Source organism: Mycobacterium paraense, from assembly GCF_002101815.1.
GTDB classification, from domain to species: Bacteria; Actinomycetota; Actinomycetes; order Mycobacteriales; family Mycobacteriaceae; genus Mycobacterium; species Mycobacterium paraense.
In genome coordinates, this window is the sequence record NZ_LQPM01000004.1 from 1 (window position 1) to 57,291 (window position 57,291).

The following is a 57,291-nucleotide window of genomic DNA, read 5'->3' on the forward strand; positions in this document are numbered from 1 at the left end:
CGGGCGGGGCGGTGGGCCCGTCGGGCGTCCGGGCGGCGGGACGGGCGGGCCGATCTGGAAAACCAGCCGCGGCCCCCGCTGCGGGTCACCGAGCGTGATCGCCTGCCCGGAGTGCAGGTCGACCGTCGACACCCGCGAGCCGTTGACGTACATGCCGCGGGGGCTGTTGTCGATGGCCACCCAGTGACTTCCGGTGAAGCGCAGCACCACGTCGGGCTGGGGTGTCGGCGGGGAGCCGTCACCTGGGCGATCGAGCGGGATGTCGATGCCCCGCCCGCGGCCCACCAGCACGTCACGGCCGGGCGGGAAGACGTACCTCGTCGGTCCGACCCACACGGTCAACGGGGCGGCCGGATTGGCGGACGCCTCCATGCGAATCACCGCCCCCTTCCGCCGCGGCCGTGCCGAACAGACATCTATTCCAGTGTCTACCCGCCGTCAGAGCGGATGGCGGCGCGGGGCGGTCGAGGCGTGCTCGAGCAGCCGCCGCAGCACCCCGACCGCCTCGCTCAGTACCTCGCGGTCCGCGGGCTCGAGCAGGGCCAATTGCGGTTCGATGGCGGCGGCGCGGTCGGCCCGCACGGCGTTGAGGGTGCGGATCCCGTCGGCCGTGATGCGGATGCGCACCGCCCGCGCATCCCCGGGATCGACGGTTCGGGTGACCAGGCCGGCGTCCTCGAGCCGGCGCACCTGCGTGGTCATCGTCGGTTGCGAACAGTGGTCGACGGACGCGAGGTCGCCGATGCGGGCCTCCCCGTGGGCCTCGATGGTGGCCAGCAGCCTGGCCTGCGCCGCGGGCAGCGGCATCTGGATGCGCTGGGTGGCCAGTCGGTTGAGCCGGGCGACGACGGCGAGGAGGTCGGCGCCCAGGCCGGACTGGGATGTGTTTGCGGCGTCAACGACATCGTTGTGGTTGGCGGCGGATGCATTCATGCTTCCATGTTTGCATAGCTTTGCTAAGCGAGACGAGCGCACACGCCCGGGCGCGAAAGCCCCGGTGCGTGGTGTGGCGCGGCGGGTTACTGCTGCGGCCTGGCAGAATCGGTGAAGTGACCGCCCCTCAATCCTCCCCTTCGCGCCATCGGGGCGGACCGCTGCGGCCGGTCGAATTGGCGCAGGCGTCCGTCATGGGGGCGCTGTGCGCGGTGATCGCGATCATCTCCGTGGCCGTTCCGTTCGCGGCGGGGCTGGCCTTGCTGGGCACCGTGCCGACCGGGCTGCTGGCCTACCGTTACCGGCTGCGCGTCCTGGTGGCCGCGACGGTTGCCGCCGGGGTGATCGCCTTCCTGATCGCCGGGCTGGGCGGTTTCATGACCGTCGTTCACTGCGTCTACATCGGCGGCCTCACGGGCGTCATCAAGCGCAAACGCATGGGCACGCCGACCGTGATTGTCTCGTCCCTGATCGCCGGCTTCGCCTTCGGCGCCGCGAACGTCGGCGCGCTGATGGTGATGACCCGGCTGCGGCACCTGATCTTCGAGGTGATGACCGCGAACGTCAACGGTGTCGCCGCCTTCCTGGCACGGGTGCACATGCAGGGCACCGCCGACGACCTGAAGCGGTATTTCGCTGTCGCGGTGCACTATTGGCAGATTCTGGTGCTGCTCTATTACGGCATCGGGATCATGATCGTGTCGGTGATCGGCTGGTGGGCGTTGTCGCGCCTGCTGGAGCGGATGCGCGGCATCCCCGATGTGCACAAGTTGGACGCGTGGGACGGGAGCAACAGCGAGCAGGGCGCCGTCGGCCCGGTGCCGGTGCGCTTCGACAGGGTCCGTTTCCGTTACCCGGGTGCCCGCCAGGACGCGCTGCGCGAGGTCAGCCTGGACCTGCACGCTGGTGAGCACGTCGCGGTGACCGGGCCCAACGGCTCCGGGAAGACCACGCTGATGCTGATCCTGGCCGGCCGGGAACCGACGTCGGGCACCGTGCAGCGCCCCGGTGCCGTCGGACTGGGCAAGCTGGGCGGCACGGCCGTCGTCCTGCAGCACCCCGAAAGCCAGGTGCTGGGCACGCGGGTCGCCGACGACGTGGTCTGGGGGCTGCCGCCCGGCACCAAGATCGACGTGGAGCGGTTGCTGAGCGAGGTCGGCCTCGACGGGCTTGCCGAACGCGAAACCGGCAGCCTGTCCGGCGGCGAACTGCAGCGCCTGGCGCTCGCCGCGGCGATGGCCCGGGAGCCGGCGTTGCTCATCGCCGACGAGGTCACCACCATGGTCGACCAGCAGGGCAGGGAAGCCTTGCTCGGCGTGCTGTCCGGCCTGACCAAGCGGCACCGCACGGCCCTGGTGCACATCACGCACTACAACAATGAGGCCGAATCCGCCGAGCGCACAATCGATCTCAGCGATTCGCCGGACAACACCGGCATGGTCGAGACCGCGGTCGCGCCCGCGCGAAACGGGACGGCCGCTCACGGATCGCACGCGCCGGTCATCGAGCTGGTCGGCGTCGGCCACGAATACGGCATCGGCACCCCTTGGGCCAAGACCGCGCTGCGCGACGTCAGCTTCGCCGTCGAGCAGGGCGACGGCGTCCTGATCCACGGCGGCAACGGATCCGGCAAGTCGACGCTGGCGTGGATCATGGCCGGGCTGACCGTTCCGACCAGCGGCACCTGTCTCATGGACGGCCGGCCGACCCACGAGCAGGTCGGCGCGGTCGCGTTGTCGTTCCAGGCGGCCAGGCTGCAGCTGATGCGGCCCCGCGTCGACCTGGAAGTGGCCTCGGCGGCGGGCTTTTCGCCCCGCGAGCACGACCGCGTCGCCGCGGCGCTGGGCGTCGTGGGCCTCGATCCCACCCTGGCCAGGCGGCGGATCGACCAGCTCAGCGGCGGGCAGATGCGCCGCGTCGTGCTGGCCGGGCTGCTGGCCCGCTCGCCGCGCGCCCTGATCCTCGACGAGCCGCTGGCGGGGCTGGACGCCGCCAGCCAGCGGGGCCTGCTGAGCCTGCTGGAGGATCTGCGCCGGGAGCGTGGCCTGACGGTGGTGGTCATCTCGCACGACTTCGTCGGGCTGGAGGACCTGTGCCCGCGCACCCTGCACCTGCGCAACGGCACGCTGGAACCGGTGCCGGCGGCAGCGGGGGGCATGGCATGACGACAACCTCCGCGCCGTCGCGCGGCGCCACCCGGCGCAACCCTCGCCCGGTCGTGCTGCTGGTCCCGGTGCCCGGCACCTCGACCATCCACGAGCTGTGGGCGGGCACCAAACTGCTGATCGTGTTCGGCGCGTCGGTGCTGCTGACGTTCTACCCCGGCTGGATCACCATCGGTCTGGTGGCGGCGCTGGTCGCGGCGGCCGCCGGCATCGCGCGCATTCCGCGCGGCGTGCTGCCGTCGATGCCGCGGTGGCTGTGGATCGTCATCGCCCTGGGCGGCATCACGGCCGCGCTGGCCGGCGGCAGCCCGAAGGTCGCGCTGGGCGGGCTGGAGATCGGGCTCGGGGGAGCCCTGAACTTCCTGCGCATCACCGCGCTGACGGTCGTGCTGCTCGCCCTGGGGGCGATGGTGTCGTGGACCACCAACGTCGCCGAAATCGGGCCCGCGCTGGCCACTTTGGGCCGACCGCTGAAACTGCTGCGCATCCCGATCGACGAATGGGCCGTCGCGCTGGCGCTGGCCCTGCGCGCCTTCCCGATGTTGATCGACGAATTTCAGGTGCTCTACGCCGCCCGCCGGCTGCGGCCCAAACGCATACCGCGAAGCCGCAAGGCCCGCCGCCGGCGGCACGCCCTGGAGCTGATCGACCTGCTGGCCGCCGCCATCACCGTGACGCTGCGGCGCGCCGACGAGATGGGCGACGCGATCACCGCGCGCGGCGGCACGGGTCAGCTGTCGGCCAATCCGGCGCGGCCGAAGCTGGCGGACTGGGTGACGATCGCGATCGCCGTCGCGACCGGCGCCCTCGCGGTGGCGCTCGAGACGATCTTCCACCTGATGCCCTAGCGTGGCCGACATTCGCCGCAGCCGCAGCGTCGCGGCCCGCCCCGAACAGATCTGGGACGTCCTCGCGGACTTCGGCTCGATCGCTTCGTGGGCGGCCAACGTCGACCACTCGTGCATCCTGTTCTCCGGGCCCGACGGGGCAGCCGTCGGCACGGCGCGGCGGGTTCAGGTCAAGCGCGACGCCCTCGTCGAACGCATCACCGAGTTCGACCCGCCGCGCGCCCTCGCCTACGACATCGAGGGCCTGCCGCGCCTCGTGCGCAGGGTGGCCAACCGCTGGACGCTGGCCGCCGGCCCGGGCGATTCGACCACCATGGGCCTGACCAGCACGGTGGAAATCGGTTCTCGCCCAGACCAAACGCTGGCCGAACGGGTGCTGTGCCGCTTCCTGGCGCGGCAGTCCGACGTGATGCTTGCCGGGCTCGCAACGCGATTGGAGGCCGCCCGTGTCTGATCGCCCCGATGTCGTCATCATCATGACCGACGAGGAACGCGCGGTGCCGCCGTACGAGGCTCCCGACGTCCTCGCCTGGCGCGACCGAATGTTGGCCGGGCGCAAGTGGTTCGACGATCACGGCGTCAGCTTCGTCCGGCACTACACCGGCTCGCTGGCCTGCGTGCCCAGCCGCCCGACGATCTTCACCGGGCACTACCCCGACCTGCACGGCGTCACCCAGACCGACGGCATCGGCAAGACCGCCGACGACTCCCGCATGCGCTGGCTCCGCCAGTGCGAGGTGCCCACGCTGGGCAACTGGTTCCGCGCGGCCGGCTACGACACGCACTACGACGGCAAGTGGCACATCTCGCACGCCGACCTCGTCGATCCGTCCACCGGGCGTTCGCTGGCGACCAACGACGACGACGGCGTCGTCGACGCCACCGCGGTGCGGCGCTACCTGGACGCCGATCCGCTTGCGCCATTCGGCTTTTCGGGATGGGTGGGCCCAGAACCGCACGGCGCGCTGCTGTCCGACGCGGGTATTCGGCGCGACCCGCTGATCGCCGACCGCGTCGTCGCGTGGCTCACCGACCGCTACGCCCGCCGCCGCGCCGGCGACGCGCAAGCGCTGCGCCCGTTCCTGTTGGTGGCCAGCTTTGTGAACCCCCACGACATCGTGCTGTTTCCCACCTGGTCGCGGCGCGGCCCGGTGCAGCCGTCGCCCCTGGATCCGCCGCCGGTGCCCCCGGCGCCCACGGCCGGCGAGGACCTGTCGACCAAGCCGGCCGCCCAGATCGCCTTCCGCGAGGCCTACTACTCGGGCTACGGGCCGGCGCCCGCGGTCAACCGGATCTACGAGCGGAGCGCGCAGCGCTACCGCGACCTGTACTACCGGCTGCACGCCGAGGTGGACGGGCCGATCGACCGGGTCCGGCGGGCGGTCACCGAGGGCGGCTCGGCCAACGCGGTGCTGGTGCGCACCGCCGACCACGGTGACCTGCTCGGCGCACACGGCGGGCTGCACCAGAAATGGTTCAACCTGTACGACGAGGCCACCCGGGTCCCGTTCGTCGTCGCCCGCATCGGCTCGGGTGCCACCCGGCCACGCGTCGTCACCGCGCCCACGTCGCACGTCGACCTGGTCCCGACGCTGCTGTCGGCCGCCGGGGTGGACGTCGCGGCCGTCGCGTCAACGCTCGCCGAGTCGTTCTCGGAAGTCCACGACCTGCCGGGCCGCGACCTCATGCCCGTCGTGGACGGGGCGCCGGCCGACGACTCACGGGCGGTGTACCTGATGACCCGCGACAACATGCTCGAGGGCGATACGGGTGCCTCGGGCCTGGCGCGGCGCCTGAAGCGGACCGTCAATCCGCCCGCGCCGCTGCGGATTCGGGTGCCGGCCTACGTCGGCTCCAACTTCGAGGGATTGGTGGTCCGCGTCGACGACGCGACCGCACCCGGGGGCGCCGGGCACCTGTGGAAGCTGGTCCGCACCTTCGACGACCCGGGCACCTGGACCGAGCCGGGCGTGCGGCACCTCACCGCCAGCGGCCTCGGCGGCGAGGCCTACCGGGCGTCGCCGCTGGACGACCAGTGGGAGCTGTACGACCTGACCGCCGACCCGATCGAAGCCGACAACCGGTGGGCCGATTCGGAGCTGCACGAGCTGCGCGGGCACCTGCGCACGCAACTGAAGCAAGCGCGGGCCGGCTCCGTCCCGGAGCGAAACCGCCCCTGGCCCTACGCATCTCGCCGCCCGCCGGAGCCGTCACCGTCGGGGCTGCGGCGGCTTTTCGGCCCCTGAGGCGGGCAATCGCTAGCGCCGGCGGTCCGGCGTAATCCGGGTGTTCTGCCCGATCAGCGATCGCGCCTGATGCAGGTGCTTGGCCGCCCACCGGCGATACGTCCGCCGCGCCCACGACATCCGCTCGTGCGGGCGCTCGGTGGTTCGCACCAGCTCGAGCTCGACGTGGTCGGGCTCCTCGGTCCCGAGTTCGATCCGCTCGCGCCCGTGGATGAATTCGAGTACCAGCGCGTCGGGGTCCAGCAATTCGCGCTCCCACGCCTCGTGGTCATCGAGGTCCGCTATCCCCATCGTGTCCGCGGCGTTGCGCAGCACCTCGCCCAGTTCGCCGTTGAGCAATTGACGAAAGGCGTCGGCGCCCTGCCGCGGATTGGCGATCATCCAGGAGTGATACGCGTCGGGCACCTTGTACAGCGTGGCGTCGGCCTCGTTGGCCATCTCGCGTGCGTACGGGAACGGCACGATCATGTCTTTTTCGGCGTGCACGATCAGCGTGGGCATCCCCTCGTCGCGCAGTGTGTGCAGCATCGGCGTGTAGTCGCCGGACTCGATGATCGCCTTGATCGTCCGGATGGCCCCGACCGGATAGCGCAGGTTGGGCACCGCCACCGCCGTCAGCACGCGGAAGTACCCGAGTTGCTCCGAAGCGGACAGCTGCGTCGGGTCGCCCAGCGTGTCGCGGACGGCGGTGTAGGCGGCGCCCAGCGCCTTGGCGGGGGACTTCACCAGGTTGGGGATCGAGGTGTCGAACCGGGCCCCGGCCGCCGGGTCGAACAGCACCGCGGCAAGCACCCGCTCCGGTGCGCGCGCGGCCAGCTGGATGGTCATGCGGCCGCCCATCGAATGCCCGACGAACAACGCCTGCCCGATCCCCAGCGCGTCCAGCGTGCGCAACACCGAGTCTGCCCGATCGCTGAAACTGCAGGCGTCGCTGGGCAGCCGCCCGGTGTCGCCGTGGCCCGCGGCGTCGACGGCGACGACCAAAAAGCCCATCCCGGCGATCCGGCTCAGCATGCGCAGATAGGCCCGGCGGCTGAGCAGCAGCCCGTGCATGAACAGCAACGGCACCCCGCGGCCGCCGACCGACATGCCGATCTGGCGCCCGTCATCGAGTTCCACGGTGTGATGGCTGAGGCGGATACGGCTTTGTGATGTCCCCGGCATCGCCACAACGGGATTCCCGGCCGCCCGGCCGTCAAACGGGCGGCTACGCGTTCGAGGGGCGCATGCGGTCGATGAGGTTGGAGAGCACGACGATGCTTTCGCTGCGTTCGATGTCCGCGCTCGAGCGGATGCGTTCCAACGCGGCCTCGAGGTGGCGCATGTCGCGGGCCAGCACGTGCAGGATCGCGTCCGACGTGCCGGTGACCGTCGCTGCACTGACCACCTCAGGCATATCCACCCATGCCGCCCGCAGCCGATCGGGCGCGATCGTGCCGTGGCAGAACACCTGCACGTAGGCCTCCGTCTTCCAGCCGAGCGTGTTGGGGTCGACGACCGTCGTGAAGCCCTTGATCACGCCGTCGTCGAGCATCCGGTCGACGCGACGCTTGACCGCCGGCGCCGAAAGGTTCACCGCCTGGCCGATTTCCGCGAAGGTGGCCCGCGCGTTCAGGGTCAGCTCGGCGAGGATGCGCTCGTCGGTCTCGTCCAGGCGGTCCATCCGCTTCCCCTTTAACAAATCGCCGTAAGACGAATCCTAGCGCAATAAATCGTCTATAGACACGCAAGAAACGTCGTTTGCTTGTTTGAAGCGGCCCGAATACCGTTGATTTATGACGGAATCATTCGTTGTGGCGCCCGCGCCCGTGCCCGCCGCGCCCGTCCGCACGGCCCGGGCGCGCCGGTACGCGATGACCCCGCCGACGCATTTCGCCGTCGAGTACGCGATCAACCCCTGGATGGACGTCGCCAGGCCCGTAGACGCCCGCGTCGCGCAGGCGCAGTGGGAGGCGTTGCGCCGGACGTACATCCGGCTGGGCCACCGGGTGGACGTGATCGAGCCCGCGCCGGGGCTCCCCGACATGGTCTACGCCGCCAACGGCGGCTTCATCGCCGGCGACGTCGCCCTCGTCGCCCGCTTCCGATTCGCCGAGCGGGCCGGCGAGTCGGCGGCCTACGCCGAATGGATGGCATCGCTGGGCTATCGCCCCGTGTCGACCCGCCACGTCAACGAGGGCCAGGGCGACCTGCTGCTGGTCGGCGACATGGTGTTGGCCGGCTACGGCTTTCGCACCGACCGGCGCGCGCACCCGGAGATCGCCGCGGCGCTGGGCATGCCCGTCGTCTCGCTGGAGTTGGTGGATCCGCGGTTCTATCACCTCGACACCGCGCTGGCCGTGCTCGACGACCGCACGATCGCCTACTACCCGCCGGCGTTCAGCGCGTCCGCGCGGGACCTTCTGCGCGCGCTGTTTCCCGACGCGCTCGTGGTCGGCAGCTCCGACGCCTACGTGCTGGGGCTCAACGTCGTTTCCGACGGCCGGCATGTCGTGCTGCCCTCGGCGGCAACGGCTTTCGTCGCGCAGCTGCGTGCGGCCGGGTTCGAGCCGGTCGGCGTGGATCTGTCCGAGCTGCTCAAGGGCGGCGGTTCGGTCAAGTGCTGCACATTGGAGGTGTTCTGATGACGATCCTCGACACCGGAGCCGACTCGGCGATAGCCCTGGTCGAAAGGCATGCGGCGCACAACTATTCGCCGCTTCCCGTGGTGGCCGCCAGCGCCGAGGGCGCCTGGATCACCGACGTCGACGGCCGCCGCTACCTGGATTGCCTGGCCGCCTACTCGGCGGTCAACTTCGGCCATCGCCATCCCGAGATCACCGCGACGGCCCACGCGCAGCTCGACACCCTCACGCTGGTCAGCCGCGCGTTCCATGCCGACAACCTGGGACCGTTCTGCGCGGCGCTCGCCCGGTTGTGCGGCAAAGACATGGTGCTGCCGATGAACTCGGGCGCCGAGGCCGTGGAGAGCGCCTTGAAGGTGGCCCGCAAATGGGGCGCCGACGTCAAGGGCGTCCCGTCGGGTCAGGCGAACATCATCGTGGCCGACAACAACTTTCACGGCCGCACGATCAGCATCGTCAGCTTCTCGTCGGACCCGGCGGCGCGGGACGGATTCGGCCCGTTCACCCCCGGCTTCCGCTCGGTGCCGTTCGGCCACGCCGCCGCGCTGGCCCGCGCGATCGACGACAACACGGTGGCGGTGCTGCTGGAGCCGATCCAGGGCGAGGCCGGCATCGTCGTGCCGCCGGACACATACCTGCCCACCGTCCGCGCGCTGTGCACCGAGCACAACGTGCTGCTGATCGCCGACGAGATCCAGTCGGGGCTGGCCCGCACCGGCTACACGTTCGCCTGCGACCGGTGGGGCGTGGTGCCCGACGTCTACCTGCTCGGCAAGGCGCTGGGCGGCGGGGTGGTCCCGTTGTCGGCGGTGGTCGCCGACCGCGACATCCTCGGCGTGCTGCACCCCGGCGAGCACGGCTCCACCTTCGGCGGCAACCCGCTGGCGGCCGCGATCGGCACCACCGTGGTCGATCTGCTGGAGCGCGGCGAATTCCAGGCCCGGTCGGCGGAATTGGGGGAGCACCTGCACCGTCGCCTGCGAGGGCTGATCGGCGAGGGCGTGGTGGCGGTGCGCGGCCTCGGCTTGTGGGCCGGGGTCGACGTCGATCCGGCGCTGGGCACCGGCAAGGACATCAGCCTGCGACTGGCCCGGCGCGGCGTGCTGGTCAAGGACACCCACGGGTCGACGCTGCGGTTCGCGCCGCCGCTGGTGGTCACCGAGCAGGAGATCGACTGGGCGATTGACCAGTTCGCTGCGGCATTGCGGGAGGCATGCGCATAATCAGCTGATCCAAGCAACAGGGGGGCGCACGTGCCATCCAGCTCGATCAGCCTGACGGAGCAGCTGCTGCGGCGTCGTCCCGTCGCCGGCGCGCACGTCGCACGCGGGGCCGCCGACCACCTCAAGCGCAGCATCGGCACGTTCCAGCTGACCATGTTCGGCGTCGGCTCGACGATCGGCACCGGGATCTTCTTCGTGATGTCCCAGGCGGTGCCCGAAGCCGGGCCCGGGGTGATCGTCTCGTTTTTGATCGCCGGCATCGCCGCCGGCCTCGCGGCCATCTGCTACGCCGAATTGGCCGCGGCGGTGCCGGTTTCGGGGTCGGCCTATTCCTACGCGTACACCACGCTGGGCGAGGCCGTCGCGATGGGCGTCGCGGCGTGCCTGCTGCTGGAGTACGGGGTGTCCACGGCCGCGGTTTCGGTCACCTGGAGCGGATACCTGAACAAGCTGCTGCACAACGTGTTCGGATTTCAGCTGCCGCACGCGCTGTCGGCGGCGCCGTGGGACGCGGAACCGGGCATCGTGAACCTGCCGGCAATCATCCTGATCGTGATGTGCGCGCTGCTGCTGGTCCGCGGTGCCAGCGAGTCGGCCAAGGTCAACACCATCATGGTGCTCACCAAGCTTGGCGTGCTGATCATGTTCGTCATCCTGGCGTTCACGGCCTTCGACCTCGGCCGGCTCAGGGACTTCGCCCCGTTCGGCGTCGCCGGCATCGGCTCGGCGGCCGGCACCATCTTCTTCTCCTATATCGGCCTGGACGCGGTGTCGACGGCGGGCGACGAGGTCAAGGACCCGCAAAAGACCATGCCGCGCGCGATCATCGCGGCGCTGCTGACGGTCACCGGCGTGTACGTCCTCGTCGCGCTGGCCGCGCTCGGCACCCAGCCGTGGCGGGACTTCGCGGCGCAGCAAGAGGCGGGGCTGGCCACCATCCTCGACAACGTCACCCACGGCAGGTGGGCCAGCACGATTCTGGCCGCCGGCGCCGTCATCTCGATCTTCTCGGTCACGCTGGTCACCATGTACGGCATGACGCGGATCCTGTTCGCCATGGGCCGCGACGGGCTGCTGCCGTCGCGATTCGCCACGGTGAATGTGCGCACCATGACCCCGGTGAGCAACACGGTGATCGTCGCGGTGGCCGCGGGGGGCCTGGCCGCCTTCGTCCCGCTCGACAAGCTGACGGACATGGTGTCCATCGGCACCCTGACGGCGTTCATCGTCGTCTCCCTCGGGGTGATCATCCTGCGCGTGCGCGAACCCGACCTACCGCGGGCGTTCAAGGTGCCGGGTTACCCCGTCACGCCGGCCCTTTCGGTGCTCGCGTGCGGCTACATCCTGATCAGCCTGCACTGGTACACCTGGATCGCGTTCGCCGCGTGGATCTGCGCGGCGCTGATCTTCTACTTCGCGTGGGGCCGCCACCACAGCGCGCTCAACGCCGTGCAGGAATCGCCGTGAGCGTGGTCGTCGGGTACCGGGCCGGCGAGGTCGGCCTGTCCGGGTTGCACCTGGCCGTCCGCGCCGCGCGCTCGCTGCGCACCTCGCTCGTCGTGGCGACCATCGTGCCCAGGCCCTGGCTCACACCGTCGTTCGCCCGCGTGGACGCCGAGTACGAGCAGTGGGCCGAGCACCTGGCCGCGGACTCGGCGAACGAGGCCGCGCGTTTCCTCGGCGAGGTGTCCGACGGCATCGACGTCGCCTACCTGCAGCGCGCGCACCGATCGGTGTCGGGTGGCCTCGTCGAGGTCGTCGAGGAAGTCGGCGGGGAGGTGGTTGTGCTCGGGTCGTTGCCCAGCGGCGGACCCGGTCCGGTGGTGATCGGAACGACCGCCGACTGGCTGTTGCACGCCTCGCCCGTGCCGGTCGCCATCAGCCCACCCGGATACCGCGCCCACACAGGCGGATTGACGCGGCTTACGTGTGCCTACGCGGCCACGCCGGACTCGGTCGAGGTGGTGCGCCGATGCTCCGAGGCCGCGCAGCGATTCGGGGTGCCGCTGCGGGTGATCACGTTCGCCGTCCGGGGCAAGACGATGTACCCGCCCGAGGTGGGACTGGACGCCGAGGACCAGATCCTCGAGGCATGGGCGGCGCAGGCGCGAGACATCTTGGCGGGCTTGAAGACCGACGGGGTTGTTGGCGACGACGTCGCGCTGGACGTGGTCACCGGCCACGACTGGGGCGGGGCGCTGCACAAGGTGGACTGGCAGGACGGCGAGATCCTGGCGATGGGCACCCGGCCGCGCGACGAGATCCGCCGGGTGTTCCTCGGCTCGCGCAGCGCCAAGATCATTCGCGAGAGCCCGGTGCCGGTGCTGGTGCTGCCCGGCTAGCTAGCGCCGCTCGGCGGCGGGCCCGCCGCGCCGAACGTGCACTGGTGGCGGAGAATCGCCGAAAACCTCGCCCTGAGTGCACGTTGGGCGACGCCGCCCGAGCCGCCCGAACCCGACGCGCCGCTCAGCGGCGGGCGGCGGCGTTGGCCGCCTCCTGCGCCTTCCGCAGAATCGCGCCGACATCGCCGCGGCCCAAGAACATTTCGTCGAAATAGCTTTGCATGGCGGTGTATCCCGAGGGGAAGCCGGCGCCGGTGGGCGCGGGGATGCGGGGGCCGTTCAGCACCGCGAAGAAGGGGGTGACGTCGATGCCCTCGGCGGCCCAGTGGTCGAAGTAGACCCGCTGGGCCGACAGCACCGCGGGGATGGCCGCACCGTTGCGGCCCAGGTATTCGTTGCCCTCGCGGCTGCCCATCCAGGCCAGCACCTGGCGCACCGCGTCCGGGTGTTTGGTCGCCGAATTACCGGCCGCGGCAATGCCGTTGGTGACGCTCACCCGGCCGACGGGTCCGGCCGGCATCATGGCCACGCCCCAGCGGAACCGGGCATCGCGGGCGACCGGCTCCAGGTTGTAGGTGCCGGACTGGAACAGCGCCATCCGGCCCGCCAGAAACTGATTGCGGGAGAAGTCGCCGTTGTCGTTGGTGTCGGCGGCCGGCGGCGCGACGTGGTCGACGTTGATCAGGTGGACCAGATAGCGGAAGGCCGCCGCCGCGGCCGGGTTGTCGAAGGCGAACTCGTCGCCACGCTGGAACACCCCGCCCGCCGACCCGATGTAGTTCAGGTAGATCCCCTGCGGGTCGTTGGCCGCGTTGTATCCCCACTGACGAACCCGACCGGGATCGAAACGCGGTGTGCTCGCGGCGTTTCCGTCGGCGTCGAGGGTCAGCCGGGCCAGCAGCGGGCGCAGGGTGTCGCCGCCGTTCGGGCTCCACCGCAGGCCGGCCAGCTGCGCCGGGTCGACCCCGGCCGCCCCGAGCAGGTCGGCGTTGTAGAACAGCGCGATCCCGGCGTCGGTCAGCTGCGGCACGCCCCACAGCACACCGCCGCGGGTGAACTGGTCCACCACCGCCGGATCCCAGTCCGCGGCGGCGCCCGGGCTGAGCGTCTTGCCGATGTCCAGCAGCCGGCCGCTGTCGGCGTAGGCGGCGAGGTAGGCGTTGGACAGCCAGAAGATGTCGTCGACGCTGCCGCCGGCCATGTCGGTGCGCAGGGTGTCGAAGTACGTCGAATAGGCCACGATGTTGGGCCGCACCTCGATGTCGGGATGCGCGCGGTTGAAGGCCTCGAACGACCGCTGGTAGGCCGCGGCGATCTGGTCGGCCCACAGCCGCACCTTGATGACGATCTTGCCGCCGTGCGGCTCGCCGGAGTAGTCCAGCAGCATCGCCATGGCGGCCAGCAGCACCGCGACGAGCACCAGCGACCCCGCGATCAGCGTGGACGAACGCGGCCGGGTCACTTCAGCCCCGAGACCACGATCGAGGCGACGATGTGGCGCTGGAAGCCGACGAACAGCGTGATCAGCGGAACGATCGCGAGCGTCGTCGCCGCCATCACCAGCGTCCACTGGGAGTTGAAGCGGGACTGCAGGTCCGCGGTCGCCACGGTGAGCACCCGCCACTTGTGCCCGCTGGTGATCACCAGCGGCCACATGAAGTTGTTCCACTGCGACACCACGGTGATCAGCGCCAAGGCGGCCAGGACCGGCCGGCTGGACGGGATCACCACGTGCACGATCACGTCCAGGGTGTTGGCGCCGTCCAGGCGCGCGGCGTTGATCAGGTCGTTGGGGATGAGCCGAAAGTGCTCGCGCAGCAAGAAGATCGCGTACGGCGAGCCGAACATGAACGGCAGCACCAACGCCCAGAACGTGTTGCGCAGGCCCAGCTGGGCCATCATCAGATACATCGGCACCACTGTGACCGTGGCGGGCACCATCAGCGTGGCGATGTAGACCCAGAACAGCGCGTCGCGCCCCGGAAAGTGCAAGCGCGCGAATGCGAATGCCGCCAGCACCGAGAAGGTGAGCTGACCCACCAGGATCACCGCGGTCATCAGCGCCGTCACCGCCGCCGCGCGGCCGAACCCGGCGCCGCCCAGGTCGGCGTAGTTGGCCAGCGTGGGCGGGTGCGGCCATTGCAGCGGGGTGCCGGTGACGAATTGGTGCGCCGACGTGAACGATGTGAGCAGGCCAAGCGCGAACGGCGCCAACGTGATCAGCGCGCCCATCATCAGCCCGGCGTAGATGACCCAATTGGCGAGGCGGCTAGACCAGGTCATAGCTGATCCGCCGCCGGAAGTACAGGTGCTGCACGACGGTGACCCCGATCAGGATCACGAACAGCACCACCGCCATGACCGAGGCCCGTCCGATGGCCGCCGACCCGAAGGCCTCGGCGTAGATGCGGTGGGCCACCAGGTCGGTGCGGCCGGCCGGGCCGCCGCCGGTCAGGGCGTACACCATGTCGAAAACCTGTGCCGTGCTGACGATCCCGGTCACCAGGACGAAGAACATGGTCGGGCGCAGCAGGGGCAGGGTGATGCGCCAGAACCGTTGCCACGCGTTGGCGCCGTCGGTGCGCGCGGCCCGGTGGATGTCGTCGGGGATGGCCAGCAGGCCGGCCAGGAACGACAGCGAGACGTAGCCGACGTTCGTCCACACCACGACCGCCGACACCAGCGGCAGCGCGAAGCTGGGGTCGGAGAGCCACCCGATGCTGTGCCCGAGCACGGCGCTGACGGCCCCATCGGTCGGGGCCAGGATCCATCGCCACAGCACCGCGATCGCCAGCGGCGCGCAGATCCACGGCAGCACGTACACCGTCCGGAACAGGCCGGTGCCGGGAAGGTTGCGGGCCAGCATCGACGCGGCCAGCAGCCCCAGGACCGTCTGCGCGGGGACCACGATCGCCACGAAGACGGCGGTGACCACCAGCGAGTTGCCGAAGCCGCCGTCGGCGAGCACCGACCGCCAGTTGGCCAGGCCCACGTAGCGCAGCGGCCCCAGCAAGTCCCACCGGTACAGGCTGAGCCAGATCATCACGAGGATCGGCAGCAGCAGAAAGGCGAGCACACCGAACAGGCTGGGCGCCAATAAGGCATAGCCCAGCGCGGTGGATCGCGGCTGCTTTCTCAGCACGGCGCTGGCCATGGAGCTAATTTAAGCGGGCGGCGCCGTGCGCGGTGGGAAGCGGTCGTTACCGTGGAGCCGTGACATCGAACCGGGCAATCGATGCCGACTTCGTCGGCCTGCCCCGCCACGAGCTTGCCGAGGCCGCGCTGTCGGCGGCCAAGGCGGCCGGTGCCAGCTATGCCGACCTGCGGCTTCACCGCCTCAGCACCGAGATCATCCAGCTGCGCGACGGCGAGCTGGAGACTTCCGTCGTCAGCCGCGAGGTCGGCCTGGCCGTGCGGGTGATCGTCAACGGCACGTGGGGATTCGCCTCGCACGCGGAGCTCGCGCCCGCCGTCGCGGCCGAGACCGCGCGCCGCGCCGTGCACGTGGCCACCACGCTGGCGATGCTCAACACCGAGCGCGTCGAGCTCGCCGACGAGCCCGTCTACACCGACGCCGCCTGGGTGTCGAACTACCGGATCGACCCGTTCGAGGTCCCCGCGCCGGAGAAGATCGCGGTGCTGGAGGAGTACTCCGGGCGCCTGCTGGGCGCCGACGGCATCGACCACGTGTCGGCCGGCCTGACCGCCGTCAAGGAGCAGACGTTCTACGCCGACACCTTCGGGTCGTCGATCACCCAGCAGCGGGTGCGGGTGTTGCCGACGCTGGAGGCGGTGACCGTGGACGCCGCGGCGGGCAGCTTCGACTCGATGCGCACGCTGGCCCCGCCGATGGGGCGGGGCTGGGAGGCGCTGGCCGGTGACGAGGTGTTCAACTGGACCGACGAGCTCGCGCAGTTGCCCGCGCTGCTGGCCGAGAAGGTCAAGGCGCCCAGCGTGGTGGCCGGGCCCACGGATCTGGTGATCGATCCCACGAACCTGTGGCTGACCATCCACGAATCCATCGGGCACGCAACCGAATACGACCGCGCGATCGGCTACGAGGCCGCCTACGCCGGAACGTCGTTCGCCACCCCGGACAAGCTCGGCACCATGCGCTACGGCTCGCCGGTGATGAACGTGACCGCCGACCGCACCGTCGAACATGGCCTGGCCAGCGTCGGCTACGACGACGAGGGGGTGGCCGCGCAGAGCTGGGATCTGGTGCGCGACGGGATCTTCGTCGGTTACCAGCTCGACCGGGTGTTCGCGCCGCGGCTGGGCCAGGCGCGCTCCAACGGGTGCTCGTACGCCGACTCGCCGCACCACGTGCCCATCCAGCGGATGGCCAACGTGTCGCTGCAGCCCGGGCCCGAGGACCTCAGCACCGCCGACCTGATCGGCCGCGTCGAGGACGGCATCTACATCGTCGGCGACAAGTCCTGGTCAATCGATATGCAGCGCTACAACTTTCAGTTCACCGGCCAGCGGTTCTTCCGCATCCGCGACGGCCGCCTGGACGGCCAGCTGCGCGACGTCGCCTACCAGGCCACCACCACCGACTTCTGGAATTCGATGGAGGCCGTGGGTGGTCCATCGACCTGGCGGCTGGGCGGCGCGTTCAACTGCGGCAAGGCGCAGCCCGGGCAGGTCGCCCCGGTCAGCCACGGCTGCCCGTCGGCGCTGTTCCGCGGCGTCAACGTGCTCAACACCGTCAGCGAGGGCGGCCGATGATCACCCCACAGCACGTCGTCAACCTGGTCCTGGAAGAGGCGGCCAAGCTCGGCGGCGCCAACGAGACCATGGTGCTGGTCACCGACAAGGTCGAGGCGACGTTGCGGTGGGCGGGCAATTCGATGACCACCAACGGGGTTTCGGTGAACCGCAGCATCACGGTGATTTCCGTGGTGCGCCAAGGGGACAGCGCGCACATCGGGACGGTGGTGTCCGCCGAGGTGGATCCGCGGGTGATCCCCGGTTTGGTGGCCGCGTCCCAGCAGGCGGCCCGCTCGGCGCCGGAGGCCGGTGACGCCGCGCCGCTGCTCTCCGGGAGCGGCGAGCCCGCGGACTGGAACGCGCCGGTGCCCGGCACCGGACCGTTGGTGTTCTCCGATGTCGCCGACTCGTTGAGCCGCGGGTTCCGCGGCGCCGATCGGCTGTACGGCTTTGCCCACCACAGCGTTTCGACGACGTTCCTGGCGTCGTCGACGGGGCTGCGGCGGCGCTTCACCCAGCCAACCGGCGCGGTGGAGATCAACGCCAAGCGCGGCGACGCCAGCGCCTGGGCGGGCATCGGCACCGCCGACTTCGTTGACGTGCCGACCGATTCGCTGCTCGAGCAGTTGTCGATGCGGCTCGGCTGGGCCAAGCGCAGCGTCGCGCTGCCCGCGGGTCGCTACGAGACGATCATGCCCCCGTCGACGGTGGCCGACATGATGATCTACCTGGCCTGGTCGATGGCCGGCCGTGGGGCGGAGGAGGGCCGCACCGCGCTGTCGGCGCCCGGTGGCGGGACGCGGGTGGGGGAGCGGCTCACCGATCTGCCGCTGACGATGTTCTCCGACCCGTTGGCGCCCGGATTGGCCTGCACGCCGTTCGTCGCGGCGAGCAACTCCTCGGAAACGGTGTCGGTGTTCGACAACGGCATGGAGATCGGCCAGGTGGACTGGATCCGCAACGGGGTGATCAACGCGCTGGCCTACCCGCGGGCCACGGCCCACAAGTTCGACGCCGACGTCGCGGTCGCCGCCGACAACCTGGTGATGACGGGCGGGTCGGCCGAGCTCGCCGACATGATCGCGGGCACCGAGCGCGGCCTGCTGTTGACCACGCTGTGGTACATCCGCGAGGTCGACCCCACCACCCTGCTGCTCACCGGGCTGACCCGCGACGGGGTCTACCTCATCGAGGACGGCGAGGTGACCGCGGCGGTCAACAACTTCCGGTTCAACGAGAGCCCGCTGGACCTGCTGCGGCGGGCCACCGAGGCCGGGGCCAGCGAGAAGACCTTGCCGCGCGAGTGGGGCGATTGGGCGACCCGGGCGGCCATGCCGTCGCTGCGGATCCCGGACTTCTACATGTCCTCGGTGAGCCAAGCGCAGTAGCGTGTGGGAATGCTGACCCAGTTGGTGGCACTCTTCCCGGGTGATGGGCGTCTCGCGGGCCTGGTGCGGCGGGTGTGCGCGCAGACGTTGTCGCTGCCGCCGTTACCCGCCCCGGTCGAGGTTGGCGAGCCCGCGTCGGAGGCCGAGGCCGCCGTCGCCGAGTTCGCCGAGCAGTTCAGCGTCGACGTGTCGGCGGTGACCGGCCAACAGCGGAAGCGGTTGTGGAAGGCGTTGGGCGACAGCACGTTTAGCGTGGTGACGCAGATCTACATCGCCGATTTCGTGCCGCGGGTGCGGGCCGGGCTGGAGGCGCTCGGCGTCGGGTCGGAGCACCTCGACTGGGTGGACGGGCCGGTCGCCTGGGACCACACCAGCGAGCCGTCGGACGTGGTGTTCAACGACTTCCTGCCCGCGGTCGCCCGGATGCGCGCGTTGGACCCCGTCACCGCCGAGCTGGTCCGGCTGCGCGGCGCGGCGCAGCATAACTGCCGGCTGTGCAAATCGCTGCGCGAGACCACCGCGCTGGACGCCGGGGGATCGGAGTCGCTGTATGGCGACATCGAGCGCTACGAGGACTCAAGTCGGTTAACCCGCCGCGCTAAAGCAGCGCTGCGCTACACCGATGGGTTAATTTGGACCCCTGCGCACCTCGTCGCCGACGTTGCCGCCGAGGTGCGCTCCGAGTTTTCCGAGGCCGAAGCCGTCGAGCTCACCTTCGACGTCATGCGCAACGCCAGCAACAAGGTCGCCGTGTCGCTGGGTGCCGACGCCCCGCGGGTCGAGGAGGGCACCGAACGGTACCTGCTCGACGCCGAGGGGCAGACGGTCTTCAGCTGACGGCTTAGCCCCCGCCCCCACCGCCGGCGCCGGCGTCGCCAGTGAAGTAGTAGTCGACGTCGGTGGGGTCGGCGCTGATCGTGGTGTTGGCCGGGTGGGTGGCGTCCGCGAATGCCGCTAACGGTGCCGCGGCCGCCCCTGTGATGGCGAGCGCCGCAAGACTGGCACGTATACCAAGGCGCGTTGTTCTGCTCATTGCTGATTTCCTTCCAGGCTTCATTGACTGTTGGTAATGCGCGCGCATTAAGTCGGAGTGTGCGCCGCAAGTGGTGGTCAATCCAGCGCAGCAGGTAAACGGAAGGTTAAGGAAAAATACCTTTTTGTTTCCGTAGTTTCACGTTCGGGAATGCGTCCGACTTCGGCGATAAGCCCGTTCCTGCAGCGTGGCGGTTGCCCCAAATTGCCTTCTCCCCACAGGAATTAGCTTCTTGACACGCCTGCTGAAGCGCCGATCCGGGCGGGAAATGAGACCCCCTTCGCGCACCGGCTCAATTTCGCATTGTGGGCATCCGACGGGTTGGCCTGAATGTCTGCGCGCCTCTAATGCGTCGCCGAGAAAAACGACCCGCCGCAATCCGTTTCGTGCGTCGGCTGCTGAATCCCGTCGTTAAATTCTCGTTAGGCCGGCCTAGGTTGGCTTGGCGCCCCAGCCGCTCTGGCCGGCGAGCTGCCGCAAGGGAAGTGTGAGGATTCTTCATCGGTGTTCGATAGGGGCGTGCGCGCTTCGCAGCCTCGACTTGGCCGCTCGCACCGGGGTCGCCGTCGTCTTCGGTAAGGTCTCCGGTGCGTTGCCGAAGTGGCAAGGTAGCAAGCAGCGCTGGGGCGGTAGCTCAGTTGGTTAGAGCCGCGGACTCATAATCCGTTGGTCGCGGGTTCGAGCCCCGCCCGCCCCACGGTAAACCGTGTATGACCTCGGCTGATGTGTGACAGTTCGTCTTCGGCTGATGGGTGACGGTGTTTCGGCTGATGCGTGACAGTGGTGTCGGCTGACCTTGACACTTCTTCGCTGAGAAGTTGTGCGTGTCGGGCTAGACACTTAGTCGCGTCCGCAGAGCCGTTCGACGCCGCGTAGGAGTGCGGAATGGTCGAGGCTGCCGTCGCCGTTCGCGCGAGCCGAGGCCATCAACTGAGCGACGGCGGCACCGATCGGAGTGATGACGCCGGCCTCGCGGGCCGCGGCGGTGAGAATGCCGAGATCCTTGTGGTGCAGGTCGATGCGGAAGCCGGGGTCGAAGGATCTGGTCAGCATGGTGTGCGCCTTGTGAGCCAGAACCGCTGATCCAGCCAGGCCCCCGCCGAGCACTTCGATCGCGGCTTCGGTGTCGACCCCGTAGGCCTCCAGGAAGACGATCGCCTCCGCGAGGACCTGAAGGTGGGCGGCGACGATGAGTTGGTTGGCCGCCTTCACCGTTTGTCCGGAGCCGCTGGGTCCGACGTGGACGACGGTGGTCCCGACTGCGTCGAGAACCGGCTTGGCGGCGGCGAAGTCCTCGTCGGTACCGCCCACCATGATCGACAGCCGGGCGTTGATCGCGCCTGTCTGGCCGCCCGAGACCGGTGCATCGATCATCCGGAAGCCGCGCTTGCGCGCCTGGGCAGACAAGCTGGCGGCGACGTCGGGCCGGATGCTGGAGAAGTCGATGATCAACGTGCCGGGCGATGCGCTGTCGAACACATTATTCGGCTCGGTGAGCACAGCTTCGACGTCGGGCGAGTCGGGAAGCATCAGCGCAACCACGTCGGCGTCTCGAACCGCGGTCGCAATCGAATCCGCCGCCTCGCCGCCGGCATCGACGAGGCCGGCGGTCCGTTCGGGTGACCGGTTGTATCCGGTGACCCGATGCCCGGCTCGGACGAGATTGACGGCCATCGGGCTGCCCATGATGCCGAGGCCGATGAACGCGACCGTGCTCACCGCGGTCCTCGCTTTCTTCGTGTGCAGTCGATTCGGTGTCAGATAGGAAAGAAGCTCATCAACGCCGCGGCGGTCTCTTCCGGGAGTTGTTCGGGGATGAAGTGTCCTGACGGCAGCGCGGTCGTGGTCACCGTCGCGGCGCACTGAGCTTGCCAGAGAGCCTGTGCGTCGAACAGTCGGTGCACTGCTCCCCGTTCACCGACCAAAACTTGTGTGTCGCAGAGGATCTTCTGTCCGAGGTCGCGACTGCGCTGGTCGTCTTCGAGGTCGATACCGGCACTGGCTCGGTAGTCCTCGGTGCTGCTGTGGATGGCTTCCGGTGTGCAGAACGCGCGTTCGTATTCGGCGGCCACACCGTCATCCAGGTAGTCCACATCACCGCCGGCGAGTTTCCGCAGCACGATATCGAGGTAGCCGGCAGGATTGCCGCCGATCAGCGATTCCGGCAGAGGCGCTGCCTGAATGAGCAGGAACCAGTGGAAGTAAGCTGTCGCGAATTCCCTTGTGGTGGCGTTGTACATGTCCAGTGTCGGCGCGATATCCACCAGCGACAACTTGACGACACGGGCGGGATGATCCAGCGCCAGGCGCGCTGAAACGCGGGCGCCGCGGTCGTGTCCGCACAGGTAGAAGGTGTCCCGCCCGAGCTGATCCATGACGGTGACGAGGTCATTGGCCATCGCTCGCTTGCTGTAGTTGCTGTGGTCGGGGCGTCCCGCCGGCTTGGACGAGTCGCCGTAGCCGCGCAGGTCCGGGATCACCAGGAAGTACCGGTCCCGAAGTTGCGGTGCGACTCGGCGCCACATCAGATGGGTTTCGGGGTAGCCGTGCACCAGCAGCAGTGCGGGTGCGTTCGGGTCGCCGCCGTAGCGGGCGAAGATCGATACCTCTCCGACGTCGAACGTGCGCGCGTCAAGACCCGGGAACCAGCGCGCGTCCACCGGGGCGGAGGCCTCGTCGCGATCCGGCGCATCGGACATGGTCGCTGCCCCCTTTGTACGACGATCGTGAAGTGGTCAACTGCCAATACCTAAGCATGTGACCACCTCATGGTCGTCACCGCCCGATGTGTGCCAGGACGTGCTTGGACCAGATATCGGGAGATTCGAGCGGACTGAAATGCCCGCAGTTCTCCAGGAACTCGAGCGTGTAGTCCGAATAGAAGTCATCCAAGGTGTCACTCCACGCCTGCGGGAACAACGGATCCTGGTCGGGCCACAAGATGGTAACCGGCTTGGATAGTCGCTCATCGGGTGGCGGAGTCGTCTCGTTGGCATAGTAGGTGATCGGGTTGCCCTCCGGGTTGCGGAACCACAGCACGCCGGCCAGGAAATCCCCAGGGGCCGAGTGGTTTTCGGTGAGGTGGTCGAGAAGGTCGGCGACGACGGTCGATCCGGGCGCCGACCAGTTCGCCAAGTTCTCCCACAGCGCCGCACGCACGGCGTCGGGCTTACCGTCGATGATCGTCTTCGACGAGTTCGGACTTGTAGAAGATCGCATGCACGAAGGCGTTGACCGCGTCCTCCTCGAGGATACGGCGCCCGACACCCATCGTGGGGGGTGCGATGACAAGCGACCGCGCGAGGTCGGGGCGCGTCATCGCGATCGTTTGGACGGTGAAGCTGCCGACGTCATACCCGCACAGCACGGCATCGCTGATGCCCAGCTCTTCGAGGAGGGCGATGACGCCGCCCACCTGGCGGCTGAGCGCATAGGCGGTCGGGTCTGCGAGGTGTTTGTCGGACTTGCCGTAGCCGCGCAGGTCGAGCACGGTGACGTCGGCGTGCGGCGTCAGCTGCGGCACCACCCGGGAGTATTCCCTGTGGTCGCCCGGGTTTCCGTGGATCAGGACGACCGGTACTCCCTGTCCGGAGCGTTCGTAGTAGAGCCTGAAGCCGTCATGTTCGGTTGAGTATGGCATCGAACGTCCCTTCCTGTCGGCGCGACGAGGCGTCGTCACCGCGACGCATCGTGCGGGCGCATGGCCGCGAAAAGCCTTTGGTGGGAGCGGGTCTCGGCTCCTAGTGCTGATCGTAGAAGGGTATGCGTCGCACGATCGGGTGCTGGCTGGAAACGATCGTTGTTTGACTGATTTTCCCGGCGCGACCCCGTGTGCGGCCCGGCCTGTTCAGTTTCTGACTGCTCGCCATTGGCCGGTCGGCAGCCTCGAGTCGTCGGACCGGAAGGCCTCGCGGTAGGCGTGGGGGCTGACTCCGACGATGCGTCGAAATGTTGGCCGCAACGACACCGCGGTAGCCAGGCCGACCTGGCGGGCGATGGCGTCGACCGTCAAATCCGTGCGTTCCAGGAGATTTTGGGCGCGCAAGATGCGTTGGTCGACCAGCCATTGCAGTGGCGAAATTCCGGTCTGGTCGCGGAAGCGCCGGTCGAAAGTCCGGCGGCTGAGGCCGGCTTCGGCGGCCAGCTCGTCGATGTCCACAGTGTGCAGATGAGCGATCGCGTACGCCATCACTCGCCCCAGATCGAGGTCGCGAGAGCTGGTCGGTACTGGACGATCGACGAACTGCGCCTGATTGCCACACCGTGCGGGTGACAGCACCAGGTGTCGCGCGATCGCGGTTGCCGCCGCCGCGCCCCAGTGCCTGCGTACGACGTGCAGGCATGCGTCCAGCCCGGCCGCCGTGCCGGCGCTGGTGATGATGTCGCCGTCATCTACGTAGAGAACAGACGGGTCCACCCGCACTGACGGATAGCGGGCGGTCAGCGTCGGCGCATGCAACCAGTGCGTGGCGGCGCGTCGACCGTCGAGCAGACCGGTGGCGGCGACGACGAACGCTCCCAGACACAGGCTCATCAGAAGGGCGCCGTCCGCGTGCGCCGCGCGGACCGCCTCCAACGGTTCTGGCGGCGGAACCTGGTGAGGGCTACGCCAGCTCGGCACGATCACGATTCCGGCGCGATCCAGCGCCTCCAATCCGTGTGGTGGGTGAAATCCGACGCCATCGGTGGTTTTCATCGGGCCGGCTTCACCGGCGACGGGCAGGACGGTGAAATGGGGTGCGCCGCTGGGGTTCATTCCGAACACACTCATCGGTACCGACGTCTCGAACATCGAGGCCCCGTCAAACATCAGCACGGCGATGACGCTCAGGTCGCGCGACCCGTTCGTCGGTCGTGCGGCGATGGGCTCGACATCGTCGGGCGCCGAAGTCCGCCGCCGCGATACTAGGTTTCGGCGCGGCCTGGTCGGCGCGTTGACGCGGGCCTGATGGGCCGGCGGAGCGAGCGCTGGGCCTGAATGAACCGTGGTCATGCCGACGCCTCCCGTCGTTGTCGGTCAGTGCATGGAGATCCGATTGCCCGCAAGGATCCGATGGCTTATGGTCGCGCGCGGAACCGGCACGGTGTGTGCTGGAACTGCACGCCTGTGTGCGCCAACTGCAAACTGATGGCCGCTGCCGTCACGGCGCACCGCGCCGGCAGCCGGCGGCGCCCGCTACTGTGCCGGTGCCGGATAAACCCCGGGCGTTGCACCGGTGCGCAAGCGCTGACCGCGCCAGTCACTGGGCGACAGCCCGTATGCGGCACGGAAGGCCCGACTAAAACTCGACATGTCGGAGAATCCCTGCCGGCGAGCGACGCTGGCGATCGTGACACTGTCGGGGCATTCGGCGAGTTCATGGCGCGCCGCTTCCAATCGGCGGGTCCGGATCCACTGCGACAGGCTGATATCCGCGTCGGCGAGCACCTTGTACAGATGGCGAACCGAGATGAAATGCGCGGCGGCGATCCTTTCAGCGCTGAGATCCGGGTCGCGTAGATGCCGTGACGCATAGTCCAAGATGCGCATCCGAAGCGTGTTGGCGAGGGGCTCGGCAGCTCGGTCGGGGTATCCCAACTGGGTCACGATGACCGCGCGCAGCAGTTCGATGCTCGGATGCCCGGCAAGGTCGCCATTGACCGTCGTGAATAGGGACGGATCCGATGCCAGACGGCGCAGATAGTCGAACGTCAGCGAGGCCAGCGGATGGTCCGGAACCAGCGGCACCGCGCACGCGTTGCGAATGAGGTCTGGCGGCAGCGCGAGGGCCGAGTGAGGGATCTGGAAAAACTCTCCCCCCATTCCCTCTTCGTTGAGCAGGGTGTAGGCCGCTGTTGAGTCGTACATCGCCATCGCACCCGGCTGCAGCACCGCTTCCCTGTCCTCCTGCACCACCATGCTTGTGCCGTCCAGCTGGAGGTTGACGAACACTGTCGGCTCCACGCCGTCACGCGCGAGCGCCGGAGTGCGCTCCACCCGATTCGCGGTCGTTCGACCGGAGCAGACTTTAAGTTCGCCGAGCGGCGTGACCAGCCCGTGAGCCGTCGCGTCCGGCCCGTCCTGGATCCAGTGCCACTCGACGGACACCATCGCCGCGCCCATCGCCCAGTGCATGTAGTCGGCGCGTTCCATCGGGTCGACGCTGTCGGTATCAAGAACGATGGCCACGCAAACACTTCCTCTTATGCGTTGGGCGACTGCTCAGCCACAGATCACGATTCTAGCTGGCCTAAGGCCGCCGGCGCGCCCCCCGGAAGCCGACCGGACGGATTGCCGGCAATCATCAGCCCTACGACGGACGGACCGCCGCGAGGCGCCCCCGTACGGGTCGCCCGTGCGCGGCAGTGCACGCACCTGGTTGACGCGGCGTGCCGAGGGTCCCGCGCGACCACATGTTGGCCGCCTCGGGGGAAACCGGTCTAACAACGATCGTTTCCAGCCAGCGCCGGCTCAGTCGCTACATGCGCTCCTACGATCGCGACTAGGGGCTCAGACCGGTTCTCTCGGAAGCCATTTCTCCTCTGGAGGTAGGACGATGCACGAATTTCACCACAACGTGTTCGACACCGCGGATGTCCGAATCCACTACGTGACCGCGGGAACGGCGCCGATTGACGGCGGGGACGACCGAACCATCGTGCTGTTGCACGGTTGGCCCCAGACCTGGTGGGAGTGGCGCCACATCATGGAGCCTCTCCATTCCGACGGCTGGTTTGTCATAGCTCCCGACTATCGGGGAGCCGGCGGATCGTCGAAGCCTTCGAGCGGTTACGACAAACACACGATGGCCGGTGACATCAAGGGATTGCTGGAGCACCTCGGCGTGGAAAAGCCGATCACACTCGTCGGTCACGACCTCGGGCTGATGGTCGCCTACGCGTACGCCTCCCTCTATCCGACCGGCGTCGAACGCCTGGTGCTCATGGAGGCCCCAATCCCGGGCACCAGGTCGATGCAAAGCGTGGCCACCACCAACTTCCGGGACAACAAGCTGTGGCACTTTCACATGCACGGCGCGGCGGACAACGTCGCCGAGACACTCATCGCCGGCAGCGAATTCCCTTATCTGCGCTCGTTCTACGTCAGGCTGAGCGCGAATCCCGACGCGATTTCAATCGCGGACGCGCAGCGGTACGTCGCTGACTACACGGCCCCCGGTGCCATGCGGGCCGGGATCGAACTCTTTCGGGCCTTCGAGGACGACGCAATGGACAACCAGCGCGTCCTGTCCGAAAAGGGCAAGCTCACCATGCCCGTACTCGGACTCGGAGGGACCGCAAGCTTCTTTTTGCCGATCGCCGAGGAGATGCTCGCGGAGGTCGCCGAAAACTTCACGGTCCGGCCGATCGAACGATCGGGCCATTGGATCGCCGAGGAGCAACCGGAGACACTCCTGCAGCGTCTGCGCGAATTCATCGACGCGACCGGCGGCGACCAGTCGGGGCGAGCGGCATGATCATCCTGAACGTGTTCTTCGACGTGGCCCAGGAGCACGAGGCGAACTTTCTGAAGCTCCTCAATCACATGGTGGTTGAGTCGAACTTCAATGACACCGTCAACGGATATCTGAAGTCGGACTACGACGAGCACCACTACGAGGAAATTCCGCGCTGACACCGCGGGCTACCAACGCCTTTAGCTATATCGCGTACAGAGCGGGAAGGTTGACGACGATGGCTTCTTGGCTGCTGCGCGCAATCACCATTTCGGCGGGCGTGCTCGGATCGGGGTTCTCCTCCCGATGTGGCAGGTGCGGGGGAACGAAGATGTAATCGCCGGGCTCGGTCCGCACGCGAACCTCGCCGGCTCCGTCGAAGAACACGAACTCGGGGTGCCCACTTCGGACGTAGATCATGGTTTCTGAGTCACCATGGTGGTGGTTGGCCGACGCACTGCCCGGCGCGGCCAACGTCTCTCCCATCCACAACTTCTCACTTCCCACGCTGGCGCCGCTCAGCGCGGCGAAGCGTTGCATGCCATCAGTCTGCGCCGTGGTTGCATCGAGTTCGGATGCCTTTATGTGGCGCACACGATTACGGGCCGCACTCGTCTCGCCGTTGGCGGAGAAGTTGGGGTGGAAACCATCGGGGCCGGCCATGCGTTCCAGCGTAGGCTCGCGCCCTGGCCAGACGCCTGTCTACTGGTCGACGAATTTGGGCCAATCAGCGATCGTTTTGAGTCGCCGCGAACACGCCCTGCCCTCCTCGGATGCCGTTGATCGCAGATAAGTGGTGATGTCCCAACTCATGCGGTCGCGGGCACCAGGGCGCTGATGTCCTCGCCTTGAAGGAGCTTCATTATCAGATTCAGGTCGAAATAGTCGGTCCAGCGAGTGATCCTCTCGTCGTCATCGACGACGAAGGTCCCCATGACCGGGATGGCCGGTGTGCTTCCGTCCGGAGCCTGGATGTAGTCCAGGCGTTCGGTGAGCACGACGGAACCCTCGCTGGCGAGGTTGACGATTTCGAAGGCATAGGCGTCGGGGAACATGGCGAACTGGGCGGCCATGTTCTCCACGATGGCGTCTGGTCCGACAACGGCGGGCATTCCCACGTTCTGATAGACGGCCCCTTCGGCGAGCAGGGGACGCAACGCTTCGGCGTCCCGCTGCTCCATCAAGGCACAGAAGTGGCGGACTACATCGGCTGGCGAGGACATGAGTGGAATCCCTTCTCGGCGATTAGATGACCTGATGTCTCAACGAGATTCAGTGCTCGTGGATGATCACCCCGCGGATGTTGCGGCCGGCGAGCATGTCGTCGTAGGCCTCGTTGATGTCGTTGAGCTTGTACTCGGTGGTGACGGTTTCGTCGAGTAACAGCTTGCCGTTTCGGTACAGATTGATGAGTCGAGGGATGTCGGCGCGGGGGTTGGCTTCGCCGTAGAGGCTGCCTAGGAGACGCTTCTGGAACAGGGTGAACAACGTCAGCGGCAGCGTTGGTGTCACGTCGGACATCGATGCCAGGGCGGTGACCACGACGGCACCGCCCTTGCGCACCGCATTGAGCGCGTCGTTGATCATCGCGCCCTCGAGCACGCCCGGCGTCAGGATGACCGAGTCGGCCATGACTCCACGCGTAATCTCGCCAACTAATTGGGTTGCTTCCTCGAGTGAGGTGACAAAGTGCGTGGCGCCGAACTGAAACGCCTTGTCGCGCTTGGTCTCCTCAATATCGACCACCACGATCTGCTCCGCGCCCGCTAGGCGCGCGCCCTGAATGGCGCCGCTGCCGATCCCGCCGCAGCCAACCACGACGACGACGTCGCCGGGGCTGACGTTCGCGGTGTTGACGGCCGAACCCCAACCGGTGGTGACGCCGCAACCGAGAAGACACACGCGCGACAGCGGCACATCGTTGTCGATCTTGACCACGGAGGCCTCCGACAACACGCCCCACTGCGCAAAGCTGCCGACGCCGGAGAGGGCTCCTATGCCCTGTCCGCGCGCTCGCCGCCGAAAGGTGCCGTCGGCCTGGACTCCCGCGAGGATGATCGCCCCGTAATCACAGAGGTTCTGGCGCCCCGTGGCGCACCAGCGGCAGCGGCCGCAGGCGGGCAGAAAGGACGTCACTACGTGGTCGCCCACCGCCACATCGCGCACTTCCGGACCGACCTCGCGAACGATGCCGGCCCCTTCATGTCCACCGATCAGGGGAAAGCTCACCCCGAACATGTCGCCGGTGCGGATGTGGTGATCGGAGTGGCACAATCCGGTGGCTTCGAATTCGACCAATAGTTCGCCGGATTGCGGAGGATCGAGTTCGATCTCTTCCACCGACCACTTCTCGTTCAGGCCCCACAGAACTGCTCCGTTGGTCTTCATGGCGACTCCTTCACGATGTGTATGGCACGCTCCGGACAATTCGCGATCGCGTGGTGCGCCCGGTCTTCCCACTCGGGCGGTATGTCGCCGACGGTGACGACGGCAATCCCGTCGTCGTCGATATCGAACATCTCCGGATATGTTGCGTAACAACGGCTGTGGCCCTGGCACATTTCCGCGTCGACGCGAAGCTTCACCGTTCAGTCCAATCCGCCCAGTGTGGTCCCGATGACGCCCTGCTCGGTCAGCGCCGCGATCGACGAGGCGTCGAGCCCGAGGAGCTCACCAAGGATGGTCTCATTGTGCTGTCCCAAGGTCGGCGCCGCTGACCGATACCACTTGTCAACGCTGCGGTACTTGAAGGGAAGAGCCGGCACGTGATGCCGTCCCACGACGGGGTGGTCGAGACCTTCGAAGAAGCCCCGGGCGGCCAGCTGCGGATGCATCGAACCGACCCTGGCGTCCGCCAACTCCGCGGCCGGGACGGCGTAGTCGACGAGCAACTGCGCGGCGGCCGAGGAATCGTGTTGCCGAGCCCACTGCTCCACGTGCTTATCGATCAGATCGTGTGCCCCCACGCGCCCTTCGTGGGTGTCCAACGCGGGGTCGTCCGCCCAATCCGGTTCGCCCAGAGCCGACTTCAATCGCCGCCACTGCTCGTCCGTGGCGACCGAAATGGCCAGCCACCGCTCGGTTCCCGCGCATTGATAGAGGCCTTGGGGGGCGGCGTCGCGGCTGCGATTTCCCAATCGCGATATCAGGTTGCCGCTGGCCGTGAATTCCACCACCTGCTCGGCGGCCGCGTTGAGTGCGGCCTCCACCATCGAGACTTCGATGAACGACCCGCGTCCCGTTCGATCCCGTTGCCGCAGGCCGGCGAGCATGGCGAATGCCGAGTGCATTCCCGCCAGCGGGTCACAGGGGCCGCGGGGGATCCGCGGCTGGTCGTATTCATGGCCGGTCACCCACGCCATCCCGGTCATCTGTTCCATCGTCTGCGCGAAGCCCACGTTGTTGCGCCACGGCCCGTCGAGCCCGAACGCGGGCATCCGAACCATCACCATTCGAGGGTTGAGCTCGCTGATGGTTTCCCACGTGATGCCGAAGTTGTCGAAGACGCGCGGCGAGAAGTTCTCGACCAGAATGTCCGAGCATTTGACGAGGTCGTACAACAGCTCGCGCCCTCGTGGAAGGGACAGGTCGAGGGTGAGTCCGCGCTTGTTGGTGTTGGTCGCCAGGAACATCCCCGACCGCTCCCACCAGTCAGGCTGACCGGCGAACGCCGCGGCCGCCATCCGTGCGCCGTCGGGATGGCGGATCGATTCCAGGTGAATGACCTCGGCCCCCAGTGCGGCAAGCACGTGGGTGGAGGAGGGACCCGCCCACCACGCAGTCGCGTCGAGGATTCGTACGCCGTCGAGCGGGAGTCCTCGTGCGCCGTCGTCGGCGGTCGCAGTCCTGTTGTGCCCCGGCACTTCTGATGATTCGCCGAGCGGGGGAGCGCCGGCGATGGGAGCGGGTCGCTGACCGTTGATCCGGTAGGGTGCCAGCGGGTGGGTGAAGCCGCCGTCGGCGTACGTGCCCCACATGCCGCGCGCCGTGAACTGCGGGTGGTCCAACACGCTCTGGCCATTGTTGACCGGCGACACGGGAATCCGCAGATCGGAGGCCAACGCGACGATCTCGTCCGTGGAACGTTGCGTCGTCCATTCCCGCACAATCCGATTCCACTCGTCCCGGCGTTCCCAGCGGGTCGTGGCGAGGGCCCACGCCTGGTCCTCGTCGAGTAGGTCCAGCCGGCCGATCATCGCGAGGAACGATTCGAATTGTTGGCGGGTGTTGGTGTTGAAGCCCACCCATCCGTCCGCGGTCGGTTCGATGGACGGGATCTCAACCTGGCGGGCGGGCAAGGTCAACGCGGGACGTCCGGCCAGCTCGTGGTAGAGATCCGCGAATCCGCTGGCGCTGAGGTGACAAGCCTCTAACAACGAGCAGTCAACGATTTCACCCGCTCCGCCCAGTCGAACCCGCCGCAATGCGGCAACCGCCGCGACGGCGGCGTAACTGGCCATGACCCATTCGAAGACTCGACCACCCGCCTGGATGGGCGGTTGGTCCGGACGACCTCGCAACGCCAGCGTTCCGCTCTCGGCCTGGATCGTGAACTCCGTCGAGGGCCGGTCCCGGTACGGTCCGGTCAACCCGTACGGAGACAACGCCACGATCACCAGGTGCGGCGCACGCCGTAACAGCGCCTCGCGGTCGAGTGCGCCCGGGCCGAGGGAATCCACGAACACATCGGCGGAAACAATCAGAGTCTCCAGGTCGGCCGGCGAAGTGCCACCGACTGAACGCTTGCCGGCGTTCAAGAATTTGAACAGCGCGCCGCCGTCGCTTCGGCCGCCAAATGTCCTGCGGCGGAACGGGTCCCCGTCCGGGGCTTCGATCTTGATGACCTCTGCTCCGAGGTCGGCGAACAACTTGGTGCAGTACGGACCGGAAATTTCCGTCGCCCACTCGACGACGCGGACCCCACGCATAGCGTTCATCGGTTTGCGAATTTCCGCGTCAGCGCCTGCGGAAGTGAGTCATTATCCGCACCGATGAGTGCACACACGCCACTTCCTGTCCTCGCGCTCGTGCCGATCGCCTGGCTGGCAACGACGCTAGCGACGGGAAAGCTGAGCTGTCAAGTGTGACTCGATAAGCATGGCGGCGGTGGAGTTCGGCGGAGCTTTTAGTCGGCAGCACGCACCTTAGGGGCCCGTTGGGCCCGCCCGCCTCGCTTGGCGGGCGGCTTCGTAGTCGACGTGCTTACGCCTTGGGCGAGGATCTGCGAACCCAGTTCGATCTGCGCGCGGATGTCTGACTCGCCCGTACCAAACCAGCGTGGCCCGAGGCTCGTCGTGAAGATGATGAAGTTAGCCAGCAGCTCGGCGAACAGGTCGGCATCGACGTCGGCCTTGATCTGACCGTCGGCTTGGTAGTGGCGAACGCCTTCGGCGATAACGGCCGTACGGCGTGCGTGATTTGGTTGCAGCACCCGCAACGAGAAGTCCGGATCTGATAGCGCCCGACCGGAAATGTCCCAGCCGGGGACACCGCTGTCCCGGTCATCGATCCTCAGTCGCGCATAGAACAGCTGCTCGACGTAGTCCTCGAAGCGCGCGGGCAGGGACGCCACGACTTGCTCTTCGGCCTCGCTAACGAGGTCCGCGATCTGTCGGGAAACGACTTGCTCGAAGATGCCTCGCTTGTCCCCGAAGTAGTGGAACAGCATTGCCTCCGAGCAGTCGGCGCGACGGGCGATTTCCTTCGTCGCCGCGGCCGCATATCCCGCTTCGGCAAAGACCTCGGCAGCCGCTTCAAGGAGGGCCCGTTGTTTGCCGTCCTTGTCGCGAACTCGCCGCCGCGCGCCTGTGGTCATCACACATACTGTAGCGAGCACCCCCGGACTAAAGGGAAGGTCGGACGCGTGCCGGCCAGGCTTCTTCGGCCCCATCCTGGTGCTCCCCGATAGTTATCGAGTGCGACTTGACTGCGCGTGGCCGACGATTTACTGTGCAGCCAAAGCCAATTTCGGCGCGTGCGAGAAATCCGAGGGCCGGCGCAGACGGCAGATGGGCGGTGGGGCGACATGCCCGCTTCCGGTGGTGAACAGGACCGCACATGGTGAGCAAATCCCCGCAGGAACACGCTCGCAACCTCGATCTTCGTCATGAGGACTTCAACGACCAAGAATTCCTCTACGAGGTCTATGGCGTGATGCGGGAGGCGGGACCGTTCAGCCACCAGGACGTTCCATTCCTGGGCCCTACGCCGGGGGGCGCGTGGGTCGCCACCCGCTACGACGAGTGTTACGAGATTCTGCGGGATTGGCGCAGCTTTTCCAGCAAGCCCCTAGGGCTGGAGGGCAACCCGATGTCGTTTGGCGACATCGTGATCACCTTGGATCCCCCACGGCAGCAACAGCTTCGCAAGGTCCTCAACCCGTACTTCTCTCCGGGTCGGATGAAGGACTTGGAGCCCCAGGTGCGCGCGGTCACGGACGGACTGATCGACAACTTCATCGAATTGGGTCGCGGCGATCTCGCGGACGTCGCGTGGCAGCAACCGGGGATCGTGTTCTTCCGGTATGTGCTCGGTATGCCCGTTGAGGACGTGCCGCTCTACATCGAGACAGCCGACCTCGCGATCAATGGCGAGAGCGAAGAGATCCGAAACGGATCGATGACAAATCTCTACCTTCGTGTGCGCGAGGAGATCGACAAGCGTCGTCATGAACCGCCCCGCGACGACCTCATCGACGTCTTACTCGCCGCTGAGATTGACGGCGAAAAGCTGGGCTTCGACGATGTCGTCGCGAACGTGATGCTCCTGGTGCAGGCCGGGCTCGAAACGACCTCTAGCGCAATGTCGTTCGCCTTCTTCCATCTGGGAACCCATGCCGCAGAGCGCGACCGACTCGTCGGTGACGCCCAGCTGATGCCCACGGCGATAGAGGAATTCATCCGTTACGCGGGTTCGGTTCACGGCTTGCATCGTTCCGTCGCCGAAGAGGTCGAACTGAGCGGACACAAATTCTGTCCCGGTGAGACGGTCGTCGTGAACTATGCGGCCGCGAACCGCGACGCGCGTGAGTTCGAGGAGCCCGACAAGTGCATCCTCGACCGACAGACCAACCGACACCTCGGGTTTGGCGCCGGCGTCCATCGCTGCCTGGGTTCCAATCTCGCTCGACTCGAGTTTCGGGTGGGTGTCGAGCAGACACTGAAACGAATACCGGACTACGCCATCCCCCCAGGGGCGAAAGTGGATTTCCACGGGAACTCCGTCACCCGAGGCTATCGGGCCCTGCCCGTCGTCTTCACGCCGGGCGCCCGCGTCGGCCAATGAGGGGTGGCGGGCAATCGCCCATATCGGCTCGCGGCCAGCGCAATACGGAATTGGCCGGTACCGGTTCCTGAAGTCAGGGAGGATTTGTGGACAAGCAAGATCTGCAATGGATGATCTCCGTCGATGATCACATCATCGAGCCACCGAACCTGTGGGTCGACCGCGCGTCGGCCGCCGACCGCGATCGGGTGCCACACGTCGAGCGCATCGACGGCGTCGATACATGGATCTACGACCAGGCGCGCGCCTCGGTGCTGGGCATCTTGGTCGCGGCCCACCAAAGGCCGCCCGAGTACTCCCCGCTGCCGGTGAACTACGACGAGATGCCTCGCGCGTACTTCGACCCGGTGGCCCGCATCCCCGATATGGACGAGGATCATGTGATCGCGGGACTGAACTTTCCGTTCTTCCCCCGGTTCTGTGGTCAGATGTTCGCCCACCTCGGCGACCGCGACCTGGGTCTCAAGTGCGTGCGGGCGTACAACGACTTCGTCATCGACGAGTGGTGCGCGGCGGCGCCCGGTCGTTACATCCCGATGGTCATCATTCCGTTGTGGGACACCCGTTTGGCCGTCGAGGAGACGTTACGGTGCGCCGGCAAGGGCGCCAAAGCCATTGCCTTCTCGGAGAATCTGCACCCGTTGGGATTTCCGTCCATCCACTCGGGGGCTTGGGACGATTTCTTCGCGGTGGTGAACGAGACGAAGATGCCGCTGTGCACGCACATCGGATCGTCGTCGGTCAGTCCCACTACGTCGCCTGACGCACCTTTCGGGGTTCAGGCGGTCAACATCAACCTCAATCTGGCGAACTCGACCACGGATTGGCTGTTCTCGGGCAAGCTGCAGAAGTACCCCGACCTGAAGATCGTCCTGGCCGAGGGCGGCATCGGCTGGATCCCCTACCTCATCGAGCGCGCCGAACATGTCGCCGCCGACTACCAATACCTGCGCGCCAACAACTGGGCGGTTGATCCGGCCACGATGCGGTTGACCCCCGTGCCTACCGACCCCGAGATTTTCCCGGAGTCCCCGCGCCGGCTCTTCCGCGACCACATGTACGGCTGCTTCATCGAGGACGACTTCGGGGCTGCGAATCTCGACTTCATCGGCGTCGACAACGTCATGATCGAAACGGACTATCCGCACACCGACAGCCTGTGGCCCAACTCCCTTCAGGCCGCACATAAGGCGCTCGACGGCCGGTCCGACCTCGACAAGTACAAAGTGCTGCAGGGTAATGCTCGCCGGGTCTTCGACTTCGAGCCCGCCCCCTACCCGACGCTGACGTAGCCAACGGCTGACGGATTCGTTTGATGCGGGAGTACCAGAGCTTCATCGACGGTCAATGGTTGAGCGACAACGCCGTCGGCACCATCGATGTCATCGATCCGTCCAATGAGGAGTTGATCGGCCGAGTAGTCGACGGGGGACCGAAGCAGGCGGCCCTGGCGATCGCGGCCGCCCGGCGGGCCTTCGACGAGGGCCCGTGGCCGTGGATGTCCGTCCGGGAGCGGGCGAAGATCATCAAGCGGTTCGCCGAAATCCTCGACGAGCGCAAAGCGGAACTCCGGGAGCTGATCGTCGCCGAGATCGGCTCGACCGGCTTCATCACCGACCTGATTCAGGTCGGGGGTGCCATCGAGGCGGCCCACTACTACGGCGAGTTCGTCGAACACGATGTGACGTGGGTGGAAACACCGGGCGGCCCGGTGGTTTCGCCGAACGGCCTCGGTGGCGTGACGGTGGTCCGCGAACCGGCCGGGGTGGTCGGGGTCATTACTCCCTTCAACTTTCCGTTCTCCATCAACATCCAAAAGTGCCTACCCGCGTTGGCCGTCGGCTGCACTGTGGTGCTCAAGCCCCACCCTTGGACTCCGATGAATGCCCTGGAGCTGGCCAAGGTCGGCGAGGAGGCCGGCCTGCCACCCGGCGTGTTCAACGTCGTCGTGGGCGGTGCCGAGGTGGGCGAGGAGCTGTGTACCCACCGAGGCGTCGACATGATCGGCTTCACCGGTTCGACCGCGACCGGTCGACGCATCCGTGAGCTGTCGGCGGCCACGATGAAACGCGCACAGCTGGAGCTCGGCGGCAAAAGCGCGCACATCGTCCTCGACGATGTCACCGAAAGCGACGTCGCGGGAATAGGATTCGGGCAGGCCCTCATGCATGCCGGACAGGCCTGCACGGTCACGTCGCGACTTCTCCTGCCCGAGCACCTGCTCGAGGCGTACGTCGAGGGCGTCAAAGCGATGGCTCCGATGATCACCGTCGGCGACCCGCGTGATCCCGCCACCGTCGTCGGCCCGCTGATCAGGGATCAGCAGCGGCAGCGAGTCGAATCCTTCGTTGAGTCGGGTCTGCAGGAAGGCGCTCGTCTGGTGGCCGGCGGCAAACGTCCCGAAGATCTGCAACGCGGCTTCTACTACGAACCGACGGCGTTCGTCGACTGCCGCAGCGACATCCGTCTATGCCAGGAGGAGGTGTTCGGGCCTGTGCTCGCGGTGATGACCTATCGCTCCGAAGACGAAGCCGTCCGCATCGCGAACGACTCGGTCTACGGTCTCGCGGGTCTGGTTATGACCCGCAACGCCGCAAAGGGTTTCAACGTCGCCAGGCAGATCCGGACGGGCACCATCATGGTGCAGACTGTCGCACCCGGTGCCGACCTCGGCGCCAATCCAGGCAATGGGCAGGGGCCCGGCTGGTCGTTGCCGGCGCGTGGCATGTTCAACGGCGGCGGGCCGTTCGGTGGCTTCAAACAAAGTGGGCTCGGCCGAGAGCAGGGTCGGTGGGGCTTCGAGGAATACACCGAGCTGAAATCGATCACCATGATGTAGCGGGGAAAGGCTACCCGATGGAACTTCTCAAGGATGTTCGAGTCCTCGAGGTGTCACTCTTCTCCGCGGATGCACTGGGCGGACACCTGGCTGATCTCGGCGCAGAGGTGATTAAGGTGGAGCCGCCCGGCGGCGGTGGCTTCCGCGGTTCGGCGGTTTCCGGAGGCGAGCTGCAGGACTCGCACTGGAACCGCGGCAAGAAGAGCGTGGCGATCAACTTGAAAACGGCTGAGGGGCAAGAGGCGTTTCGCCGCCTCGCCGCGACATCGGCGGTGGTGATCGACGGACTCCGTAACGGAACCGCGCGCCGGCTCGGCTTCAGCTACGACGACATCGTCGCAGTCAACCCGACCGTTGTCTACTGCGTACTCAACGGGATGGGCAGCTATGGGCCCTACACCCAATTGGCTACGCACGGACTGTCCTTCGATTGTTTCGCGGGTTTGAGTCCGCCGATCATCGAAGCGGATGGAACGCCGCGTCTTTCGGGGGCGGCCACCGGAACGACGGGCGTTCTGGCGGGACCGCTGTACGCAGCCATGGGCGTACTCGCCGCGCTGCACGCCGCCGCGCGCGACCGCAAGCCGCAGTACGTCGAAGTGGCGCAGGTCGATGCGGCGATTAACTGGAACTTTCAGCACCTCACGGCGTTGGCGAACGGCCAACCGGCCTACGGCGAGGGAATCCGCGCCTCGCTTCGCTACCAGTACTACGAAACGGGCGACGGCAACTACGTGGTGTTCAACGCTCTGGAGGACAAGTTCTGGCTGAGATTCTGCGAGTCAATTGACAGGATGGATCTCTACGAGCCCGGGCGCCAGAAGCCGGGGAAGGATCCCGAGGCAGAGTCCCGGCTGCGCGACGAGTTAACGGCAATATTCAAGGAACGCACGCGCAACGAATGGACCGACTTCTTCATTGCGACCGATATCGCAGGTGCCCCAGCATTTTTGGGCGCGGACCTTTTCGACGACGACCACGCGAAGGCTCGCCGCCTCGTTTACGAGCAGGCTCAATCCGACGGGCCGTCGCGGCGATTGATCGGCACGTGCATCAAGACCAAACCCGACGAAGAGTTCGGACCGCCGGCCGCACCGCGCGTTGGGCAGCATACGGAAGAGGTGCTCGGCGCCCTGGCAGGCTACGACGAGGCCGGAATCGAGCGCCTTCGTTCGGCTGGCGCAATCTGAGTATCAGCGCAAGCCCGCAGCCGACGCGGTGGCGCCCAGCCGCAGGGATGTTCGCTACTGCCAGGTGGTCTACGCTTGGGCGACATGGTTGACCATCGCCACGTCGAATGGGACCCAGACACGCGACGCATCCTCACGGCCCGGCTCCTGTTGCGCCCTTGGCAACTCGACGACGACCTCGCCGCATACCGGATATACGGAGCGCCGGAGGTTTCGCGTTGGCTGCGTCCGGCGCTGCCGTTGATCACCGACCAGGAGCACATGCGCCGACTCCTGGGCGAATGGATTGCGGAGAGTGATGCGGCCGGACTGCCCCTGGGCCGATGGGCGGTAACCGCCAGGGACTCTGGCGACCTGATCGGGGGAGTGGCACTGCTTCCACTTCCACCCGGCCGGACCGACCTTGAGATCGGATGGCAGGTTGCACCGACGCTGTGGGGTCACGGCTACGGTGCGGAAGCCGGTCATGCGGTGGCCCATCAAGCATTCACAAATGTCGGTGTCAGTGAGGTTTTCGCTGTTGTGCGGCCAGGCAATCATCGCGGGGTGGCTACGGCGCGCCGAGTTGGCATGGAATGGGTAGGGGAGACCGACAAGTACTACGACCTGACCCTTGAGATCTACCGTCTCAACAAAGCAGATTTGGATCTGCCTGAACCGGCCTGTGCACCAGCGCCGGGATGGCCCTAGCGCCCAAGCGGTCGCACTCCTCAAGTGCCTCGTCGCAACGCTGCCCTGCTCACGGCGTGATCGGGCACGGACTCTGTGCCGTTCGGCGTCAGCAGTCGGCACCGGCAACGCGCCGGAACTCACCCGGGTGAAACAGTGCCGGGGTGATGACGGCTCACCCCGCCGGACAGCAGACTCGGGGCCAGTTCAAGGCTGACAAGGGCATGGCAGTACAGGCCCGGCAGGAGCCGTCGAGAGTGATTAGCAGAAGGGTCTCGCCATGCACTTCGAGTCAAAGAAGGTCGTCGTCGTCGGGGGCAGCGCCGGCATGGGCCGCCAGGTCGCCGCCGATATCGTGCGCCACGGCGGTAGCTCGGTGGTCGTCGGCCGGTCAAAAGACCGTGTCGATGACACGGTGACCGAATTGACGGGCAGCGGTGGCCAAGCGTGGGGGATCACCGCGGAGTTGACCGATCGCGCCGCGGTGGCCGATGTGCAGCGCGCGCTTTCAGAGGATCACAGCGACGCGACACTGCTCGTCAATGCGGCCGGATTCTTCATCCCCAAGCCGTTTCTCGAGTATGACGCCCTGACCTATGACTCGTACATGGAGCTCAATTACGCGCTGTTCTTCCTGACGCAGACCGTCGTTGCGGGGATGATCGCCCACGGGAAGGGCGGCTCAATCGTCAACATCGGCAGCATGTGGGCGCATCAGGCGATCGGTCTGACCCCATCGTCGGGGTACTCGATGCAAAAGGCCGGCCTGCACGCACTGACCCACAACCTGGCCATCGAACTCGCCGGGCACAAGATCCGCGTCAACGCGGTGGCGCCGGCGGTCGTCAAGACCCCGCTCTACGAGGGCTTCATTCCGAAGGACGAGATCGACGCGACGCTTTCCACTTTCGCGCCGCTTCATCCGCTGGGACGAGTCGGCACTCCGGCCGACGTGGCCAATGCAGTGACCTACCTGCTGTCGGACGAGGCCAGTTGGGTCACCGGCGCGATTCTCAACGTCGACGGCGGCATCATGGCGGGCCGCAACTAACTCAAGCGCCTCACCACTAAGCCTGCGCAAACGAAGGAGACAAGGTGCCACACCAATACAGCAAGGACCCGGCCGCGGTCGACGCGCTGACGCCCCAGCAATACCACGTCACCCAGGAGAGCGGCACCGAGCCTCCGTTCACCGGCGAGTATTGCGACAACCATGAACCCGGCATCTACGTCGACATCGTCTCTGGCGAACCGCTTTTCGCGTCCGTGAACAAGTTCGACAGCGGAAGTGGGTGGCCGAGTTTCACCCAGCCCATCGACGCGGACAGCCTGGTTGAGAAACGGGACCGCAGCCACTTCCTGGAACGGATCGAGGTGCGATCCGCCCACGCCGATAGCCACCTGGGCCACGTATTCCCGGACGGCCCGCCAGAAGCCGGTGGGTTGCGCTACTGCATCAACTCGGCGTCGCTGCGATTCATCCACCGCGACGACCTGGAAGCGCAGGGCTATGGGCAATATCTGCGCTTGTTCACGAAGGCCGGATCAGAGCAGAAATCATGACCAACCACACCAAGATCGCCGTTCTCGCCGGCGGGTGTTTCTGGGGTATGGAGGATCTGTTCCGCCGGCAGCCCGGTGTGGTGTCCACTCGCGTCGGCTACACCGGAGGCAGCAACACGTACCCCACCTACCGCGATCATCCCGGACACGCCGAGGCGATCGAAATCACCTACGACCCAGACGAAACCGATTACCGGGCGCTGCTGGAATTCTTCTTCCAAATCCACGACCCGACCACCAAGAACCGTCAGGGCAACGACGTCGGAACCAGTTACCGGTCGGCGATCTTCTATCTGGACGACGAGCAAAAGCAAATCGCAGTGAACACGATCGCCGACATCGAGCATTCAGGGCGGTGGCCCGGCAGGGTCGTGACCGAAGTCAAGCCGGCCGGCGAGTTTTGGGAAGCCGAACCCGAGCACCAGAACTACCTACAACGCTACCCATCCGGCTATACCTGCCATTACATCCGCCCCGAGTGGGCGCTGAACCGGCGTACCGAGGGGGCAGCGACGGCGGAACATGAGGCGCCCACTCAGTAACGAGACGGGCTTGCTAACACGAGACGACGGCCCCGCCACCCCGCCTGACCGCCAGGTGTTGCTGAGCGCCTACGCACCGTTGGTGCTTTACGGCGCCGCAGCTGCTGCGTCTTGGGTTTCATCCCGGCTCGGCGCGGGCGGCGGTGGTGGGGGTGTCTGCAGCCAGCCGGCCGTTCCCAGCGCGTAGCGGCCCGAGGTCGGCCCGCTCTAACGCTGGGTTGCCGCGCTCGGGGCCTTGTTGATCGTCGGGGCCGCATGATCGGTTGGCGGGCCGAATAGTAAATGACGCAGTCGCTTTCGCCCGCGGTTGAGCCTCGAACCTACGGTTCCTTGCGGGGTGCCCGTCATGGCGGCGATCTCCTTGTAGGAGTATCCCGCGATGTCGGCAAAATAGACGGCTGTACGAAACTGCTCGGGCAAGGCCATCATCGCCGCCTTGAGGTTAGGGTCTGGCATCATCCCGAGCGCCAGGTCTTCGGCCGACAGCAGGCCTCCAGGCGTGCGCGGTGCATTCGCCACGAGGTGTCGATCGCTGATCTCACCAGTCGGATGGAACTTGGGACGGCACTTCTGCCTGCGATAGCTGCTGATGTAGGTGTTGGTCATGATCCGCCGGAGCCATGCATTGAGGTTTGTTCCTGGCTCGAATGCCCGGAGACCGGCATAGGCGTTGAGCATTGTTTCTTGCACCAGATCCTCCGCGTCCGCGCGGTTGGAAGTCATCCGAAGAGCTTGCCGATACAGAGGCTCGAGAAGCGGGCCAACGGCGCTTTCAAATTGAGCGTTTGGCCGGCGGTCCGGCACCTTTGCGCATTGGGCGTTCAAGCGCGCTTCTTCGAGGGCCGACCCCGAAGTGATACAGCCTTGACCACAGGTACGAGTTTTCTTCGCCTCCACAGCAACCTCCGCATGCCAACTGGTGCCAGCATCCAGGGCCGCGGGGTGAGTGGTCATCACCCGCCGAAGCAATTCATCCGGATGAGCACCCGCGCCACTGACAAGCTCGAGTCGGCAGCCAGGTGCCGTCGCGAGTGCTGTAGTGGTGCGCCGGCGGCTCGCTTCGTCCTGGCGCCCGCGGTCGACCGCCATCGAAGTGTCCGACTATCACCCGGGTGAATGGCGGAGGTGGGCGACGACAGCTCACCCCTCTCCGACCCATGCTTTTAACGTCTACAACCACACAGCCGTGTTCTGTTGTGTAAGAAGCCACCTTGCGCGGAGCAGGCTCGAATAGCAGAGACAACCATCTGCCCGAAGCAGGAGGACATGGGTGAGCGCCGCTAAAAGAATGCTGGAGACCTATCCGCGAGATCTAGGCGGGATCGACAGGGCCAAGCTGGTCGCTTGCATCGACGCCTGTTTCGAATGCGACCAAGCTTGCACAGCGTGTGCAGACGCGTGCCTCAGCGAAGAGGACGTTTATCACTTGACCAAATGCATCCGCACATGCCTGGACTGCTCGGATGTCTGCGCAACCACCGGCCGCGTCTTGTCCCGGCACACCGACTGCGACGCCAACTTGACCAGGACGACGCTCGAAACGTGCGCCACCGCCTGTAGGACAAGCGCAGACGAGTGCGACAAGCATGCCGCGAAACACGAGCACTGTCGCGTGTGCGCCGAGGTATGCCGTCGGTGCGAACGAGCCTGCCGCGACCTCGTTGCGGCGCTCGGTTGAGACAACCACCGAGCGGCCTGGACCCGCTTGCCATTCGCCGCTGCGCCAGTGTGACCTTGAAGAGAAAGAGTGGAGAGGGCACTGATGGGAATTTATGAATTCGATGACGTGCAGGCCCATCTTCTCGAACCAGAAGAAAGCCTGGACTCAGAACAGACTGGCATCGACCTCGACGAGGGCTACTCGCCTCCAGAACACCCTCGTGAACTGCGGGCGTGGGGTATCACCACGAGGGAAGCGCGAACCCATGAAAGTCTGGCGCGCCGGCTGGCCCGCGAGGTTCCCGACGTGACCGATCAGTGGGATGGCGACGGTATCGGTGACAGCGCTGACAGCGATGGTGAGCTCATCGATGATCAGGTCGGCGCCATGCGCGCGGGTCGCCTCGTCGCCTTCGACGCCGACGCGACGGATTTCAGTACCGATTACCGTGCGCACGACGTCGGCATTGACGGCGGCGCTGCCTCGGCCGAGGAAGCCGCCATGCATATCGTCGATGAAGACACCGGCGACGGTGAAGGATGGCGTCTCTGATGACGCGCACCACGCCGCCACCTCGTTCGAACTGGGCCTCTGGGCCGGAAATGGCTGCTCCAAAGGGTATTTCGCTACTCCACCCCGCTCGGTGTGAGTAGGCCGAATGGGCGGCCGCAACGAGGACATCGGCTGAAGGACAGCCACACGTGGACCGAGTATTTTCTGTCCTGATTGGCGACCCGTCCGGTGCCGCAGATGTTGCTATCAAGACCTCGGCGTTGTTCCTCACAGCCGCAATCCTGTTTCGTTTCATGGAACGCCGCACTCTCGCGGAATTCGCGCCGTTCGACTGGATCGCTGCGGTCGCCGCCGGAGCCATCGTGGGGAGGGCCGCCACCGCCAGCGATACCTCCTGGCTCAACGCAACCGCGGCGCTCATCTGCCTTCTAGGCACCCACGCGGTACTCGCGAGGTTGCGTTTCATTCCAGGCGTGCGACGTTTTATCGATCCTCCTCTGAAAGTGCTGATCCGCAACGGACAGGTCGATCGACGCAACCTACGCCGATGCGGACTCACCAGTTCTGACCTCGAGGCTGTGCTACGACAGCACGGGCACGAGAGCTCCGACCGCATTCACTTGGCGATCTTCGAAGCCAAAGGCGCGATCTCCATTTTGCTGAAGGATGAGAGGAGTGATCGGCACGGTTCTCGAGTTGATCTGCGGCGGAGCGAACATCGGCGCTGGCGTGTGACGCCTAGACGATTCGATTGACCACCGTTCAAGCATTCATCCGGAGGAGTCCCAGTCAGGGCTGTTTGCTTTCTTGGCGGCGCCCACTGCCACCAGGTCAGTTACGAGCCATAATTTCGCGCGGCCGGCTCGCAGTGCTGCGAGTGGCGATGACGCGGTCTTGACCCTCAGTCATCGCCGGTCGAGCCCACCTAAACCGCCTCCGACTGCTGCAAGCGAATAATGCCGAGCATCAAGCGAAGTTGCGGCTCTTCGGGGCTACCGACATAGGCATTCAGCCAGCCCGTCAGCTTCGAGAGTATCTCTACGGGTAACGCCATCCGGGTTGACAGGAGGACGGTGAGGATGCGCCTGATCGCGAGATGGGTTTCGCCGCAGCCTAGCTCGACGAAAATCATTGTGCGCTCATAGCCGGTCAGACACGACCCCACCGCGTCGACAAGTGACCACGCCATGTCCTGATCGGAGACGATCGACGCATCAGTCGCGGAGCGCTTTTGCGCCCGCGAATCGCGACTCGCGAAGTTCAGTGTCGTTGGCGACGCCAATCGCGCCAGAGCATGCTTCATATCAGGGACCACCGCCTCGTAGGGCGGGTTTTTGCGGGGCTGGGGTAGACGCCTTCATCGCGCCTTATGGATGCGCCATCGCAGGCGCAAACGATCACCTTCTCGGCCTTCATGCAGCTAGCCACGTCGTGGTCCCCTTCCCGGTCTTTCTGGGCGGTGACTGGCCCGCTCAACTTCGAGCTATGTTCTTGATCCAGTCGACAAGCGGCGTGGGACTCGCGCTGCGCCCTGCCATTTGGTCATGAGCCCACCAGCTGCTCTCAGATGAGGCTGCCCCCGTATGGGGCGAATCGTCATCACCCCAACCGTCTGTTCGCCCGGGTGATCAACGCGAGGAGCTCTCCGACGGGACGATTCACGGTGTCAATCCGTTTCGACCAGCATCGCCTGTCTGCGGGTTGCATCGATCGCGTCCGCCAGTAACCAGAGCGCCAAGCCGATGAGTGCTATGTCCTTCATCAAGAACTCCCCGTCTGCGGACAAAACCGGAAAGCCACCCGCAGACGCCTCGCCGACGCCGGGGGTCGTCACCATGAAACTCAGCGTGATCACGAAGAACAGCGAGGCGATAATGCCTCCCACCACAGCAGCTTTCGGGAACCACGGCTTGACAGCCAGCAGGACCGCCGTAATCAATTCGATTGAACCGTTCAAGCGACCAAAGGCGTTGATGGACAGGACGTTGTAGACCCAACCCAGGAAGGGGCTGTTGGCCACCCAATGTGAAATGCCGTGAGATTCATAGTGAGTGAACTTCATGGCGCCGAACCAAGCCAGAACTATGACGAGACCATACCGTGCGATCAGGGGCGCGATGCCGGTCGTTCGAAGCTTTCCGCGGCCACCGGTCAACATGGTGGCGGCCTCACTCTGTGACATGGGGTCTCCCGTCCTGGATGTGTCATTTCGCCGCCTGGCCGCTGCCGAACTCGCACCGGCTTCGTTGGCGGCGCAACTGGTCGAGACATTGGCCAGGCGGTTTGCGGACACGGCTCAAGTCAGCGACCACTATCTCTGCGTAGTGGGTCAGTTGTCTTCATCCCCACGCGCAATTCACCCGGGTGAGGCGGGTTGTCAGGAGCAATGATTTTGTGGCCGGCCACATTTGGTGGGCTGTGGGATGCCGCATCACAACAAGCCGAGTCCTCGCGCCCTGCTGACTGCCGCGCCGCGATGCTCAACTCCGAGCTTGCGGTAGATGGCGCGCTGGTGGGTCTTCACGGTATTGAGCGAGACGTATAGCCGCTCGCCGATCTCGCGCCGCGATAACCGGGTGGCGAGTAGGCGAAGAACTTCGAGCTCCTTGGGGGTCAGCTCCTCGGGTATTGCGCTCCCCTGATGGCGCGAAGTCACCGCACCGCCTGCGCTCCGCTCGGTCGAGGGGGGCCGCGTCGGGGCGATGCCGGCGTCGCCGCAGTCGCGCAGCAGGGTGTCGACCTCGTCCAGAGTGGCCTTGGCGGCCTCGTGATCGCCGAGATGCTCGACGATCTGCGCTCGGACCGACAGCGCCTTAGCTACCTCGAGGATTGCTCCTCCTTGACGTGCGGACATGACGGCCATGTCGGCGGCGGCCAGCGCTGGAGCCGCGTCGCCGTGCATCCGGAGGAGGAGTTCCGCCGTGGCAAGCGACACCATTACGTCGACGAGGTGTTCCGTATCCGCCAGGTCCCGGGTGCTGCCGGAAGCCTGGCGGATATGACGTTCGGCGTCTGCCGGTTGGCCATGTTCGGCTGAAATCAGCGCCAGATGGCCCAACGCGTCGATGCGGGTACGACGATCGCCCACCTTCTCGGCCAGCCGTGCGGCCCGCCGGAAGGCGGCTTGCGCCTCGCGGGTGCTGCCCGAGAAGTACAGCGCGGATCCGTAGATGCTGTAGGCGCTGGATTGACCCAGCGGTGCCTCGGCGAGATCGAGGGTGATCGCGCGGCGAGCGGTCTCAAGCGCCGCAGCGACCTCAGCGGTCTTGAAAAAATGGACCGCGCGCAACACGACGGCTTGGCCGGCGATCGCGTCGCCGTCCGCGCCGTCGGCCGGGTGTCGGGCTTCAACTGCCTGGATCCACTCGGCCGCCTCATCGAGTTGGCCAACGCTCAGGGCGATCCACGCGCGGGCCAAGCTCAGCCGTGGATCCTGTCGAACGGCTTCCTCGGGGAGCAGATCAAGCATGCCGGAAACGGTCGATAGGCCGCCCCCGTTGAATTCGTCGACCCAGTCCGCAGCGATCAGGTCAGCACTCCGTGCGATGTCGCCGCCGGCGACCAAGTGGCGCACCGCCTCGTCAATGAGGCCCTCGTTCTCGAACCAGTTTGCGGCTCGTCGGTGCAAATCGGCGACGAGATCAGGCTCGGTACGGCGCAGCTCGGTGCGCAGCAACTCTCCGAACAGCTGGTGATAGCGATACCAGTGACGCGACGTGTCCAACGGCACCATAAACAGGTTTTCGCGTTCGATCTGCTCCAAGACCGAGGCCGAGCCAGACGTTTGCAGCGTCGCGTCGCACAGCGCACCGCTCAGTCGTCCCAAGATCGAGGTGCGCAGCAAAAAGCTGCGCAGGTGGGGTGGCTGACCGTCGAGCACCTCGGCCATCAAGTAGTCGACGATATGGCGGTTATCGCCGGCGAACGTCCTGATGAACGCGGCGGCATCGGCACGCCCGGCAAGCGAAAGGGCGGCAAGGTAAAGGCCCGCAGCCCAGCCTTCGGTGCGTTGGTGCAACAGTTGAACGTCCGCACGGTCTAAGTCGAGCCCGAGCACATCGTTCAGCAGCTGGGCCGCCTCGATAGGCCCGAAACGTAAATCGTCGGTGCGGATCTCGGCAAGCTCGCCACTGGCCCTCAGCCGAGCCAACGGCAATGTCGGATCCGATCGGGTGGCCAACACCAGGTGGAGATTCGCCGGCATCCGGCTGATAAAGAATGCGAGCTGCTCATGGACCGCCCGATTTGCCACCAAGTGGTAGTCATCAAGAATCAGCACCATCGGGCTAGCGATCGTGTCCAGATCATTGAGCAGCGTAGGCAGAACGACCTGCACTGGGTCGGCACCCGTCGCGAGAAGTTCGACCGCCCGAATCCCCACCCCCGGACTGATCTTCTGCAGGGCGGCGATCACGTACATCCAGAACCACACGGGGTCGTTGTCGGACGTATCGAGCGACAGCCAGGCGAATCGATGGTCCACGTCGGCGTCCAGGGCCCACTGCGCCAGCAATGTCGTCTTGCCCCAGCCTGCCGGCGCGCTCAGCAGGGTTAACTTGCAGTGTCGCCCCGCCGACAGTACGTCAACCAAAGTGGTCCGGTGAACGAGCTGGGCCCCCATCGTCGGGATGTGCAGCTTGGTGCCGAGCAGAACTGCTCGCGCGGCGGCTTCTCCAAAGCCATTGTCGCTGTGGCCATCTGAGCCGGTCATGCGCGAACTCCCCGAACTCCGCGAATCAATTGAACCGAGCACCCGGACGCCAACACTCGGCTTCGACGCGTCGTGGGTGGGTGCCGGCCTCTCCGATTCCCTGTTTTTCTCTCCGGGGTCGGGTGGGCTGATACTGCGCGGCGATCGCAGTGATTCTATTGAATCAGACGTGTTCTCGGTGATTACTACCGGCGGACGCGTCCCGTGCCCGTTCGGGTCGGCGGGCCCGCGTGGCGCCAACGGTTCGAGGATTTTGTGAGTCACGCTCACGTTGGGGCCGCTCACCGTAGTTCTCCTCTCCTGCATCGATGTATCGGCTCCGCCGACGCATCGCACCGCCCGGGCAGAAAGCGTGCGGCCGCCGTCGTCTTCGCGTGCTCATGGTCGTCGGGACACCAGCACGTAACCACCGACACCGAACACCACCGGCAGCATCATCAACATTCCCAACAAAGTGCTCATCATCGTTCTCTCGATCCCCCATGTCGTTGCTCTCGATCGCCGGCTCCTGGTTGGACGGCGGCGGTCGGGACGATCCAGGGCTCAATGACTACGTTGACAGCGCGGGCACGTCATCACCATCGGCCGGCGGATGATCTTTAGGGTCGGGTAGGTGTATGCCTAGCGGCCTTGGTATTTGACGGACCGGTCAGTCCGAGCGGCGCATGAGCTGGGCCAATTGAGTGCGGGATGTGATGCCGAGCTTGGCAAATGCGTTGTGGACATGGGTCTTCACGGTATGCGGGGATAGGCGCAGCTGTGTGGCCACGTCGCGGTTGGTCGCGCCTTGGGCGATGAGGTTGATAACCTTGAGTTCGGAGTCGGTGAGGCTGTCCCAGCCGGTTTTTGCCCGCGGGTGGGTGACGATGCGCCGTTCGACGCCCAATCGGCGCAACGCGCGGCCGACCCGGCGGGCATCGGCAATCGCTTCCCATTCGATATAGGTGTCGAATGCCGCGTTCAGTTGGTCGATCGCCTCGGCGTTGCGCTGTGCGCGAGCCAGCTCGCCGCCGGCGTCCTCGGCGGCGCTTGCGTAGAGCAGCGGACGCGGCGACGCGCGAAGCGACTCCGCAACATCCACCAACGCCTGGGTATCGTGTTCGAGGATCGCGCGGGCATAGCCGGCCACCGCCGCCAACAGCGGCACCGTAGGCTGCTCACGCTCGAGCACCTCGGTGGCTTGTAAGACCCGTGCCCGCAAGCCGGCATCACCGGCGGCCGAGGCCACTTGCGCACCCAGGATCAGCCGAACCAGTGCATGCGGGAAAAATGGTGTCGCCAATAGGATGACATCGCCGAGCCAGCGCATCGCGTCATGAACGTCTTCACGCTGCCACGCCGCCCGCGCGAGCACATACGCCGACCCGCGACGTATGCCGGCAGAGCCGGTGGAATGGGCCTCGCGCGCGTCATTGACCATCTGCTGCAGCAAGTTTCGGTCATCGGTATGCGCCGCCACTTCGGCGAGAATCACGGTGCGAAGTACGTCATGCTCTGTTGCCCCGGTCGGCTGTGGTGGCGGAAGGGACTCCGTCGCATCGCGGGCGGCCGATAACCGGCCGGCAGCGAGGTGGACAAGCCCGCTGAAGACGGCCCACATGGCGAGGGCCATTGCGTTGCCCTCCCGGCGGGCTTGCTCTATGCCGCCGGCGAGCCGTGCCGTCGCATCATCGAATCGGCCGACCACCGCCAGCAGGTTTGCGTCGTACATTCCGGCATAGGCATGGGCTAACGCCGTATCGTTCGTGTAGGCGAGCTGACGAAGCCCTTCGAAGCGGTCTAGTGCGCGGGCCGTATAGCCCTCACCAGCATCGAGCAATGCGATGGTGACGTCGGCCATGACCTTGGCCTCGAGGTCGCCGGTGGCTGCCGCGGCCGCGGCAGCCTCGTCGGCCGCCGCGCGCCGCTGTCCACCTTCGTCGAACACCAGGTTGTATGCCAGCCACGCCAGATGCCGCGCCCGGGTGACGTCGCTGATGCCGCTCAACTTCAGCGCCCGCCGATTTTCCGCCACCCGCTGCTGATCAGTGTGCTTGGTGTGTACCGGGAGCCGGAGCCGGATCTCGGCCTCTACCTCGGGCGACGCCGCCTCCGCCAGCGCCACGTCGGCCAATTCTTCGGCCTCGCCATAACGGCTGGCCCGATTGAGCCACCCCACGGTTTCCCCGACCAGGGATCCGCGCTCGGCGTCGTCGGCGGGCAACAGCTCCAAGGCGCGCTTGCTCAGGTCCGCCGCCGCGCTCGCATCGCCGCGGCCCACCGATTGCGCGGCTTGGCGCAGTGCATCGATCGCCTCTCGGTCTCCCGGTTCGGCGCTGCGTGCCAGCTGGGTGGCCACCTCGGCCGGGGCGGCGCCCAAGCCCAGCATTGCCGACGCCGACTGACGCTCCATCGCGCGCCGTAAGGACTGCGGCAAAGACTGGCGGGTCGCCTCGCGCAGCAAGTCGTGCCGAAACCTAAGCCGCTCACCGTCTTCCACGAGCAGATCCGCGCGCACCGCTTCCTCCAGCGCCGAGAGCAACGACGTCGGCGGCCGGTCGAGCATCGTGGCCAACAGCTCGGCCGAAAACCGGTCCGGCAGCACCGCCGCCACCCGCACCACCTCCGACGCACTTCCGGAGAGCAGATCCAGTCGCTGCTGCATACCGACGCCCAGACGCCGAGGCAGCCCCTGTCCCGTGGCCACCGCCCGGCCGCCCCTAACGTTCAGGCGGTCCTCCTCGTCCAGGCCCCCAAGGAGCTCGCTGACCAAAAACGGATTGCCGTGCGCCTTGGCGGCCAGATTCAGCAGCGACACATCGGCTTCCGCCCGCACGGCGTCTTGGACCATGTCAGCGACCGCATCCGGCGTCATGGCCCCCAATCGCAAGAACGTGGCATCCGCGCGTTGCAGCACCGACAACGTCTCATGCACCGCAAAGCCGCCGGCCCCGGTGCGTGCGGTCAATACCCACAACACCGCCGCATCCGGCCGCGCGGTGGCGAGCGACCGCAACGCCAACAGCGTGCCGTTGTCGGCCCAGTGGATGTCCTCCAACAGAATCGCCAGCGGGGCCTGTCCGGCCGCGGCGTGAATCGCGTCAGCCAAGTCGTGCACCACCCAGTAGCGCAGGTCGGCCGAGCCACCTAGTTGGCGCAACGCCTCGGCGTCTCCCACCGGGGGGTCGGCGTTGAGTGTGGCCATGAACAGCGAGAAAAAGGGCACCGTCTGCTGGTACTCGAACGCCTCCCCGAACAAGGTGCGCACGCCATACTTCTCGGCCAGCACTAACACCTCGGTCAGCAACCGACTTTTTCCGATGCCGGGCGGCCCTTCAATGACCAGCACGCCGCCGCGCCCCTCGGCCACCGCGGTAATCAGTGCGCCGATCTTTTTCAGTTCGTCTGCCCGCCCTCGGATCGGCGGGGTGACCAGGCGTTGGCCGCCGGTGTCGAATAGGCCGGCTGGAGGCCCCATCGGGTGTCCTGTCTAGCGTCTAGTTACCGGAGTGCCGTTGCAGTGCCCGCTATTGTAGGCCGTACACGCCATCAACGAGATTTGCTGTCGATCAATCGGCGCCGCGGATGAGCTGGGTCAATTGGGCTCGGGAAGTGATGCCGAGCTTGGCAAACGCATTGTGCAAGTGTGTCTTCACGGTGTGCGGGGAGACATGCAATTGCTGCGCTACTGAGCGGTTGGTCGCGCCCTGTGCGATGAGGTTGACGACCTTGAGCTCGGAATCGGTGAGGCTGTCCCAGCCCGTTTTGGCCCGCGCGTGCATAACGACGCGGCGCTCCACCCCTAATTGGCGCAGCGTGCGGCCGACCCGCCGGGCATCCGCAATCGCTTCGCACTCGACATAAGTGTCGAATGCCGCGTTCAGGTGGTCGATCGCCGCGGGGTTGCGTTGTGCGCGACTCAGCTCGGCGCCGGCATCCTCGGCAGCACCTGCGTAAAGGAGCGGCCGCGGCGACGAGTGAAGCGACTCCGCCGCGGCCACCAACGCCCGGACCTCACGGCCGAGGATCCCGCGGATGTGTTGGGCGACTGCGGAGAACAACCCCACCCCAGGCCGCTCGCGTTCGAGCACGTGAACGGCGTCCAGGAGGCGGGCTTGCAAGCCGGCATCACCGCCGGCCGACGCCACCCGCGCGGTCAAGGTCAGCTGATCCAAGACGGTCGGCAAGAACGGCGTCATGAGTAGCGGGAGGTCGTCGCCGAGCCAGCGATGCGCTTCATGAACGTCGTCGCGCTGCCACGCCGCCAGCCCTAGCGCGCACGCTGCCCCGCGACGTACGGCGGGTGCACCGTCGGAGTACGCGGCGAGCGCCTCACGCGTTGTCTCGATCAATAACGTTCGGTCGTCGGTGCGCGCCGCTACTTCCGCGAGGGTGAACATGCGCATCGCGTTTACAAAGGTCGACCCCGGTCGCTCCGGCGTCGGCAGCCGCTCGGTGGTGGCACGAGCAGCCGACAGCCGACCCGCGGCCACCTGCACTACTCCCGCCATCAACGCCCAGATGTGAAGCGCCATGCCGTCGCGTTCCTTCTCGGATGTTCCTGTGCTGCTTGCGACTAGGGCTGCAGCATCTTCGATTCGTCCGACCACGGCAAGCAGGTTGGCGCGGTGGCATGCGGCGAGGTTATGAGTGGTCATATCGCCCGCGGGCGTCAGGGCTTGGAGTTCGTCAACGCGCTGGAGAGCGCGGCCCGCGTAGCCGTTCGCGCAGTCGAGGTACGCAAGTGCTACGCCGGACAGAATGCTCGCCTCGACATCGCCGGTTGCTGCGGCGGCCGCCGCCGCTTCGTCGGCCGCCGCGCTGTCCTCTCCGTGCTGGCCGTACATCGTTAGGTTGTACGCAAGCCATGCGCGATGCCGTGCCCGGGTGACGTCGCTGAGATCGGGCAACTGAAGTGCCCTGCGGTTCTCTTCGATGTGTCGCGCTGTCGTATCTGTGATCGCCGTCCGGAGCCGGAGGCGGATCCTGGCCTCTTCTTCCGGCTCCAGGGCGTCGGACATGGTGGTGCTGGCCAACCGTTGCGCCTCCTCGTAGCGTGTGGCCCGATTGAGCAGCACGATCGTTTCTGCGACGAGTGGCCCGCGTCCTGGGTCTTGCGGGGGCTGGAGTTCCAACGCGCACTTGCTCAAATCCGCCGCGGCACCCGGATCACTGTTGGCCACCGACTGTGCGGCTTCGCGGAGGGCGGCAATCGCGGCCTGGTCCCCGACCTCGGCGCTGCGGGCGAGCTGTGTTGCAACCTCCTCGGGCGCCGCCCCCAGGTCCAGCATGATGGTCGCCGATTGCCGCTCCATCGCTCGACGCAACGACTGGGGTAAAGATTGCCGCGTCGCTTCGCGCAGCAGGTCATGACGGAACCTCAGCTGATCGCCGTCTTCGACGAGTAGGTCGGCGCGCACGGCCTCGTCGACCGCCGGTACCAGGGCGGACGGACGGCGTTCCAGCATCGCGGCGAGCAGCTGGGCCGAGAACCGGTCAGGCAGCACTGCGGCTACCTGCACGACCCGGCTCGTAGCGTCGGAGAGCTGGTCAAGTCGTTGCTGCATGGTGTCGCTGAGCCGTCGCGGCAAGTCATCTCCGCTGGCGACCGCTCGGCCGCCGCTGACAGCGAGCCGGCCCTCCTCATCCAGTCCTCGCACCAGCTCGGTCAGCAGGAAAGGGTTGCCGTGGGCCCGGCCTGCCAAGTTCAGGAGAGATGCATCGGCGTTGGCTCGCACTGCGTCCTGCACGATGTCGGCGACCGCCTTCGGAGTCATGGCCGCCAACCGCAGAAACTTGGCACCCTCGCGTTCCAGCGCGGTCAGGGTCTCGCGAACGGCCGGACCGCCGGCGCCGGTTCGCGCGGTGAGCACCCATAGCACCGGAACATCGGGCCGCGTCGCGGCCAGCGACCGCAGCGCGACCAGCGTGGCGTTGTCCGCCCAATGAATATCCTCGAGGAGGATCGCCAGCGGTTTTCGCGACGCTGCGCCATGTATGGCGGCTTGCAGATCGCGCACTACCCAGTAACGGACATCGGCCGACGCGCCTAGACGACGCAAAGCCTCCGGATCACCGACGGGGGGGTCGGCGCGCAGGGTGGCCATGAAGAGCGAGAAAAACGGCACCGTCTGCTGGTACTCGAAAGCCTCGCCGAATAGTGTCCGAACGCCGGCCTTCTCGGCGAGCGCCAGGACTTGGGTCAACAATCGGCTCTTCCCGATGCCGGGCGGTCCCTCGATGACCAGCACGCCCCCGCGCCCCTGAGCGACCTCCGCGATCGACCCGCCGATCACCTTCAGCTCGCTCGCCCGCCCGCGAATCGGCGGTATGCGCAAGTTCCCTGACATCCTCGCGGTGTTCACGTGAACCGCCGCCCCCCGGCGTGCCGTCGGCGGGCGGAAGACCTCCCCGTTCTGTCGTCCACAGTTCTCGTCACCGTAAGTGCTGGTAGTTAGTGTAAGCGAGTCGCCGGCACACCGATCGGGGCCGTACGCGCCGGCCGCGGTGAGACCAACGACGCCGACCCGCGGACGGCGACACCGCGCGAATAACCACGGGGTGCGACGGCTTCGGCGTGCGCCTTCGGTGCGATGCGATGACACACCCTCGGGCTGTCCTCACCCGGGTGATTGACGCGGCGGGGTGAAGACAGCTCATCCGGCAGCCGGCCAAGCTTGACTTCGGCAAGACTTGCGCGGCCATGACTGATTGTCTCAATGCCAGACAACCAAATGTGCGGCACGGCGTGATAGGTGATCCGGGAAGGGACTGAGCCATGGGCGCAGAGGCAGACGGTAAGAACTTCGGAGTGGCCGGCGGGCCCGGCTCGGCGACCCACACGTTGCCATGAGGCAAGTCCTGCGGTGGGCAATTGTCTTCCTGGCATCGTGGGGGACCGGACTACTGGTTGCGGCGTGGATTGTGCCCGGAGTCGTGGTGTCGACACCGGGTTTCGTCGTCGGCGTCCTGGCGTTCGCGGTAATGCAGGGAAGCTTGTCCATGTCGATCTTGAAGTTGCGCCGCGAGTACGCGTCGCTGTTGTTTGGCGGCATCGGGTTGGTATTGACGATCGTCGCGTTGGTCCTCGCGTCGCTAGTGACGCACGGACTCACCATCGATGGCACGCCATCCTGGCTGGCGACGACGATTGTGGTGTGGCTCGTGACAACAATCGGGGCGATTACCCTGCCCGAGCTGCTCAACCGGGCCGGGGCCCGCTCGGCCTGACAATCGCACCCCGACATCAGCGGACGCACGTTGGTCCGCATATTGGCCCTGCATTCCGTGCGGGTCCGCCGTGGATGAATCTGAAGACTCGCAGGACGATGAAGGGAGCGGTCATGGGAGACACGCACGATGATCCGACGGATCACTCCCGCACCACGCAACCGCGCGCGGGTATGGCCGTGAAGGACAACTTCTTCTGGCCGGGTTTGGTCCTGCTAGTCGTAGCGACGTGTGGGTTGATCAGCGCCGCAGCAGAAGCCGCGTATGGACGTTACGAATGGCTTTGCACTTCGGTGCTCGTCGCTGTTCTCGCCGCGTTCGCCGCAACGCTGTGGCTCACTATAGAGATTCGCCGCGTAACGCGCATCGATGCGCGCTGGGACGCTGCGCACGCAGAGAGTCGGACGCGTCCGCCCAGTCCCTAGTCACAACATCTGGGCAGTCATCGCCATTTAACCGGGGGCGCCCCTAGTCGGGTGGTAACATGTTGCGTCGCAACCAAATTCGGATTGGCGCGCCGCGTTCGCTGCGGACTGCCAAATTTTGGTTTTTTGCCAACCACTTTCGAGTGCACACTCGTGATACGAGCGGTGCTCGTCGAATCGCCCGGGTGAATCGGTTCGCCGGGTGATGACCGCTCATCCCGGGTCGATCGATGCTTGCATGACAGATCGCGAGCGCCAGATCGGCCGCTACATCCGCGAAGCGACCGAATAACCGAGGCCCTGACATATCGAAGATCGTTTTTGAGGCGACGTCAATTTGCGGGCCCGGCTATCGGTAGCTGGGCGCCGATGGCGGCCCGTCCCTGACGCCTGCGGATCCGACCACCGAGGCCTTTGCGCTCACCCGGGTGAATGAGCCCGCCGGGTGATGACGACTCACCCCGCGTCAGTGAATCCTGAGTCAGGAGTTGACGAGCGGAGGCTTAAGTGCAGTCGACGATGTATCGGATCTGCATTCGAGGCCGCCTGACGGAGCGGCTCGGGTCCGCATTGGAAGGGATGCGGCTCGAGGCCGGTGCGAGCGAAAGCGTTTTCACAGGCGAGATCCGCGACCAATCACAGCTTTACGGACTACTCGACCGGGTCCGTGATCTAGGCCTTGAGCTCGTCAGCGTGCAACCGCATCCCGCGGCTTCCCCGACTACGAAAAACCGCATCAGGAAGGACTTGTAATGCGAGCTATCACTGTTTCAGATCGTGACGCCGGAGTCGCCGGGCTGTCGCTGACAGACCTGCCCTATCCCGAGCCGGCCGACAACGACGTCGTCGTGCGGGTGCACGCCGCCGGTTTCACACCCGGGGAACTTGATTGGCCACACACGTGGATCGACCGATCGGGTCATGATCGGACACCGAGTGTCCCCGGCCACGAGCTGTCGGGCGTCGTGGTTGAGTTGGGCTATGGCACTACCCTTTTGAGCATCGGTCAGCGGGTGTTCGGGCTCGCCGACTGGGCCCGCAACGGCTCGCTCGCGGAATACACCGCTATGGAGGCCCGCAATCTCGCACCGCTCCCGATGGACATCGACCACACCGTCGCCGCCGCGCTGCCCATCTCGGGATTGGCTGCCTGGCAGGGCCTGTTCGACCACGGCCGCCTCCAGGCCGGACAAACGGTTCTGATCCACGGCGCCGCCGGCGGAGTGGGGTCGATCGCGGTGCAGCTCGCCCGCGAGGTCGGTGCGCGCGTCATCGGCACCGGCCGGACCGCAGACCGAGACCCGGCAGGGAAGCTCGGTGTCAACAGCTTCCTCGATCTGGAGACCGAAAAGCTGGAAGATGCAGGCGAAGTCGACGTCGTGTTCGACGTAATCGGCGGAGAGATCCTCGCCCGGTCGGCCGCTCTGGTGCGGGCTGGCGGAACGCTTGTCACCATCGCCGAGCCGCCGAAGACCCGGCCGCAAGATGGGAGGGCCATCTTTTTCCTCGTCGAGGCCGATCGCGCCCAGCTCGCCGAGCTTGCCACGCGAGTACGGGATGGACGCCTCAAGCCGGTGATCGGTGCCGTGCTGCCCCTCTCCGAAGCTCCCGCCGCATTCGCTCGCGGCAAGCGTGTCCCGGGCAAGACGATTCTGCGCGTAGCCGAAGACTGAAAGAGAAGGCGATCTAAGATGGCCCTGAAGTTGCCACTTGCGGCGCTGGCGGTTGCGGCGAT

54 protein-coding genes and 1 tRNA gene (1 of these 55 only partly in view) are annotated in these 57,291 nt (G+C 66.4%); 29 read left to right on the forward strand and 26 right to left on the reverse strand.

Annotated elements, in window-relative coordinates:
* Together AWB89_RS02345 and AWB89_RS02350 are read right to left on the reverse strand one after the other, a co-directional pair.
* The coding region (locus AWB89_RS02345) for an FHA domain-containing protein (RefSeq protein WP_420914888.1) at window positions 1–372 on the reverse strand (372 nt) is incomplete at its 3' end.
* Window positions 373–438: 66 nt separating this feature from the next.
* Window positions 439–933 (reverse strand): MarR family winged helix-turn-helix transcriptional regulator, encoded by a 495-nt coding sequence (locus AWB89_RS02350; protein WP_085171447.1) that lies wholly within the window; start codon window positions 931–933, stop codon window positions 439–441.
* Between the two features lie 194 nt (window positions 934–1,127).
* On the opposite strand from AWB89_RS02350, the gene AWB89_RS02355 reads away from it, so the two are divergent.
* From AWB89_RS02355 to AWB89_RS02370, 4 genes are read left to right on the forward strand one after another with little or no spacing between them, the layout of a single operon-like run.
* A complete protein-coding gene (locus tag AWB89_RS02355) occupies window positions 1,128–3,098 on the forward strand; it encodes an ABC transporter ATP-binding protein (protein WP_241520412.1) in 1,971 nt (656 codons plus the stop codon).
* On the forward strand, window positions 3,095–3,946 hold the full coding sequence (locus AWB89_RS02360; RefSeq protein ID WP_085171382.1) for a CbiQ family ECF transporter T component: 852 nt from the start codon (window positions 3,095–3,097) through the stop codon (window positions 3,944–3,946). Before AWB89_RS02355 ends, AWB89_RS02360 begins: the two co-directional genes overlap by 4 nt.
* 1 nt (window position 3,947) lies before the next feature.
* Entirely contained in the window at window positions 3,948–4,400 is a 453-nt protein-coding gene (locus AWB89_RS02365; protein ID WP_085171383.1) for an SRPBCC family protein, read from the forward strand.
* Window positions 4,393–6,192, forward strand: a complete 1,800-nt coding sequence (locus tag AWB89_RS02370; protein WP_085171384.1) for a sulfatase-like hydrolase/transferase — start codon at window positions 4,393–4,395, stop codon at window positions 6,190–6,192. The genes AWB89_RS02365 and AWB89_RS02370 overlap by 8 nt, the downstream gene beginning before the upstream one ends.
* A 12-nt stretch (window positions 6,193–6,204) precedes the next feature.
* On the opposite strand, the gene AWB89_RS02375 is transcribed toward AWB89_RS02370, so the two are convergent.
* Complete coding sequence (locus tag AWB89_RS02375; RefSeq protein ID WP_085171448.1) at window positions 6,205–7,356, reverse strand: alpha/beta fold hydrolase; 1,152 nt, start codon at window positions 7,354–7,356, stop codon at window positions 6,205–6,207.
* A 43-nt stretch (window positions 7,357–7,399) separates the two neighbouring features.
* Complete coding sequence (locus AWB89_RS02380; RefSeq protein ID WP_085171385.1) at window positions 7,400–7,855, reverse strand: Rv2324 family transcriptional regulator; 456 nt, start codon at window positions 7,853–7,855, stop codon at window positions 7,400–7,402.
* A 112-nt stretch (window positions 7,856–7,967) separates the two neighbouring features.
* On the opposite strand from AWB89_RS02380, the gene ddaH reads away from it, so the two are divergent.
* The 4 genes from ddaH to AWB89_RS02400 are packed head-to-tail and all read left to right on the forward strand — an operon-like array spanning window position 7,968 to window position 12,381.
* Complete coding sequence (gene ddaH / locus AWB89_RS02385; protein ID WP_085171386.1) at window positions 7,968–8,816, forward strand: dimethylargininase; 849 nt, start codon at window positions 7,968–7,970, stop codon at window positions 8,814–8,816.
* On the forward strand, window positions 8,816–10,039 hold the full coding sequence (rocD, locus tag AWB89_RS02390; RefSeq protein WP_085171387.1) for an ornithine--oxo-acid transaminase: 1,224 nt from the start codon (window positions 8,816–8,818) through the stop codon (window positions 10,037–10,039). The genes ddaH and rocD overlap by 1 nt, the downstream gene beginning before the upstream one ends.
* A gap of 30 nt (window positions 10,040–10,069) precedes the next feature.
* Window positions 10,070–11,506, forward strand: a complete 1,437-nt coding sequence (locus tag AWB89_RS02395) for an amino acid permease (RefSeq protein WP_085171388.1) — start codon at window positions 10,070–10,072, stop codon at window positions 11,504–11,506.
* Window positions 11,503–12,381 carry a universal stress protein gene (locus AWB89_RS02400; protein WP_085171389.1) on the forward strand — a complete coding sequence of 293 codons (879 nt, stop codon included), beginning with the start codon at window positions 11,503–11,505 and terminating at the stop codon, window positions 12,379–12,381. Before AWB89_RS02395 ends, AWB89_RS02400 begins: the two co-directional genes overlap by 4 nt.
* 124 nt (window positions 12,382–12,505) lie before the next feature.
* Here AWB89_RS02400 and AWB89_RS02405 read toward each other — a convergent pair whose 3' ends face one another.
* From AWB89_RS02405 to AWB89_RS02415, 3 genes are read right to left on the reverse strand one after another with little or no spacing between them, the layout of a single operon-like run.
* On the reverse strand, window positions 12,506–13,843 hold the full coding sequence (locus AWB89_RS02405; protein ID WP_085171390.1) for an ABC transporter substrate-binding protein: 1,338 nt from the start codon (window positions 13,841–13,843) through the stop codon (window positions 12,506–12,508).
* Window positions 13,840–14,664, reverse strand: coding sequence for a carbohydrate ABC transporter permease (locus AWB89_RS02410; RefSeq protein ID WP_085171391.1), 825 nt, complete (start codon window positions 14,662–14,664; stop codon window positions 13,840–13,842). Before AWB89_RS02410 ends, AWB89_RS02405 begins: the two co-directional genes overlap by 4 nt.
* Window positions 14,651–15,520 (reverse strand): carbohydrate ABC transporter permease, encoded by an 870-nt coding sequence (locus AWB89_RS02415; RefSeq protein ID WP_142282430.1) that lies wholly within the window; start codon window positions 15,518–15,520, stop codon window positions 14,651–14,653. The genes AWB89_RS02410 and AWB89_RS02415 overlap by 14 nt, the downstream gene beginning before the upstream one ends.
* 74 nt (window positions 15,521–15,594) lie before the next feature.
* Between AWB89_RS02415 and AWB89_RS02420 the strand changes: the two genes are divergently transcribed.
* From AWB89_RS02420 to AWB89_RS02430, 3 genes are read left to right on the forward strand one after another with little or no spacing between them, the layout of a single operon-like run.
* Window positions 15,595–17,112, forward strand: a complete 1,518-nt coding sequence (locus AWB89_RS02420; protein ID WP_085171393.1) for a TldD/PmbA family protein — start codon at window positions 15,595–15,597, stop codon at window positions 17,110–17,112.
* A complete protein-coding gene (locus AWB89_RS02425) occupies window positions 17,109–18,482 on the forward strand; it encodes a TldD/PmbA family protein (protein WP_085171394.1) in 1,374 nt (457 codons plus the stop codon). Before AWB89_RS02420 ends, AWB89_RS02425 begins: the two co-directional genes overlap by 4 nt.
* 9 nt (window positions 18,483–18,491) lie before the next feature.
* Window positions 18,492–19,319 carry a carboxymuconolactone decarboxylase family protein gene (locus tag AWB89_RS02430; RefSeq protein WP_085171395.1) on the forward strand — a complete coding sequence of 276 codons (828 nt, stop codon included), beginning with the start codon at window positions 18,492–18,494 and terminating at the stop codon, window positions 19,317–19,319.
* Window positions 19,320–19,323: 4 nt separating this feature from the next.
* Here AWB89_RS02430 and AWB89_RS02435 read toward each other — a convergent pair whose 3' ends face one another.
* Entirely contained in the window at window positions 19,324–19,515 is a 192-nt protein-coding gene (locus AWB89_RS02435) for a hypothetical protein (protein WP_085171396.1), read from the reverse strand.
* 623 nt (window positions 19,516–20,138) lie between these two features.
* On the opposite strand from AWB89_RS02435, the gene AWB89_RS02440 reads away from it, so the two are divergent.
* Window positions 20,139–20,212: transfer RNA gene (locus AWB89_RS02440), tRNA-Ile, on the forward strand.
* A gap of 143 nt (window positions 20,213–20,355) precedes the next feature.
* Here the strand turns inward: AWB89_RS02440 and AWB89_RS02445 are convergent.
* The 6 genes from AWB89_RS02445 to AWB89_RS02470 form a co-directional block, all read right to left on the reverse strand.
* Complete coding sequence (locus AWB89_RS02445; protein ID WP_263992373.1) at window positions 20,356–21,378, reverse strand: 2-hydroxy-3-oxopropionate reductase; 1,023 nt, start codon at window positions 21,376–21,378, stop codon at window positions 20,356–20,358.
* Window positions 21,273–22,214, reverse strand: a complete 942-nt coding sequence (locus AWB89_RS02450) for an alpha/beta fold hydrolase (protein ID WP_085171397.1) — start codon at window positions 22,212–22,214, stop codon at window positions 21,273–21,275. The genes AWB89_RS02445 and AWB89_RS02450 overlap by 106 nt, the downstream gene beginning before the upstream one ends.
* 76 nt (window positions 22,215–22,290) lie before the next feature.
* On the reverse strand, window positions 22,291–22,734 hold the full coding sequence (locus AWB89_RS02455; protein WP_142282423.1) for an alpha/beta fold hydrolase: 444 nt from the start codon (window positions 22,732–22,734) through the stop codon (window positions 22,291–22,293).
* Window positions 22,685–23,155, reverse strand: a complete 471-nt coding sequence (locus tag AWB89_RS02460) for an alpha/beta fold hydrolase (RefSeq protein ID WP_085171399.1) — start codon at window positions 23,153–23,155, stop codon at window positions 22,685–22,687. The genes AWB89_RS02455 and AWB89_RS02460 overlap by 50 nt, the downstream gene beginning before the upstream one ends.
* A 207-nt stretch (window positions 23,156–23,362) precedes the next feature.
* Window positions 23,363–24,508 carry a helix-turn-helix domain-containing protein gene (locus tag AWB89_RS02465; RefSeq protein ID WP_085171400.1) on the reverse strand — a complete coding sequence of 382 codons (1,146 nt, stop codon included), beginning with the start codon at window positions 24,506–24,508 and terminating at the stop codon, window positions 23,363–23,365.
* 183 nt (window positions 24,509–24,691) lie between these two features.
* Window positions 24,692–25,684, reverse strand: coding sequence for a helix-turn-helix domain-containing protein (locus tag AWB89_RS02470; protein ID WP_085171401.1), 993 nt, complete (start codon window positions 25,682–25,684; stop codon window positions 24,692–24,694).
* Window positions 25,685–26,051: 367 nt separating this feature from the next.
* On the opposite strand from AWB89_RS02470, the gene AWB89_RS02475 reads away from it, so the two are divergent.
* A complete protein-coding gene (locus AWB89_RS02475) occupies window positions 26,052–26,972 on the forward strand; it encodes an alpha/beta fold hydrolase (protein WP_085171402.1) in 921 nt (306 codons plus the stop codon).
* Window positions 26,969–27,130 carry a hypothetical protein gene (locus AWB89_RS27455; protein WP_169716575.1) on the forward strand — a complete coding sequence of 54 codons (162 nt, stop codon included), beginning with the start codon at window positions 26,969–26,971 and terminating at the stop codon, window positions 27,128–27,130. Before AWB89_RS02475 ends, AWB89_RS27455 begins: the two co-directional genes overlap by 4 nt.
* A gap of 25 nt (window positions 27,131–27,155) precedes the next feature.
* Here AWB89_RS27455 and AWB89_RS02480 read toward each other — a convergent pair whose 3' ends face one another.
* The 6 genes from AWB89_RS02480 to AWB89_RS02505 form a co-directional block, all read right to left on the reverse strand.
* The gene (locus AWB89_RS02480) at window positions 27,156–27,614 is read right to left on the reverse strand and encodes a cupin domain-containing protein (protein WP_085171403.1); all 459 of its coding nucleotides are present in this window, start codon (window positions 27,612–27,614) and stop codon (window positions 27,156–27,158) included.
* 146 nt (window positions 27,615–27,760) lie between these two features.
* Complete coding sequence (locus tag AWB89_RS02485) at window positions 27,761–28,174, reverse strand: limonene-1,2-epoxide hydrolase family protein (protein ID WP_085171404.1); 414 nt, start codon at window positions 28,172–28,174, stop codon at window positions 27,761–27,763.
* A 49-nt stretch (window positions 28,175–28,223) separates the two neighbouring features.
* Window positions 28,224–29,339 (reverse strand): NDMA-dependent alcohol dehydrogenase, encoded by a 1,116-nt coding sequence (locus AWB89_RS02490; protein ID WP_085171405.1) that lies wholly within the window; start codon window positions 29,337–29,339, stop codon window positions 28,224–28,226.
* Complete coding sequence (locus AWB89_RS02495; RefSeq protein ID WP_085171406.1) at window positions 29,336–29,536, reverse strand: ferredoxin; 201 nt, start codon at window positions 29,534–29,536, stop codon at window positions 29,336–29,338. The genes AWB89_RS02490 and AWB89_RS02495 overlap by 4 nt, the downstream gene beginning before the upstream one ends.
* 3 nt (window positions 29,537–29,539) lie before the next feature.
* Complete coding sequence (locus AWB89_RS02500; RefSeq protein WP_085171407.1) at window positions 29,540–31,888, reverse strand: CaiB/BaiF CoA transferase family protein; 2,349 nt, start codon at window positions 31,886–31,888, stop codon at window positions 29,540–29,542.
* 188 nt (window positions 31,889–32,076) lie between these two features.
* Complete coding sequence (locus AWB89_RS02505) at window positions 32,077–32,766, reverse strand: TetR/AcrR family transcriptional regulator (RefSeq protein ID WP_085171408.1); 690 nt, start codon at window positions 32,764–32,766, stop codon at window positions 32,077–32,079.
* Between the two features lie 242 nt (window positions 32,767–33,008).
* Between AWB89_RS02505 and AWB89_RS02510 the strand changes: the two genes are divergently transcribed.
* The 8 genes from AWB89_RS02510 to msrA all read left to right on the forward strand — a co-directional run bounded on the left by AWB89_RS02510 (window position 33,009) and on the right by msrA (window position 41,038).
* The gene (locus AWB89_RS02510; protein ID WP_174627801.1) at window positions 33,009–34,235 is read left to right on the forward strand and encodes a cytochrome P450; all 1,227 of its coding nucleotides are present in this window, start codon (window positions 33,009–33,011) and stop codon (window positions 34,233–34,235) included.
* A gap of 86 nt (window positions 34,236–34,321) precedes the next feature.
* On the forward strand, window positions 34,322–35,527 hold the full coding sequence (locus tag AWB89_RS02515) for an amidohydrolase family protein (protein ID WP_085171409.1): 1,206 nt from the start codon (window positions 34,322–34,324) through the stop codon (window positions 35,525–35,527).
* A gap of 23 nt (window positions 35,528–35,550) precedes the next feature.
* Window positions 35,551–37,074, forward strand: a complete 1,524-nt coding sequence (locus AWB89_RS02520) for an aldehyde dehydrogenase family protein (protein WP_085171410.1) — start codon at window positions 35,551–35,553, stop codon at window positions 37,072–37,074.
* A 17-nt stretch (window positions 37,075–37,091) separates the two neighbouring features.
* Window positions 37,092–38,264, forward strand: coding sequence for a CaiB/BaiF CoA transferase family protein (locus tag AWB89_RS02525; RefSeq protein WP_085171411.1), 1,173 nt, complete (start codon window positions 37,092–37,094; stop codon window positions 38,262–38,264).
* Window positions 38,265–38,348: 84 nt separating this feature from the next.
* Complete coding sequence (locus tag AWB89_RS02530) at window positions 38,349–38,954, forward strand: GNAT family N-acetyltransferase (RefSeq protein ID WP_085171451.1); 606 nt, start codon at window positions 38,349–38,351, stop codon at window positions 38,952–38,954.
* A 259-nt stretch (window positions 38,955–39,213) separates the two neighbouring features.
* The gene (locus AWB89_RS02535) at window positions 39,214–39,984 is read left to right on the forward strand and encodes an SDR family NAD(P)-dependent oxidoreductase (protein ID WP_085171412.1); all 771 of its coding nucleotides are present in this window, start codon (window positions 39,214–39,216) and stop codon (window positions 39,982–39,984) included.
* 44 nt (window positions 39,985–40,028) lie between these two features.
* A complete protein-coding gene (gene msrB, locus AWB89_RS02540; RefSeq protein ID WP_085171413.1) occupies window positions 40,029–40,496 on the forward strand; it encodes a peptide-methionine (R)-S-oxide reductase MsrB in 468 nt (155 codons plus the stop codon).
* On the forward strand, window positions 40,493–41,038 hold the full coding sequence (gene msrA, locus AWB89_RS02545; RefSeq protein WP_085171414.1) for a peptide-methionine (S)-S-oxide reductase MsrA: 546 nt from the start codon (window positions 40,493–40,495) through the stop codon (window positions 41,036–41,038). The genes msrB and msrA overlap by 4 nt, the downstream gene beginning before the upstream one ends.
* Before the next feature lie 207 nt (window positions 41,039–41,245).
* On the opposite strand, the gene AWB89_RS02550 is transcribed toward msrA, so the two are convergent.
* A complete protein-coding gene (locus AWB89_RS02550) occupies window positions 41,246–42,127 on the reverse strand; it encodes a sigma-70 family RNA polymerase sigma factor (RefSeq protein ID WP_241520407.1) in 882 nt (293 codons plus the stop codon).
* Window positions 42,128–42,326: 199 nt separating this feature from the next.
* On the opposite strand from AWB89_RS02550, the gene AWB89_RS02555 reads away from it, so the two are divergent.
* The 3 genes from AWB89_RS02555 to AWB89_RS02565 all read left to right on the forward strand — a co-directional run bounded on the left by AWB89_RS02555 (window position 42,327) and on the right by AWB89_RS02565 (window position 43,966).
* The gene (locus AWB89_RS02555; protein ID WP_206601241.1) at window positions 42,327–42,716 is read left to right on the forward strand and encodes a four-helix bundle copper-binding protein; all 390 of its coding nucleotides are present in this window, start codon (window positions 42,327–42,329) and stop codon (window positions 42,714–42,716) included.
* Between the two features lie 69 nt (window positions 42,717–42,785).
* Window positions 42,786–43,250, forward strand: coding sequence for a DUF5709 domain-containing protein (locus AWB89_RS02560; RefSeq protein WP_085171417.1), 465 nt, complete (start codon window positions 42,786–42,788; stop codon window positions 43,248–43,250).
* 149 nt (window positions 43,251–43,399) lie between these two features.
* Window positions 43,400–43,966, forward strand: coding sequence for a DUF421 domain-containing protein (locus AWB89_RS02565; RefSeq protein WP_085171418.1), 567 nt, complete (start codon window positions 43,400–43,402; stop codon window positions 43,964–43,966).
* 170 nt (window positions 43,967–44,136) lie between these two features.
* Here AWB89_RS02565 and AWB89_RS02570 read toward each other — a convergent pair whose 3' ends face one another.
* The 5 genes from AWB89_RS02570 to AWB89_RS02590 form a co-directional block, all read right to left on the reverse strand.
* Window positions 44,137–44,514: a tryptophanase gene (locus AWB89_RS02570; protein WP_241520408.1), complete on the reverse strand. Its 378-nt coding sequence runs from the start codon at window positions 44,512–44,514 to the stop codon at window positions 44,137–44,139.
* A 363-nt stretch (window positions 44,515–44,877) separates the two neighbouring features.
* Window positions 44,878–45,393: a YkgB family protein gene (locus AWB89_RS02575; RefSeq protein ID WP_085171420.1), complete on the reverse strand. Its 516-nt coding sequence runs from the start codon at window positions 45,391–45,393 to the stop codon at window positions 44,878–44,880.
* Window positions 45,394–45,642: 249 nt separating this feature from the next.
* Window positions 45,643–47,922: a winged helix-turn-helix domain-containing protein gene (locus AWB89_RS02580; protein ID WP_085171421.1), complete on the reverse strand. Its 2,280-nt coding sequence runs from the start codon at window positions 47,920–47,922 to the stop codon at window positions 45,643–45,645.
* Between the two features lie 649 nt (window positions 47,923–48,571).
* A complete protein-coding gene (locus AWB89_RS02585; protein WP_085171422.1) occupies window positions 48,572–51,379 on the reverse strand; it encodes a helix-turn-helix transcriptional regulator in 2,808 nt (935 codons plus the stop codon).
* 91 nt (window positions 51,380–51,470) lie between these two features.
* Window positions 51,471–54,251 carry a helix-turn-helix transcriptional regulator gene (locus AWB89_RS02590; protein WP_169716576.1) on the reverse strand — a complete coding sequence of 927 codons (2,781 nt, stop codon included), beginning with the start codon at window positions 54,249–54,251 and terminating at the stop codon, window positions 51,471–51,473.
* Window positions 54,252–54,837: 586 nt separating this feature from the next.
* On the opposite strand from AWB89_RS02590, the gene AWB89_RS02595 reads away from it, so the two are divergent.
* From AWB89_RS02595 to AWB89_RS02615, 4 genes are all read left to right on the forward strand, one after another.
* A complete protein-coding gene (locus AWB89_RS02595; RefSeq protein ID WP_338152734.1) occupies window positions 54,838–55,131 on the forward strand; it encodes a hypothetical protein in 294 nt (97 codons plus the stop codon).
* Window positions 55,132–55,244: 113 nt separating this feature from the next.
* Window positions 55,245–55,556 (forward strand): protein UsfY, encoded by a 312-nt coding sequence (gene usfY / locus AWB89_RS28215; protein WP_276073267.1) that lies wholly within the window; start codon window positions 55,245–55,247, stop codon window positions 55,554–55,556.
* Between the two features lie 752 nt (window positions 55,557–56,308).
* Entirely contained in the window at window positions 56,309–57,229 is a 921-nt protein-coding gene (locus AWB89_RS02610; protein ID WP_085171425.1) for an NADP-dependent oxidoreductase, read from the forward strand.
* A gap of 18 nt (window positions 57,230–57,247) precedes the next feature.
* Window positions 57,248–57,291, forward strand: partial view of a cupin domain-containing protein gene (locus AWB89_RS02615; RefSeq protein ID WP_085171426.1) — the 5' end (the start) only. It continues 391 nt past the right edge of the window; the window shows 44 of its 435 coding nt (coding positions 1–44); its start codon is at window positions 57,248–57,250; its stop codon lies beyond the right edge, outside the window.

Coding starts and splice junctions, on each gene's coding strand:
- AWB89_RS02350 (WP_085171447.1), bottom strand. CDS start 933: ATGAATGCATCCGCCGCCAACCACAACGATGTCGTTGACGCCGCAAAC.
- AWB89_RS02355 (WP_241520412.1), top strand. CDS start 1,128: ATGGGGGCGCTGTGCGCGGTGATCGCGATCATCTCCGTGGCCGTTCCG.
- AWB89_RS02360 (WP_085171382.1), top strand. CDS start 3,095: ATGACGACAACCTCCGCGCCGTCGCGCGGCGCCACCCGGCGCAACCCT.
- AWB89_RS02375 (WP_085171448.1), bottom strand. CDS start 7,356: ATGCCGGGGACATCACAAAGCCGTATCCGCCTCAGCCATCACACCGTG.
- AWB89_RS02380 (WP_085171385.1), bottom strand. CDS start 7,855: ATGGACCGCCTGGACGAGACCGACGAGCGCATCCTCGCCGAGCTGACC.
- ddaH (WP_085171386.1), top strand. CDS start 7,968: ATGACGGAATCATTCGTTGTGGCGCCCGCGCCCGTGCCCGCCGCGCCC.
- rocD (WP_085171387.1), top strand. CDS start 8,816: ATGACGATCCTCGACACCGGAGCCGACTCGGCGATAGCCCTGGTCGAA.
- AWB89_RS02410 (WP_085171391.1), bottom strand. CDS start 14,664: ATGACCTGGTCTAGCCGCCTCGCCAATTGGGTCATCTACGCCGGGCTG.
- AWB89_RS02425 (WP_085171394.1), top strand. CDS start 17,109: ATGATCACCCCACAGCACGTCGTCAACCTGGTCCTGGAAGAGGCGGCC.
- AWB89_RS02430 (WP_085171395.1), top strand. CDS start 18,492: ATGCTGACCCAGTTGGTGGCACTCTTCCCGGGTGATGGGCGTCTCGCG.
- AWB89_RS02435 (WP_085171396.1), bottom strand. CDS start 19,515: ATGAGCAGAACAACGCGCCTTGGTATACGTGCCAGTCTTGCGGCGCTC.
- AWB89_RS02450 (WP_085171397.1), bottom strand. CDS start 22,214: ATGTCCGATGCGCCGGATCGCGACGAGGCCTCCGCCCCGGTGGACGCG.
- AWB89_RS02455 (WP_142282423.1), bottom strand. CDS start 22,734: ATGCGATCTTCTACAAGTCCGAACTCGTCGAAGACGATCATCGACGGT.
- AWB89_RS02460 (WP_085171399.1), bottom strand. CDS start 23,155: ATGCCATACTCAACCGAACATGACGGCTTCAGGCTCTACTACGAACGC.
- AWB89_RS02465 (WP_085171400.1), bottom strand. CDS start 24,508: ATGACCACGGTTCATTCAGGCCCAGCGCTCGCTCCGCCGGCCCATCAG.
- AWB89_RS02475 (WP_085171402.1), top strand. CDS start 26,052: ATGCACGAATTTCACCACAACGTGTTCGACACCGCGGATGTCCGAATC.
- AWB89_RS27455 (WP_169716575.1), top strand. CDS start 26,969: ATGATCATCCTGAACGTGTTCTTCGACGTGGCCCAGGAGCACGAGGCG.
- AWB89_RS02480 (WP_085171403.1), bottom strand. CDS start 27,614: ATGGCCGGCCCCGATGGTTTCCACCCCAACTTCTCCGCCAACGGCGAG.
- AWB89_RS02485 (WP_085171404.1), bottom strand. CDS start 28,174: ATGTCCTCGCCAGCCGATGTAGTCCGCCACTTCTGTGCCTTGATGGAG.
- AWB89_RS02490 (WP_085171405.1), bottom strand. CDS start 29,339: ATGAAGACCAACGGAGCAGTTCTGTGGGGCCTGAACGAGAAGTGGTCG.
- AWB89_RS02500 (WP_085171407.1), bottom strand. CDS start 31,888: ATGAACGCTATGCGTGGGGTCCGCGTCGTCGAGTGGGCGACGGAAATT.
- AWB89_RS02505 (WP_085171408.1), bottom strand. CDS start 32,766: ATGACCACAGGCGCGCGGCGGCGAGTTCGCGACAAGGACGGCAAACAA.
- AWB89_RS02510 (WP_174627801.1), top strand. CDS start 33,009: ATGGTGAGCAAATCCCCGCAGGAACACGCTCGCAACCTCGATCTTCGT.
- AWB89_RS02520 (WP_085171410.1), top strand. CDS start 35,551: ATGCGGGAGTACCAGAGCTTCATCGACGGTCAATGGTTGAGCGACAAC.
- AWB89_RS02525 (WP_085171411.1), top strand. CDS start 37,092: ATGGAACTTCTCAAGGATGTTCGAGTCCTCGAGGTGTCACTCTTCTCC.
- AWB89_RS02530 (WP_085171451.1), top strand. CDS start 38,349: ATGGTTGACCATCGCCACGTCGAATGGGACCCAGACACGCGACGCATC.
- AWB89_RS02535 (WP_085171412.1), top strand. CDS start 39,214: ATGCACTTCGAGTCAAAGAAGGTCGTCGTCGTCGGGGGCAGCGCCGGC.
- msrA (WP_085171414.1), top strand. CDS start 40,493: ATGACCAACCACACCAAGATCGCCGTTCTCGCCGGCGGGTGTTTCTGG.
- AWB89_RS02550 (WP_241520407.1), bottom strand. CDS start 42,127: ATGGCGGTCGACCGCGGGCGCCAGGACGAAGCGAGCCGCCGGCGCACC.
- AWB89_RS02555 (WP_206601241.1), top strand. CDS start 42,327: ATGCTGGAGACCTATCCGCGAGATCTAGGCGGGATCGACAGGGCCAAG.
- AWB89_RS02570 (WP_241520408.1), bottom strand. CDS start 44,514: ATGAAGCATGCTCTGGCGCGATTGGCGTCGCCAACGACACTGAACTTC.
- AWB89_RS02575 (WP_085171420.1), bottom strand. CDS start 45,393: ATGTCACAGAGTGAGGCCGCCACCATGTTGACCGGTGGCCGCGGAAAG.
- AWB89_RS02580 (WP_085171421.1), bottom strand. CDS start 47,922: ATGACCGGCTCAGATGGCCACAGCGACAATGGCTTTGGAGAAGCCGCC.
- AWB89_RS02585 (WP_085171422.1), bottom strand. CDS start 51,379: ATGGGGCCTCCAGCCGGCCTATTCGACACCGGCGGCCAACGCCTGGTC.
- AWB89_RS02590 (WP_169716576.1), bottom strand. CDS start 54,251: ATGTCAGGGAACTTGCGCATACCGCCGATTCGCGGGCGGGCGAGCGAG.
- usfY (WP_276073267.1), top strand. CDS start 55,245: ATGGGAGACACGCACGATGATCCGACGGATCACTCCCGCACCACGCAA.
- AWB89_RS02610 (WP_085171425.1), top strand. CDS start 56,309: ATGCGAGCTATCACTGTTTCAGATCGTGACGCCGGAGTCGCCGGGCTG.